Raw genomic sequence first — 55757 nt, 5'->3', positions numbered from 1 at the left:
GATTGTTGCTTCTCAAGCGCGGACTGGCAGGCAATACAAAGCCGTACACCCGGAATAGCCTTGCGGCGAGCTTCAGGAATCGCCCGGTCACACTCATCACAATAGCGCGCACTCTCACCACCACCAAGCTGGCTCCGTGCCCGCTGCACTTCGTCGTCAACACTCGCGTCTATCTGATCCTGAACTGCGCCATCCCGTGACCAACCACCAGCCATAGCGTTCTCCGATCAACAAATGAACAAATTCAGCCTAGGGAACAAAAGGATAAGGTGCCCTCACCTGCCCCATCACAATCCGGGCATCTTCCGGCTTCAAGCCATGCTTTCGCAACTGCGGCATCACCATCGCGCCGACTTTGTTGCAACAACCGCTAACCTGTTAAGTCTTTCTCCTGTGGACTAGGATAGCAAGCAAACCCAGCCAAACAGGATAGGAACCTTGCGGGCTACTCCCTTTCTCATAGACGGCAATGCCGAAACCAGGCCCCTTCTCCGACTGGCATTCAATGAAGGCTTTTCAGAACAGTGGCTGCAGGAACAGCTTTTCAGGAATCCACAAAGCCTCCCCTTTGGCGAGATCAATCCCGGGTATCGAGAAGTCGTACCCCTGTGCATGGAAATGAATACCGCCGCAGGCCCCATCGATATCGTCTACGTAACGTCACAGGGAAAATTGGTCATTGTTGAAACCAAACTCTGGAGAAACCCGGAAGCCAGAAGAAAAGTCATCGGCCAGATTCTGGACTATGCAAAGGAGCTTCAGAACTGGAGCTACTCTGATCTGCAGCGGGAAGTCTCACGCAGGACTGGAGAAAAAGGAAACGTCCCGTATGCGTTAGTCCAAAACCATTATCCAAACACCGACGAAGCCGAATTCGTTGATGGCATCAGTAACTCACTGGCACAGGGCGACTTCATGCTGGTGATAGCGGGCGATGGGATCAGAAGCGACACCCAGGCAATGATCCAGTATCTCGACAACACTGCGAATATGAAGTTTACGCTGGCAGTGATCGAAACCGCGGTTTATCAAACGGAAGAGCAAGACCTGACCTTCATACAACCTCGGACGCTATTCCAAACCAAAGAGATCCAGCGAACGGTATACATTACTGACTTTGGCGACACACCATCACAGGTAGATAATCGAAGCACCAGCCAACCATCGTCTTTAATGACTCAATACCATCAGTTTTGGAAAGCATTTATTGATGATCTCAGGCTCGACGATCCCGACCAGCCAATGGCCAACCCGGTAGCAAGAGGCAACATCTTTTTCCCGATGCCGCCATCCTCAACGACAGCCTGGATAACGCTCTATTTCTATAAGGCGAAGTCTGAAATCGGTTGCTTCTTGCGCCTGGCCAGCTCGGAAGAAGGGCTGTCGCTCTACCAGGAATTGAAAGAGGATGCAGAGGCTATCAATAGCGAACTTCCGTTGACGGTTGAATGGGATGACAAAAAATGCCGGATCATCACCCATCGGCGAATTGAGGGCGATTGGCCGCCGGTATCTGACCCAGGCGTAAAAGCATTTTTTTCCGAAACGCTGAATGCGTTCGTTAATGCCTTCCGGCCACGCATGGAAAGGTTGAGCGCCCTCGACAACTGAGCGCCAAATACTTACTGCTCCTTCAAGCCACGGTAGTGATCACAAGCCGTATTCCGCTCTCGCGCCAGCCTGGGATCACTATTCCCCATGGCTGAAACTGTCGCCGCATTGCAGGCCTGACGGGCCTCATCCAAACCAGAGAGCGCTGGTGCCGCGCCGATATTCGCCACCGTGGGTTTGAAAGATATCGCCGCGTTGCAATACATTGTCTGGAACTTCGCTTGCTGCCAGTTACTGGAACTAGTCTGCTTCAATTCCGAACATAGCGCGTTGAACAACCTCGATGCCTTGGTAGTGCATTCAGAAAATTGACTAATCCTTTGCTTATAGTTAGCACAAACACTCTCGGGACGAACCCGCCACATCTGATGCTGGTAGGAGATGGGAACTCCCTCGTATTCGACGACAACAGGCGTCACCTCGAGATTTCTGGTTTCACTGAAATGATTAGAGACCGTCGACTGCACAGTGTTGAGGTAAGCAGCAAAAACGTAACTTACTGGGTCCAAGACTTCATACTCCGTTAGCGACACCGACAGTGGCTAGACCTTCAGGCAAGATATTCCACGCCAGTATCCGACACTTTCAAAAACTTCTCCTGCACCAGTAGATTAACCGCCTTCTGGATAGCCATTTCATTGCCCTGAATGCGCAGGTGAGAGGCAATGTGATTGCGGAGCGCAGTGACCTTTTTAGGCCGTTTCTCTTTGGGCTTCGCGGAGAGGTTCTTGATCAATTTCTCCGCATCACCCGTGGCACCTGCCACCTTGACTTGCTTGCACGCCCGCCCACTGGCCTTGATATGGGCAATCAACGGCGAGAAACCGGTGTCGTTGCTGATCACATCGAACGCGACCGAACGCTCGGCCTGGCCGTCCAATTTGCCCAGATAGTAAGCGAGGTGAAAGTCCAGGTTGTTTGCCTGGCTGGCCTTTAACTGAACGACCATCATGTTAATCGGCTTGTCGTACTTCGTTTCCGTGAAGTCCAGCTTGGGCTGCTTCGCACCGAGGAATACGATGACGCGCTCATACTCGGAGAGATTGACCTTGCCGAGACTTCCGATGTTCTCGTAATCAATGAAAGCCCACTTCATTACTCAACGCCCTGTGTTTGATGCCAATCAAAATCGTATCCACGAGATTGGGGAAAGGTCCATTGTCATTATTACGATCACAAAGTACCAACAATCCCCCGACACCTGGGAAACGCCTTACACCCAAAAAACTCTTTCCCAGCATTTGCCCCACGCTTCACCGTCCGCTTCACCATTTCACCCTGACATTTGGGGCACCTAGGCGCGCTCGCTTTCTGCTCCACAATGCTCTTCACATGGGCCACATGCTGCCGATGGTTCCGGAAGGTTGCCGCCAAACGCCCGGTTTCGATTTTTGAGACGATGTCCTGAACTTCCGTTTCGCTGAGCACTTCGTCTTTGCGTGATTTGATAAAGCGAATGTAGCCACCACCGTAAGCAACGTTGTCCGGCATCGGAGTTTTGAAAGTTGAATCCCCCACAAACACTACCAACGAAATTACCTGCTCATCGCCGAGCCCCAGCAGGCTCTGCAAAGTCTTCACATGCTTGTAGTTCTGGTGCAGCGGGTTCTGGAATTTCTGGGAGTGGCGATAGATCTTCTGGGTCCAGTAACGTTGTTTCTCGTTCCCGAAAATCCAGCCTTTCATGTTCTTCGTTTCCACCACGAACACGCCGTAGCAGGACACAATGATGTGATCGATCTGGGTGGTACCGTCTTCGGTGGGCAGGGTGACGTTTTTTAAGAGGTGGTAGTGCGTTTTATCGAGAAACAGCTTCGCGGCGAGGTTGACCATGGCTTCGCCGGCTTTGCCTTTGAACCAGGGCGTTCTCAGAATGGGTAACAGGATGAACAGCGGTACGAAATACCAGACTTGATTCGGTAGAGAGTTCAGTAGGGTGTTGAATAGCTGGCCGAAGTCCATCCGTTTTCCTTAACAGCGGCGTCAATCCGTTTCTTATAACTACACACTAACCTAATTTTCAGGAAACTTCCCATACCGTCAAGGTCAAATTTTGTAAACGTGATACTGAAAAACCGCGCGGTTTCCCGGGCGGCTTTTTGCATTCCTGAATAGCCTACGGAATCAAGCTGCGGCCAGGTAAGCCCCCGCCACCGCCAGCACTCCCCCAATCCCCCGGCTAAACCGGCTATCTGCCTTCAGCATCAAACTACCCAGTCCACGACCAACCAGCGTGATGGCCAGGGTGGCGATGGAGAAACCGGCCAGGTAGGCCGCCAACGTAGCGCCTTCCGGCATTTCCGCACCATGGGCGAAGCCATGAAACAGCATGAACGCACCAACCAGGGTGCCACCCACGGCGGTGGGCAGTTTGGCCAGGGTGGCGATGAGGATACCGGCCACCAGTACCGAGAAGGTGATGCCGGTTTCCACGCCTGGCAGGCTCAGGCCGCCCCAGGCCAGGGCGGCGCCGAATACCATGCCGCCGATGACGAAGGCGGGGGTGGCGTTTTTCATGAGTTTGCTCTGGCGCACGCTCCAGAAGCCGATGGCGGCCATAGCCAGCAAGTGATCCAGGCCTAGCATGGGGTGCAGCAGGCCGCTGGTGAAGCCGCCTTCGGTGTGGCCGGGGTGGGCCATGGCGGTGGCGGAGGCTGTCAGCAGCGCGGCGGTGGCGAGAAGTTTTGAAGTCAGTTTCATGGTGTTGCTCCTGGTGGTTCTGTAATCGTATTGGTTCGTTTGCTCAGGCCATTTCAGCCAGTTTTTCAGGACGCCTTTCCGGCAGCATGCCGCGCTCCAGAATGAAGCTGATGATGGTGTCCAGCCCTACCCCGTCGTACAGGTTGGTGAACACGAAGGGGCGTTCGCCACGCATTTTTTTGCTGTCCCGTTCCATTACCTCCAGGGAGGCGTGTACCTGTTCGGCAATGTCGATCTTGTTGATGATCAGCAGGTCGGATTTGGTGATTCCGGGGCCACCTTTACGGGGGATCTTGTCGCCGGCGGACACGTCGATCACGTACAGGGTGAGGTCGCTCAGCTCCGGACTGAAGGTGGCGGATAGGTTGTCGCCGCCGGATTCCACCAGCACCAACTCCAGATCCGGATGGCGGCGCTGGAGGTCGTCAATGGCCGCCAGGTTCATAGAGGCATCCTCGCGAATGGCCGTGTGCGGGCAACCGCCAGTTTCCACGCCCAGGATGCGGTCTGCGGCCAGGGCTTCGTGGCGCAGCAGGAAGTCGGCGTCTTCCCGGGTGTAGATGTCGTTGGTGACCACGGCGATGTCGTAGTGGTCCCGCAGGGCGGTGCATAGCTGGCGTAGCAATGCGGTTTTACCAGACCCGACCGGGCCGCCGACGCCTACTCTCAGACAATGTGTCATGGCTGTATCTCCTTGATGTTTTTATTCAGCTTCTGAAAAGCCGTGAATACTGGGTTTCATGCAGGGCACTGCCGAGCGCGAGGCCCGGCAGGATGGGCCCGAGTTCGTGGTCTTGCCGTGCCAGCGCCTGGTCGGCGGCTATCACCAGTGCCGGGCGCAGTTGTTCGATAATCCGTTGGGCGGCGGTGTGGCCCAGGGGTAAAGCTTTGCAGGCCACCGCCAGCTGGTTTTCCAGCCAGGCCCAGGCAAAGCCCAGCAGGGTTTGCCGCACCGGCACCCGGCGCATCTGGGCGGCCCAGGCAAACAGGGTGATGTAGCCGGGCTCGGCCGGAATCAGGGTTCTCTCCGGCAGCAGGTTGAGGTTGCCCAGCAGGGTTTTAAGGGCACCGCCCAGGCGAGTGTCTTCGTCGCTCAGTTCTGCGGTTTCCCGGGTGGCGTGCAGCCACTGGTTCCATTGCGCGATGGTGGCGCCGTCGTCGTTCGCCCAGGCGGTTTGCAGCCGGGCCAGCAATGGCAACTCGCACCGGCTCAGGCCGTCTTCCAGTACGCCTTCAATCCACCGGGCCAGTTCCGCTTCGTTGTTCACCCAACCCAGCTCAAAGGCACTTTCCAGGCCCTGGGACCAGGCAAAGGCGCCGATGGGCAAAGCCGGGCTGACCAGCTGCATCAGCCCCAGCAAAGCCAGGTCGCCGCCGGGTTCGCCCTCACCCGCCATGGCTGCGGGCTCAGTGGGTGTGTTTGTGGCCGTGAGCATGGGTATGTCCAGCAGCGTGAGTGTGGTCATGGCTTTTACCGTGCAAGTGCTCATGAGAGTCCGCGTGGGAATGGCCATGGCTATGACCGTGCGAATGGCCCTGGCCGGCCTGGTTGTAGGCTCCGGGTTCCGGGTCGAAGGTGGCGGTGTGGTGCACTACGGTGGCGCCCAGGCGTTCGGCCAGCTCTTCCAATACGTGATCGGGCGGAAAGCGCACGAAGGCGCCCTGCTCGTCTTCACCGATCGCCAGGGTGACGTGGCGGTTGCCCAGGTGGTAACACAAGCGGGCCAGCGGCAGGCCGGTTTCTACGCGGGCGGTGACCACACGCTCCTCGGCAGCGCGAATGCGGATGATCTCGCCGGATTTCGCTTCCAGCAGGTCGCCATCTCTCAGCACCGGGCCCCGGTCCAGAAACAGGCCCACGTCCAGGTTGGTTTCGGTGGTGGCCCGCAGGCGGCCGCGAATGCGCAGTTCGTAGGGCAGCACCAGGTTGTCGTGGATTTCGCTGGCGTCTACTTGGGTAATGCGTTTTATCAGTTCCAACATCCGTTCGTTCCTCTCCCAGCCTTGAGCTGTCTTGCTTAAAAATCAGCCTTAGGCTGTATTGATTAAAAAAGGTGGTAGCGCTGGGCCAGGGGCAGTTCGGTCGCTGGCTCGCAGGTGAGCAATTCGCCATCGGCGTGCACTTCGTAGGTTTGCGGGTCTACGGTCAGGTGCGGGCAGGCGTCGTTCAGTTTCATGTCTTGCTTGCGCACGCTCCGCACGCCTTTGCAGGCGGAGAGCGGGCTGTCCAGGCCCAGTTCTTCACCAATATTGGCGTCCAGCGCGGCCTGGCTGACGAAGGTCAGGCGGGTGGCACTGGCCGCTTTGCCGAAGGCGCCGAACATGGGGCGGTAGTGCACCGGCTGTGGTGTGGGGATGGAGGCGTTCGGGTCGCCCATGGGCGCCGCCGCAATCATGCCGCCCTTGAGGATGCAGGCGGGCTTCACGCCGAAGAACGCCGGGCTCCAGAGCACCAGGTCCGCCAGTTTGCCCACTTCCACAGAGCCAACCTCGTGGCCAATGCCGTGGGTGATGGCGGAATTGATGGTGTATTTGGCGATGTAGCGTTTGGCGCGGAAGTTGTCGGCGCCGCGTTCCTGGTCTTCCGGCAACAGGCCGCGCTGCACTTTCATCTTGTGGGCGGTTTGCCAGGTACGGCAGATCACCTCGCCCACCCGGCCCATGGCCTGGGAGTCGGAGGAGATCATGGAGATCACGCCCATGTCGTGCAGGATGTCTTCCGCCGCGATGGTTTCCCGGCGGATGCGGGAATCGGCGAAGGCCACGTCTTCCGGAATGTTCGGGTCCAGGTGGTGGCACACCATCAGCATATCCAGGTGTTCGTCGATGGTGTTCACGGTGTAGGGCCGGGTCGGGTTGGTGGACGACGGCAGTACGTAGTCCTTTGAGCAGGCGGTAATGATGTCCGGGGCGTGGCCGCCGCCGGCGCCTTCGGTGTGGAAGGTGTGAATGCAGCGGCCTTTGAAGGCGGCCAGGGTGTCTTCCACAAAGCCGGATTCGTTCAGGGTGTCGGTGTGGATGGCCACCTGGATGTCGTATTGGTCGGCCACGGTCAGGCAGTTGTCGATGCTGGCCGGGGTGGTGCCCCAGTCTTCGTGCAGTTTGAGGCCGATCACGCCGGCTTTTACCTGCAGCTCCAGCGCTTCCGGCAGGCTGGCGTTGCCTTTGCCCAGAAAGCCGATGTTCATGGGCAGGCTGTCCACGGCCTGCAGCATCTTGCCGATGTGCCAGGGGCCCGGGGTACAGGTGGTGGCGTTGGTGCCGGTGGCCGGGCCGGTACCGCCGCCGAGCATGGTGGTCACGCCGCTCATCAGGGCTTCTTCCACCTGCTGGGGGCAGATGAAGTGGATGTGGGGGTCGATGCCGCCGGCGGTGAGGATTTTGCCTTCGCCGGCGATGATTTCGGTGCCGGGGCCGATGACGATGGTCACGTCTGGCTGGGTGTCCGGGTTGCCGGCTTTGCCGATGGCGGCGATGCGGCCTTTCTGGATGCCGACGTCGGCTTTAACGATGCCCCACCAGTCGAGGATGAGGGCGTTGGTGATGACGGTATCCATCACGGCGTCGTCGCAGCGCTGGCTCTGGCCCATGCCGTCGCGGATGACTTTGCCGCCGCCGAATTTTACTTCGTCGCCGTAGTGGGTGTGGTCTTCTTCCACTTCTATCCACAGTTCGGTGTCGCCCAGGCGGACCCGGTCCCCTACGGTGGGGCCATACATGTCGGCGTACGCTTGTCTGCTGATTTTCATCTTATCCCTCGTTGTAACCTTTGTGCCGGGCCCGGCGGGGGTTGCCCTTCCGGGAAACGCTCCTTACGGCACATCCCTGTGGCGCTTGTTCTCCGGCATCCATGCCTCCGCACATTCCCGGAAGGGCAACCCCCGCCGGACCTCAGACTTAGTTCGTGGAGTCCAAACTCCCCATTACTTCACCCCGGAAGCCATAGATTTCTCGCTTTCCGGCAAACGGAATCAGCGTTACAGAGCGAGTCTGGCCGGGTTCGAACCGAATGGCGGTGCCAGCGGCCACGTCCAGGCGGTAGCCGCGGGCCTTGGCGCGATCGAAGTCCAGGGCGGGGTTGGCTTCGGCGAAGTGGTAGTGGGAGCCGATCTGCACCGGGCGGTCGCCGGTGTTGCCGACGTCCAGCTGGATGCGTTCGCGGCCGGCGCAGAGTTCGATGTCGCCGTCTTTGAGTTGGTATTCACCGGGGGTCATGGCGCGTTCCTCAAACAATCGGGTTGTGGACGGTGACGAGTTTGGTGCCGTCCGGGAAGGTGGCTTCCACCTGCACTTCGTGGATCATGTCGGCGATGCCGTCCATGACGTCGTCCCGAGTGAGGATTTCGGTGCCGGCGCTCATGAGTTCGGCTACGGTGCGGCCTTCGCGGGCACCTTCCATGATTTCGGCGCTGATCAGGGCGATGGCTTCGGGGTAGTTCAGTTTCAGGCCTTTGGCTTTGCGGCGTTCGGCCAGCAGGGCGGCGGTGAACAGCAGCAGCTTGTCTTTGTCTCTGGGGGTGAGTTCCATGGATGACTCCGTTGTCTCTTATGCGTCAGGTAAGCCAGATTCTGGGTGTGTGGGCCGGTACGCCGGCGAGCAGAGGGCGCAGCAGGTGCCAGGCTTGTTCGCACAGAGTCCAGGCTTCGTTGCGTTCGGTGCCCAGGTAGCGCAGGAGCAGCACGCCCCGGCGCCGGGTCACGGCCCAGCGGTTGTGGTCTGGTAACTGTGCTCTCAGCACGTCGATGGCGGCGGCTTCGTCGTCCAGCCCGACCGCCCAGAGCGTGGCCTGCACAGTGGCGCCACCCTGGCCCCAGGGGCCGTTGAACCGGCGGTGTTTCGGGTTGAGCAGCTGGCGCTCCAGCCACAGCGGCTGGCCGTTCAGGCTTAAATGGAAACGCTGTTCCAGTTCGCCGGTGGCAAACGGCAGGTCGCTGGCCGGGCGGCCCAACGCCAGCACTTCCCAGCCCAGGGTTCGGGCGCCAGTTTCCAGTTCAATGGTGGTGGTTTGCAAACCACGGGAGCCGTCGAAGGCGATGGTTTCCTGGGGCAGGTATTCCAGAATCGCGTCTTTGGCTACCAGCAACCGGGTGTGCTGGCCCCAGGCCACGCCGTGGCTGTCGGCTTTGTACAGTTTGGCCGCCGCCGGGGTGGTCAGCAGCGCGTGGCCGCCTTCGGCTACGGCGGCTTCGATGCGCAGTTGGTCGCCGCTCACCAGGCCACCCGGGGGATGCAGCAGGTACACATGGCAGCAGCCGGTTTTGCCCTCCGGGTAGAAGGGGCGCTGCACCCGCAGTGGACCATGGTGGCGCCGGCGCACCAACCGGGTTACCGGCGCAGGTTCGCTCTCGGTACGTGCCTCAAAGCCCAGTTCCAGGGCCGCCGCCCAGCGCCGTTCCGTGTCGAAACGGTGGCCGGAGGCGTGGCGGTCGATGGCTTGGTAGGCGGTCATACGGTCAGGTGCTGTTTGATGAGTTCATCGGTCAGCCCGGCAATATCGCCTTCGGCCACGCGCCGGCCCCGGTCGAGGATGGCGAAGCGGTCGGCGTATTTGCGAGCGAACGGCAGTTTCTGTTCCACCAACAGCACGGTCAGGCCGTCTTCTTCAATCAACCGGCGAATCACTTCGCCAATCTGGGCCACGATGTTGGGCTGGATGCCCTCCCCCGGCTCGTCGAGGATCAGCAGTCTCGGCTCAATCACCAGCGCCCGGCCAATGGCCAGCTGTTGCTGCTGGCCGCCGGAGAGATCGCCGCCCCGGCGGTGTTTCATTTCTTTCAGCACCGGGAAGAGTTCGTAGATGCGCTCGGGGATTTGCTTGCTGCCATCGGCCCGCACCGCCAGGCCGGTGCGCAGGTTTTCCTCCACGGTCAGCAGCGGGAAGATCTGCCGGCCCTGGGGCACGTAGCCGATGCCCAGGCGGGAGCGGTCTTCGATTTTCTTTTTGGTGAGTTCCACATCCCGGGCAAACTCGATGGAACCGCTTTTCACGGTTTCCTCGCCCATGATGCATTTCATCAGCGTGGTCTTGCCCACGCCGTTACGGCCCATCACGCAGGTGCACTGGCCCTGGGGCACGTCCAGCTCCAGGTCCCAGAGGGTGTGGCTTTCGCCGTAGAACTGGTTGAGCTTTTCAATCTTGAGCATCAGGCCTCCTCCCCGAGATACACCTTGATCACGTCCGGGTCGTTGGAGACCTGGTCCATGGTGCCTTCGGCCAGCACGCTGCCCTGGTGCAGTACAGTGACTTTGCGGGCGATGGAGCGCACGAAGCCCATGTCGTGTTCCACCACCACCACGGACTGTTTGCCCGCCAGGCTGGTGAGCAGTTCAGCGGTGCGTTCCATTTCCTGTTCGGTCATGCCGGCCACGGGCTCGTCCACCAGCAGCAGCCGGGGTTTCTGCATCAGCAGCATGCCGATCTCCAGCCACTGTTTCTGGCCGTGGGAGAGAATGCCGGCGGGCTTGTCACGCAGCGCCTGCAAGCCGATCATTTCCAGGATTTCGTCAATCCGGTCCCGGTATTCCGCGGTCATGATGGCGGTCAGGGTGGGCAGGATGCGTTTGTCGGCTGCCATGGCCAGTTCGAGGTTTTCGAATACGGTCAGGGCCTCAAACACGGTGGGCTTCTGGAACTTGCGACCAATGCCCAGGGTGGCAATGTCCGGCTCGTTCATGCGCAGCAGGTTGTGGCGGCTGCCGAACCACACCGAGCCGGTATCGGGCCGGGTTTTACCGGTGATGATGTCCATCATGGTGGTTTTGCCCGCCCCGTTGGGGCCGATGATGCAACGCAGTTCGCCGTCGTCGATGGTGAGGTTGAGGTTGTTGATGGCCTTGAAGCCATCGAAACTCACACTCACGCCTTCCATGTACAGGATCGGCCCGTGGCGCACGTCGACCGGCGACGCCACGGGGGTGAGAAAATCGAACACCTGGTCCCGGTTAGTGAGTTGTTCAAAGATGCTCATGCGGTGGCCTCCTGAGCGCCGGGTTGGTCATCGTCCTTCTGGCGGCGTTTCTGTAGCAGGCCGGCAATGCCCTTGGGCAGGAACACGGTCACCAGCACAAACAGCGCCCCCAGGGCGAACAGCCAGGCGTCTGGCATGACGCCGGTGAACACGGTTTTGGCGTAGTTCACCAGGATGGCGCCGATCACCGCCCCGTAAAGCGTTGCGCGACCACCCAAGGCCACCCACACCACGATTTCAATAGAGAACAGCGGCGAGAATTCGCTGGGGTTGATGATGCCCACCTGTGGCACATACAACGCGCCGGCCACACCCGCCAGCATGGCGGAGACCACGAACACAAACAGCTGCACCCGCTCCACCCGGTAACCCAGGAACCGGGTACGGGCTTCGGCATCGCGGCAGGCCACGCTGACCCGGCCCAGCTTGCTGGTCACAATGGCACGGCACACGACATAGCCCACCGCCAGCGCGATGCCGGTCGCCAGGAAAAGGCCAAGCCGGGTGGCGTCGCTGCGCAGGTTGAAGCCGAGGATGTCTTTGAAATCGGTCAGGCCGTTGTTGCCACCGAAGCCCATCTCGTTGCGGAAGAACGCCAGCATCAACGCAAAGGTGAGTGCCTGGGTGATGATGGAGAGGTACACGCCGGTTACCCGGGAGCGGAAGGCCAGGAAGCCGAACACCAGCGCCAGCAGGCCCGGGGCCAGCAGCACCATGATGAAGGCGAACCAGGCCATATCGAACCCTTGCCAGTACCAGGGCAGCTCCTGCCAATTCAGGAACACCATGAAATCCGGCAATACCGGGTCGCCGTACACGCCGCGGTCTCCGATCTGGCGCATCAGATACATACCCATGGCATAACCACCAAGGGCAAAAAAGGCGCCGTGGCCCAGGCTGAGAATGCCCAGGTAACCCCACACCAGGTCCACCGCCACGGCCAGCAAGGCGTAACAGAGGTATTTGCCCAGCAGGGTAACGGTGTAGGCGCTTACGTGCAGGGCGCTGTCTTCCGGCATAAACAGGTGCAGGAAGGTAACCAGGGCCAGGGCGGCGAACAGAACGCCAAGGAAAAGCTGGGTGGAACGCTCCTGAAAGGGCCGAAGCAGCCAGGTTTGTGATGTCGCCATAACTCAGCCCTCCGCCGCACGGCCTTTCTGCGGGAATAGCCCGCGTGGCCGCTTTTGAATGAACAGGATGATCAGCACCAGCACCATGATTTTGGCGAGGACCGCCCCCGCCCAGGGTTCCAGCAGCTGGTTGATGGTACCCAGGGAAAGCCCGGCAATGAGGGTGCCCCAGAGATTGCCCACGCCCCCGAACACCACCACCATGAAGGAATCGATGATGTAGTTCTGGCCCAGGTTGGGGCCGACGTTGGTGATCTGCGACAGGGCCACACCCGCCAGCCCGGCAACGCCGGAGCCCAGGGCGAAGGTCATGATGTCCACTTTGGTGGCTTTAATGCCCATGGAGCGGGCCATGGCCCGGTTCTGGGTAACAGCACGGACTTCCAGGCCCAGGCGGGTCTTGCGCATGATCAGCATCAGCCCGGCGAATACCACCAGGGCAAAGCCGATCACGTACAGGCGATTCAGGGTGAGCGACAACGCCTCGTTCACCATGATTGAGCCGCTCATCCACTCGGGCGTGACCACGGTGCGGTTGAGGGGGGAAATCACGGTACGCACCAGTTGTTGAAGAATCAGGCTGATGCCGAAGGTGGCCAGCAGGGTTTCCAGCGGGCGGCCCTTCAGGTACTGGATAACGCTGCGTTCGATGGCGATGCCCGCCAGCGCCGCCACGAGGAAACCGGCCGGGATGGACAGGATCAGGGCCAGGCCGGGCTGGCCCGGGAACAGCTGCTGCATGCCCCAGGTGGTGTAGGCACCAAGCATGATCAGCTCGCCATGGGCCATGTTGATCACGCCCATCACACCAAACGTGATGGCCAGGCCAATGGCGGCCAGCACCAGTACCGAGCCGAGGGACAGGCCAAAATACAGGGTCTCGGCAGCGCGGTTGAGTTTCAGTTTCTGTTCAATGCTGGCCAGGGCTTCCTCGGCCGCAGCCGCCAGCGCGGGGTCATCGCTGTTCACAGCATTATTCAGGGCGGCACGCACGGTCGGGTTCAGGCTGCCGGACAAAGTGGCAACCGCCTCAACATCGCCCTGCTCCACCTGGTAAATGGCCAGGGCATTGGTGAGCATGTCACGCACCCGCTCGTTGTCTTCCACCTGCAGGCGGGCCTGCAACTGGGTGGCCAGCGCTTCATTCACGTCGCCCAGCAGATTGCGCGCGGCATCAAGGCGTTGGCCGGGGTCGGCCACGGTCAGGTCGATCACCGAGAGGATGCCCTCGATGTCGGCCCGCAGGGCGTTGTTTACCCGCAGGCTTTGCAGATCCCGGCGCGACATTTCACCCAGGTCTTCGCCGGTCAGCGCGTCGGCGATCTGCCAGTTACGGCCCCGGTTATTAACCACAATTACCAGGACACCGGTGTCTTCAATCATCGCGAGTTTGCCGTCACGAACGGCTTCCAGCCAGCCCCGGGCGCGTTCATCGCCAGTTTCGGAGAGGGCTTTGAGTAAGTCGGTTTTTTCAGCTTGTCCTGCTTCTACGAGCCGTTTCAGCAGCGCTTCGGGCGCATTCGTCTGCGCCTGGGCATTCGCCAGTGTGGCCCCTAGGGCCAGACAGACAGCCAATACCATCCTGGCGAGCAGTCGGTGAATGCTCATGATTCATTCCTGTTGACTTGGGAATTCGGGAGCGGTGCCGGGCAGGCTCAGGCCTGCCCGGCTGTGCCCGGTTGGAGCTTAGTTGGAGGCCACGTCAGCCGAGCCACCACCGCACTTGCCGGTGACCACGTTGAAGTTGCCGCAGCGCAGGGGCGCGCGCCAGTCGCTGATCAGATCCTTGGAGCCCGGCAGGAAGTCAGACCAGGCATCGCCAGCCACGGTGGACGGGGTTTCCCAGACTACGGAGAACTGGCCGTTGTCCTGGATCTCGCCAATCAGCACCGGCTTGGTGATGTGATGGTTCGGCATCATGGTGGCGTAGCCGCCGGTGAGGTTGGGCACGCTCACCCCGATGATGGCGTCTTTCACTTCATCCACGTCGGCGGTGCCGGCTTTCTTGACCGCTTCAACGTACATGTTGAAACCGATGTAGTGGGCCTCCATAGGGTCGTTGGTAACGGCGGCATCGTCGCCCTTGTAGGCAACCCAGGCGTCGATGAAGTCGTAGTTGGCGTCGTTATCCACGCTCATGAAGTAGTTCCAGGCAGCCAGGTGGCCAACCAGCGGAGCGGTGTCGATGCCGGAGAGTTCCTGTTCACCCACGGAGAACGCAACCACGGGAATGTCGGTGGCGGAAATGCCCTGGTTGCCCAGTTCACGGTAGAAGGGCACGTTGGCGTCGCCGTTGATGGTGGAGACCACGGCGGTCTTCTTGCCGGCGCTGCCGAATTTCTTGATGTCAGACACGATGGTCTGCCAGTCAGAGTGGCCGAAAGGCGTGTAGTTGATCATGATGTCGCCGGCGGCCACACCTTTGTCTTTCAGGTAGGTTTCCAGAATCTTGTTGGTGGTGCGCGGGTAAACGTAATCCGTGCCCGCCAGAACCCAGCGCTCAACACCCAGATCGTTCATCAGGTAATCCACCGCAGGAATCGCCTGCTGGTTGGGCGCCGCACCGGTGTAGAACACGTTTGCAGACGATTCCTCGCCCTCGTACTGAACCGGGTAGAACAGCAGGCCGTTCAGTTCCTCTACCACCGGCAGAACGGATTTACGGGACACCGAGGTCCAGTTACCGAAGATAACATCGACCTTTTCTTTCTCCAGCAGCTCACGGGCTTTCTCCGCGAACAGCGGCCAGTTGGAAGCCGGATCAACCACCACCGGCTCTAGCTGGCGGCCAAGTACGCCACCGGCGGCGTTCTGCTTTTCAATCAGCATCAGCATGGTGTCTTTCAGCGTGGTTTCACTGATGGCCATGGTGCCGGACAGGGAATGGAGAATACCCACCTTGATGGGGTCTTCGGCGGCAAACGCGGTATTGATGGAACCGAAAGAGACAGACAGCGCCAATGCAGAGAGTCCCAGTTTCACGTGTTTTTTGATGCTCATGTTGTGCGTCCTTTTCGTTGGGTTATGAGTCGTCAACGCCTGAACCCCATAGCATCAGCTGTTCCAACACCACAGAAAATACCTTAAAAACATCATGTTATATATTGCTCATCGCGCATTTCGTAATCGCGCCACAAGATAGCGCACTAACCTTTGCTTCAATTTAGTGCACTGGGCAACCAAGCGCGCTGTTTGTGTGCACGACGCTCGCAGCACCCAAACCATGAACCCAAATTCACCGAAATACTCACAACAATGTAAGACATCTCGCACACACCAACGAGCCGATGTCCGGTATTTCCCCCACTCATGTTCAGTAAAATGGCGGTTGTCAGGGATGATAAGCCAGCACGGACGTTGGCTCAGGGATGGAAACTCCACGGATTCAGGAGTTGCCCGAAGGACAGGGCTGCAAGGATGAACGCAAGGACGAAGTGCTCAGGATGATGCGCGCCTGACGGATCAGGCAGGGGTCAGCCACGGAATGTCGGGACTACACGGATCGTAGTCCCATTCCGTGCACTCAGGCTCCAACACCTACCTACCGCCCTACCAGCAACCACTCGCTGTCATGCCTGACTGTTCATAACAACATTATCGACACTCAGGAGTTCTCCGATGAAACACAACGCCCTTCTGGCAACCCTCGTTTTGCTGTTCAGCCTGGCCACCGGCTTTGCCTACGCCAACGAAGCTGAAACCATCAATATCAATACAGCCGATGTAGCTACCCTGGCCTCGCTGAACGGTATTGGCGAAGCCAAGGCACAGGCGATCATCACTTACCGCGAAGAAAACGGCCCGTTTTCCGCCACCGAAGAGCTTGCCAAGGTGAAAGGTATTGGTGTCCGTACGGTTGAGAAGAATGCCGAGCGGCTCGCCGTAGAGTAAGACCCTGTCGGGCAGCCCCGGCTGCCCTTCCCTGCCCCTCTGGCGCAGCCATGCTGCCGCTGCTACCCTTGCCGGCCAACCCACACCAATCCGGCAGATTCAGATGATTCAAGGCGCCCTTTTGATTGCCCTGGCCGCGCTGCTCTGGGCCACCACAGGCATTGTTGCCAAGTTTCTGTTTACCGGCACAGAGCTTGAGGCCATCACCCTCGGCTTTCTTCGGCTGGTGGTTGCCCTGCCCTTCTTCTGGCTGCTGATGCGCCGGGAGCAGAAGCAACTGGTTGCAGCCCAACCCGGCCAGCAGGTTGCCGGCAGCTCGCTGCGTTCGCTGGGCCTGAAAGCCTTTCTGCCATTGGCCGCCCTTGGCCTGTTCCAGGCGTTTTACCAGGGCAGCTACCTGCTGGCCGTCGACCTTACCGGCGCTGGCATTGCCACCCTGATTTCCCTGTGCCTGCCGCCCGTCCTGGTGGCCATTCTGGCCGCGCCGCTGCTCGGGGAAAAACCGAACCTGCTGACGGTCATCGCAGCACTCGCCGCCATTGCCGGCACCGGCATGCTGGTGGTCAGCGATATGGATACCGCCGGTTCACTGCGCCTTGCAGGTATTCTGATGGCGTTGCTGGCTGCCGCCGTCTATACCGGCTTCACACTGACCAGCCGCTACAACTCTGCCGGCACACCGGTATTCACAACCGCCTTTATCTGCTTTGCCACGGCAGCGTTACTACTGTTGCCGGTGGTTGCTTTCAGTGGAGGTTTTGAAGGGCTGGACACTCTGGGGCTGAAGCACTGGCTGATGATTGTCTACATCGGCGTGGTGCCTACTTGCATCGGCTATGTAAGCTTTTTTAGCGGCATGAAAACCACACCAGCAACCTTGTCCAGCATTATCGTAACGCTGGAGCCGCTCTTTGTGGCGCTGCTGGCCTGGGTGATTCTGGGGGAAGTGTTGGGGCCGGTCGGTATTGCCGGAGCACTGATTCTGACCATTGCGGTGATAGTAGCCTCCCGCTATGGCAAATCCCCGGATACCAGTGCCGAGCACTGATACCGGGGCTACCGCTGGTTAACCCGCGCAGAGATCAGCTGTCTTTGCGCTGCTTTTCCAGCATGTTCGGCTGCAGGATTTCAATCCAGTAGCCGTCCGGGTCTTTGATAAAGGCCAGGCCTTTCATCTTGCCGTCGTCCGGCTTCTTCACAAACTCCACACCCAGCTGTTCGAAGCGTTCGCTTGCGGCGTAGACGTCGGGCACGGCGATACCGATGTGGCCAAAACCCTGGGGCTCGTCGTTGCCGTTGTGGTAGGCAAAATCCGCGTCGGCTTCGGTGCCCCAGTTGTGGGTGAGTTCCAGCATGGCTTCCCGGCCGAATGTATAGGTTGTGCGGTGAGCATCATCCATCGGCACAGACTGGGCCTGCTTGTCATCCAGATAGGCCAGAAAGTACAGGGTGAACTTCATTTCCGGGAAGTCCAGTTTACGCACCAGCCTCATGCCCATCACCCGTGTGTAGAAGTCCAGGGAGCGCTCGGGGTCTTTAATGCGCATCATGGTCTGGTTAAAGACATAACCTTCGGTTTCCGGCACTGGAGCATCATAAAGACCCGGCGCCTGTTCGAAATGCTTGGGCATTTTGGTTTCCCCTTTTGGTTTAGAGGGTGATTTTAGGGACTCAGATTTAATATATGCGTGCAGCTGGCGCGGATTTCAATGCCATATATCACTCCCGTGCGACCAGTCGGTTTGTGAAACAGCGCACAGATACCCGCGCCCTCCCCGCCTTAAAGTACACCTGCACAACAAATAACCGCCCGCCTTGCAAAAGGCACCAGCGCGGGCTCCGGCAAAGACGGGCTGTCCATTCACGATGTCGAGTTCCGGGCGGACATTGATATGCCGGTTTTCAAGATTGGCGGCACCAGTATCGGTACGGTGCAGTTCACCGATTTTGCCATTACCGACACCACCTTGATGGTTTACGGGCACTGATAGAACCTCGCGTGGCACCGTTCACTGGACAAGGCCCACGCCGGTCAGGGTAAACTGCCTGCCCTGATACGGCGGGCGAGCAATGGCAAGCGAGACTGACGGCGATTACCAGAAACGGACCTCCTGGCGCAGGCTGACGCTGTTCAGCCTGGTCTTCCTGCTGATGACCGGCGCAGGCCTCTATGCCGTATACGACCGCTTTGCCGGCCGCAGTTTCGAGTTTGATAACCGCCTGCTCTCCCCCACCTTATTGATCCCGGCCGCGGCCCTGTTACTGGTGTATTACCTGGCCGATGGCCTGCGCCTGCACTACACCCTTCGGGCGCTCGGCCACCGGCTGCCCTTGCGCAAAGTATTCCGGCTGGTGTTTATCAACCTGTTTTTCTCCAACGTCACGCCCATGGCCACGGGTGGTGGCTTTGCCCAGATCTGGTACCTGACCCGCCACGGCGTGCCGGTTGCCCGCGCCACTGCCGCCACCACGATTCGCACGGTACTGGCGGTGATCTTCATTTTCTCCCTGACTCCGGTCTTTCTGCTCACGCTGGATGTACTCGATGGCGGGGTCTTATCGTCTGGTGTCGGCACGGCCCTGGCCGTGTTCGTAACACTCTATCTGGGATTTTTTGCGGTGCTGCTGCTCCGCACCCGCTGGCTGATTGCCCCTCTGAGCGCCCTGATTGCCGGGCTTCGCAAGGCCCACCTGATCAACGCCAGCCGCCACGACCGGTGGCAGTTCAAACTGCGCCGGGAAATGCTCCGGTTTGCCCAGTGCTTCAGCGATTACCTGCAAGGTAACCCCCGCGACATCCTGCTCTCGGTGGGCTTTACAGCGCTGTTCCTGCTCAGCCTGTTCAGCTTTCCGGCGCTGCTGATCCATGGCCTGGGCTATGAGGTGAATTACCTGGTCACTCTGGGGCTGCTGGTGGTGACAACCTTCATCATGTACTTCTCGCCTACCCCGGGCGCTTCCGGCATTTCCGAAGGGGTGTTCGGCAGTTTCTTCCGGGATATCCTATCGGGTAACCACCTGGTGCTGGTCACCATTGCCTGGCGCTTTCTGACGATCTACCTGGGTATGCTGATCGGCCTGCTGGTGATGCAAAGGGAACTGATCAAAAGCCACCGGAGCGAGTCATGACCCGACGAAACCCGCTGAAACTCCTGTTTTACCTGTGCCTGGTAATTGTCGTGGCCTTGATCGGCTACAAGGTGTACCTGAATTTCTTCAAGCAAGATTTCGAAGCTCTGCACAGCGGGCAGGTGGAGAGAATCCACCAGCGCACACCACCCGGCGAAGGTATCCGCTTTGCGGTAGTCGGCAACATCAACAATTCGGTCGGCATTTTCGAGCGGCGCTTTATTCCGGAACTGAACCAGGCCGGGCTGGATTTCCTGGTTTCCGCCGGCAACGCGGTCAGCGGCGGTGGCGAAGACAAATACCGGGCGCTGTACGGCACCCTGAGCCACCTGGAGATTCCCTACTTACTCACCTTCGGGGCCCACGAATACGAGGACTTCGGCAGCTTCCGGTTCTACGACCACTTCGGGCCACATTTCTACAGCATCCGTACCGGCAACACCCGGCTGATTTTTCTCGACAGCACCGGCAAAACCCCCTGGCGCTGGCAAATACGCTGGCTGAGGGACCTGCTGGCCCACGACACCAGTAACGCCCAGATCCTGTTTGTTGGCCATCCGCTGTTGAAACCGCTAACCCCGATCCTGTTTGACGGAGAAGAAGACTACTTGCAGCCGGAAGCCTTTCGCCAGGCGTTGATGCAGCTGGTGAAGGAGCAGGATATCGACCTGGTGCTTTCCGCCAACCTGTCCCTGTATGACGAACAGGAGATTGACGGCACTCCGTACATCACGACCGGCGGCGCCGGAGGCCTGGTACTCAACACAGAAGAAAGCTTTTACCACTACGTTGACGTGTCCGTCTCGCCGAACGGTGAGGTACAGCACCAGATGAAGCGCCTCGAAGTGGGCCAACACCCTATCTGGAAACGGCTGGAAGGTTTCTGGTTCTTTATCTACTCCCTGTTCTATACCGGCTTTTTGAACTTCATCCTGATTGTGTCCGTGTTTGTGGCCATCACCATCAAGCTGTACCAGGTGATCTTCATCGGCAAAGACTACTATCCGGACTACGACCTGGACCCTACGCCGTGGCTCGAGAAACCGTTACGGGTGGCCATGTTTACCAACAACTACCTGCCGTTCATTGGCGGTGTGCCGATTTCCATCGAACGATTGCGCAACGGGCTGGAGCAGCTGGGCGACAGCACCCTGGTTATCGCGCCAAAATACCGCGACCAGTCCGACCAGGAAGATGCAGTGGTTCGCGTGCCCTCGCTGCTGGCCATGGGCGAGAAGCGGGAGTTCCGGCTGGCCAATATCTTCCTGGCCCGCATTCGCAAACAGGTGCGGGCGTTCCGGCCTGATGTGATTCACCTGCATCATCCGTTCTGGCTCGGCAGCCTGGGGCTGTTTATGGCCCGCCAGCTCGGCGTTCCGGCCATCTACACCTACCACACCCGGCTGGAGCACTATGCCCACTTCGTGCCCCTGCCCGGCATGCTGTTCCGCAACCTGATTTCCCACGCGTTGATCAAGCGTTTTGCTAACCGCTGCGACGGGGTGATTGTGCCCACCTACTCCACCGAGGAATACCTGCGCATGATCGGAGTAACCACGCCCACCTTTGTGCAGCCCACCGGCATCGAGTACCAACGCTTTCAGTCGGTAGAAAAAGCCGACGTTGACGCCCTGCGCAATAAACTGGGGCTGACCAACGAAAAGGTTTTCATCAGCGTGGCGCGGTTGTCTAACGAGAAAAACATCGATTTCATGATTGAAGCCATCGACCGGCTGAGGAAAGAAACCAGCGTACCGTTCCGTTTCCTGATGATCGGCGACGGGCACCAGCGGGACCGCCTTCAGAAAAAAATTGAAAGCCTGGACCTGGCAAGCCATTTCACCCTGGCTGGTGCGGTGCAACCGGAGGAAATTGCGATCTGGTACAACCTGGGCGATGCCTTCCTGTTCGCCTCCAAATCCGAAACCCAGGGCATGGTCATCCTGGAGGCCATGTCTGCCGGCTTGCCGGTGGTGGCTGTTCGCGCCAGCGGCATTGAAGACGTGGTGCGCGACGGCCTGAACGGCTACAAGACACCGGAGAACCAGGCTCGCTGGCTCGAGAAGGCCCGGCAACTGCTGGAAGATGACGCACTGCGTGCAGAACTCTCCGACAAGGCCCGCAGCTTTGCCGCAGACTACTCCATCGAACAGTTTGCCCGGGATGTCCGTGGCATTTACGCCACCAGCCTGGCGGCCAGGCAAAAGCGACACTGACCGGCACACGCCGGTGTTGGGCACAGCCGCCTGATCGGTTTACACTGAAAGCACGTAAGCGGTATCAGCAACGTCACTTTCAAGACTGGAGAAACCCGTGAGCGGTATACCTGTTGGCATCAGCACCTGCCTGCTCGGCAAGGAAGTCCGCCACGATGGCGGCCACAAACATTCCCGTTACTGCACCCAGGTGCTGTCTAAGCATTTCGAGTTCCGTTCTATCTGCCCGGAGCTGGAAGCGGGCCTTGGCGTGCCCCGCCCGGCCATTCACCTGCGCGAGCACGGAGACGGCCTGCACCTGGTTGAAAGCAAAGGCACCAAAGACCACACACAACCCATGCAGGACTTCATCCAGCAGATTTTGCCCTCCCTGGAGAATCTGCGCGGCTATATCCTGATGGCGAAGTCCCCCAGCTGCGGCATGGAACGCATCAAGATCCATAACGCCGAGGGCGCCTTCATGCATCGCGATGGTCGGGGCATGTTCGCGGATGCCCTGATGAAAGCCTACCCGCTGATGCCGGTGGAAGAAGAGGGCCGCCTGCACGACGACATGCTGCGGGAAAACTTTATCGAGCGTGTGTTCGCCTACGACGACTGGATGCAGAACGTGGCCGGCGACCAGCTCACCAAGCAGTCACTGCTGGAGTTCCACCAGCGCCACAAGTTCACCCTGCTGGCACATTCTGAAAAGATCTACCGCCAGTTGGGGCCGATGCTGGCCGATTTGAAATCCGAGCCGCTGGCGCAGATTGCCGAGCGCTATATTCACGGCTTTATGGAAGCCATGACACAGAAAGTGAGCCGGGGCTCCCACGTGAATGCCATGCAGCATTTGCTGGGCTACCTGAAAGACGGTATGTCCGCCGAAGAGAAAACGGTGCTGCTGGAGCAGATTGAAGCCTACCGGCGCGGCGAGATCCCGCTGGTGGTGCCGATGACGCTGCTGCGCCTGGCCCAGCGCAAGGAGCCGGTAGACTACCTGCACACCCAGAAATACCTGACCCCCTACCCGGACGAGCTGGGGCTGCGAAACAACGTATAACCGGTTTCCGCAAACAAAAACGGGGCAGATGGTTAAACCACCTGTCCCGTTTTTTTAACCGACGCTGCTCAGAAACCGTAGAGCAAAGACAGCGACGTTTCGGTGTCGGTCTTGTCTGAACCTTCCGGCGCATCCGATACATTCTTCACCCGGAACGCCACTTTCATGGACAGGCTGTTCACGATGGTGCTCTGCAAGGAGGTCTCAGACTCGGTGATGGTGTTGTTGTAATCCAGGCCGATTTCCGTGCTCAGTTTCTGCCGGAACAGGGAGGTTTCAGACAAACCGTAATCGAACTGGCCTGCCAGCCGCGCGATGGCTTCTTTTTCCACGTCACGACCGGTGTCCACGTCCACCTGCATGAGCTTGTTGTAGCGATAACCGGCGCCGGCAGACAGGTCCAGGAAGGAACGGTCGCCAGACTGCCACACCCGGTTGCCATAACCGGTGGTCAGGGTGGATTCAAAGTCGTAGCCGGAGAAACGGTCATCCTCCCAGGACCCGCGAACAAACCAGTACTGATGGTCGTCGAACTTGCGGTTGGCTTCCAGTGCAGCCTTGTATTCCTCGGCAGTGGTTTGGTCTTCCGCCTCGGTGTACCTGGAACTGAAATCGCCGCTGTTACGCCAGGTGCCGGTTTCGTGAATCAGCCCCAGCCGGCCGTTCACCTTGGTTTCCTCGCTGTTACCGGTGGTCATCAACACACCCAGTTCGGCTTCGCCTTTCCAGTTTCCGCTTTCCTGGGCATGAACCATCGGGGCCAGTGCCATACAGGCGACTACCAGCGGTTTCCTGATCAACATAGTTTCTCCTTGGTTGAGTTTTCTTTAATTCGACGTAGACTTACGTGCGTTTTCCCCCTCCAGACTTCTGCGGGCCTGTTGCTCGCGCTCGGCCTTCTTTCGGGCCTTGCGCTCGGCAATAATGCGGGCCGCTTCGCCACCCACGTGGGCTTCGCCACGTTCCTCGGCCAGACGCATCTGGCGCTCGCGCTCCTTGAACCGGGCTTTCTGTTCCTCGGTCAGGGAGTCGATGCACTGGTGGCAGCTCACACCCTGTTCGTATTCCGGGCGCTGTTTATCGTCTTCGGTAATGGGCCGGCGGCAGGCGTGGCACTGGTCGTAATCACCACGCTCCAGGTTATGGTTGACGGTAACCCGGTCGTCGAATACAAAACACTCGCCCTGCCACAGGCTCTGCTCCTGAGGCACCTCTTCCAGGTACTTCAGAATGCCGCCCTTGAGGTGATACACCTCGTCAAACCCCTGTTCTTTCAGGTAAGCGGTGGACTTTTCGCAACGAATGCCGCCGGTACAGAACATGGCGACTTTCTTGTGTTTTTGCGGGTCCAGATTCTGTTTCACATACTCGGGAAATTCCCGGAAGGTGTCAGTGGCCGGATTGACGGCGTTTTTGAAGGTACCAATCTCCACTTCATACTGGTTACGGGTGTCGACCAGCAGCACTTCCGGGTCTGAAATCAGGTCGTTCCATTCTTTGGGGTCTACGTAGGTACCCACGACGCGTTTCGGGTCGATACCTTGCACGCCCATCGTGACGATTTCTTTCTTGAGTTTGACCTTGGTGCGTTTGAACGGCTGGAATTCCACGAAGGATTCTTTGTAATCCACGCCTTCAAAGCGGTCGTCGCTGGCGATCCAGGCTTTGACGGCGTCGATGCCTTCACGGCTGCCGGCGATGGTGCCGTTGATGCCTTCACAGGCCAGCAGCAGGGTGCCGTGGACGTCTTTTTCCAGCATGAGGTTCAGCAGGGGCTGGCGTAGGTCTTTGTAATCATTCAATACTGCGAACTTGTACAGTGCGCAGACAACGATGTTGTTGCTCATGGTTTTCTCCTGCGGGCCGGATCGTAAATCCGGAGCATGGTTTGTGGTGTTCACGGAAGGGGGCAGAGTTTAACCAACCTGAGTTTGGACGCAAGTAGGTGCTAGCCGTGGAAGGTGCCGTGGATGCCGCCCTGACTGGGGGATGTCTTTCCAAAATACGCTGTGAATACGTCCTTGTACGCTCGGCTCCGCCATCCATGGCTCCGCACGATTTTGGAAAGACATCCCCCACCCAGGGCTAACTCTTCGCCTAGCCGCCGCAACGCATGCTGCGTTACCAGGCGAGAGCTTTAGTCTGCCGTTTTATTCAATTCACGCTCTACGACCGCAGACAACTGCCCCCAACCCGGGCGGGTCAGCTGGATGTTGTCCACCATCACTGTCGGAGTGCTGGAAACACGCATTTGAACGGCAACCTGTAGGCTCTGTTCTACCGCTTCTTTGTGCAGTTCGGTTTCCAGGCAGCGGCGGAAGCGGCGTTCTTCGAGGTCCATGCCGTTGGCGTAGCGGGTGAAGGTGGCTACCGGGTCGTTGGAGCCGCTCCATTCGCCCTGAGCGTCGTAGAGTTTGTCGTGCATGGCCCAGTATTGGCCCTGGTCACCGGCGCAGCGGGCGGCCTGGGCGGCGGGCATGGCGTTCTGGTGTTGGCGCAGGGGGAGGTCGAAGTAGACGAAGCGGACTTTACCGGTTTCGACGTATTCCTGCTTCAAACGCTGGCTGGCTTCGGCGAAGCGGGCGCAGGCGGGGCATTGGTAGTCGGCAAATTCACGCACGACGACTCTTGCGTTTTCGGAGCCAACGGAGGTGCCGTACTGGTCAAGGAAGGCCGGGAAAGGTTCGGCGTTCGCGGCGGCCACCGGCAGTTCGTCGGAGGTCGGGGCCGGTGGGGTTGTGAGGAAGTACAGGGCGGCGGCCACAGCCACAACAACCACCAATGCACCTGCAATCAGCAGGGGCTTTTTGTTGTTTTTCCTGGCTGGCGAGGGGGCGCCGGTTTGTTTGCGTCGTTTGGCTTCACCCATCTGGGGCTCCTTGTTATACGTTCGGAAACTGGCGGGCGAAGGTTTGGAGTTCCGGGAAGAACGTCAGGAAATTCGCCTCGAGTTCCGGCTCATTGTCCCGAATTTCGTCAATTATTCCAGTGAATTGGTTGGGGAAGCGGATTCGGCCGGCAACCCGGTCCAGGGCGAAGCCTATGTTGTCGAGGTCCTGGTAGGCGCCAAACCAGTCGTGCTCCACCATACGGCGGGTGACTTTGACCATGGCAGGCGGCATGACTTGTTCGTGGCACTGCAGCTCTTGATAGACCGTCTGCACAAACTCCCCACTCTCGCAGTCGGCAAACCGGCACCAGTGCCGCAACAGGAAATGGTCGTAGAGAATGTCCAGCGCCACGCCGGCAAAGCGCCGGCGCTGGCTGGAGAACAGTCGCTTGCTGGCCAGCACTTGCGGGTGCTGGTCGGTGAAGCTATCGACTGCCAGGTGGTGGCGAACGCCTTCCAGCACCGGGGGTGGCAAGGCCGACCAGTCCACTCCCCGGGAGAAATCTCCGAGGATGCTGCCCACACGTGCCTCGGGGGAGTCAGGGGCGAGGAAGGTGTGGGCGAGGTGGTTCATACTCAGTCTTCTGCTAGTTCGATTTCTTCGGCAATATAGTCACTCGAAGCCGACCCGGAATATTCGATTTCCAGCAACGGACGCTGACCTGCATTCAGGGCATCTTCCAGAGCGTCACGACTCGTATCATCAAACTCCGCGCCGCTGGTCTCGATCTCAATCCCAAGAATACTGAAAACAGTGCCGGAAACCTCAGTTAGCTCCCCAGTTAGCTCAAACTCGAGCTCCTCGCCGGCTTCAGAATCATCATCGTCCCGCTCAATCCGGAATGCTTCCAGGAACACAACGCCAGACGCACTGGTACGTTCGATACCATCAACCTCCAGCTCGTAGCTGCCGTTCAGGTCTGCCAGTTTCAGGCGCTGATCACTGTCATCGTCACTGATAATGGTCAGGGGGGTAACCTTGACTAGCACGCCACCCACCCGGAAGGTTTCATTAGCCGGGTCCAGAGTATTTACATCGACCACACCTTCGACAGAGGCATTACCTTCACGGGCCTCGATTTCCTCTGCCAATACAGTGCCATCACTCCGGAATGTGCCTTCCACCTGAATCAACAGGCCTGGTACCAAGTCTGATTCCGTGAGGTCGTCATCGAACTCCGTGTCGTTATCTACCTGAACGATCAGGCCATTGATCCGGAAAGTCCGTGAACTTGCGCTGTAGGCCGAATTGACGGGCCCGGCGAACTCGATTTCGTCGCCAGAGCCCCGACGATAGCGGCGAATCTCGCCTTCATTGACTTGTTCCGCAATGAAATCAGTGCCCGAAATCGAGCCTTCGACTTCCACCAGCAGCAGATCGGCGAGGTCGGTCTCACTCAGGTCATCAGTAAACAAGGCGCTGCCATAGGAAACCAGCTGACCGTTGATGCTGAACTGCTGAAGGATGGTGTCGAGTGAGCCCGGATCAATGCGCCCTTCAATTTCCAAGTCGTTTTCGGTGCCATCAACCAGACCCAGAAAACTCGCTCGATAAACCCCATCTGGCTGGCGCCAGCCACTTACCCGCACAAAGTCACCGTTAGTCAGAGTGGTCAGGGTCGTTCGTTTGGTGACTGTCTGTTTATCGACAACCAAGGGTTGGCCGTAGATGGTGAAGGTCACCGCATCCACGGCACCGTCAGTATCCAGAATTTGCTGTACATCGGAGACGGGGCCACGGAAGGTATCGTCGTATTCAACAGTATCCGCGTCGCCGGAGCCATCATCACGCCACTCGCCATCAATCCTCAGGATCATGCCTTCTTCAAGCTGATCCTCGCGCTCGATGCCGTCATTGCTGATGACTTCGCCGTCAGTCTCAAACTTCACCCCATTCACAAACACACTGCCAAACCCGGAAACCGGCCCGACACTGGAGCCGGTGCCGCGAATGCCGCCGTCGGCTATACCGATACCGCCGCCTCCACCGCCGCCACAGGCACTGAAAATGCCGAAAGCCACAGGTGCGATTGCCAGGGAAAGGCGTTTACGGAGTTGGTCAGACGTCATTGTGCTCTCCCGCCAGCCATCCGGGCCGGCCATGGTTATCAGGTATCGTTAAAGCGACGGCGGGGAATGCCGTTGCTGAACAGGTCTTCAGGCTCAGCCAGTACCGATTCCGGTTCAGGCTGCCCCGCAGGAGCATAGGCGCTGCGTCTTAACAGAACATGACCGCTCTCCAGGGCCTCGACAATGCCCTTGCGCAGGAGTTCGTTCAGCACAACGGCAGACACCAGTTCGGGGTTGGCGCAACGCACCAGGTCGGTAAAGGCGTCATCCCCTTCGGCCAGGGCCAGCAGTATTCTGGGCTGGTGCTGCTCATCCAGGAAGTCACCGGTTCCCAACCAGCAGTTGATCACCTGCCGGGCACCGGGTGACAGCAAGGTGGTCACCAGCCCGGTCGGCTGCCATCGGGCAGGCTCCACCGTTGTGATCTTCGGGCTCATGAGCGTTTATCTCCGCTGGTGTCCGGTTGTATCGGTTCTTCGAAATAGAAAATGCCAACGCCGGTACGCACTTTGCTGGCGCCTTCATCCTGGTTTCCAGGCCCTTGGCGGTCATGGGGCCCCAGCCAGTCGTCCAGTTGTTCCAACAACGCCTGGGACTGTTCTGCCGAAATCTCCCGCCATCGTTCAATCACGTCTGCCGGGATGTTGTCGTAGGTCAGGGTCCGCTGGAACAGCGGCGGCTTCCCGGCCGAACGGCTGATCAGGTTGTGATCGATGGTAGCCACAAGATCAGATACGTCTTCACCGAAGATTTGGAGCATATCCTCACTGTCACCGGCCGGTACGTAGGCTCTTTGTTTTAGCTGGAGCCTGCCAGAGTCCGGCTCTACCGCAGCCACGCCCACCCGCATCAGCTCATCCAGCACAGCGCGCGGCGTCATGTCGCCGCTGTACTTGCGCACCAGTTCGGTGAAGCTGCCGGCACCTTCAAAATCCAGCATGGCGGGCTGTTTGTCGTCAGCCTGATAAGCCGGATCGTGTACCCAGCCAGACACCACACGGGATGCCCGGTTGGCGTTAGACCGGGATTCCCGCGCAGGGTTCTGGCCCGCCAGGATTTCCCGCTGGCGTTTGACTTCCTTGCGGGTAAGGCCGGTCATGACCGCTGCCCGGGAATCCGTAGGTTTACGCCGGCCATCACTGAAATCTTCCAGTGCCGCTTCCACATAGGCGCGTTTGACCAGTTCGGAGAATTCGCCGAAGGGCACACCGTTGCGCAACAGCAAACGGGCCAGGGGCCGCAAAATGCGGAACAGTGCTTTGTGGAGGGGGTTGGCATTGGCATCAGTCATGTTTGGGATTGTATTCCCATAGCGATTGTAAAAGCCAGAACGGGCCGCCAGCACTGCGGCCCGTTTCGGGATTACCGGTCAGTCGTCGTCACCGTCATCATCGTCCTCGTCTTCACGCTCGATGGTGAAGGCTTCCAGGTATCCGTCCCGGCGGCGACCCTCCACTTCTACATAGTCACCGACCATGAAGGCGTTGATATCGTCTACCCGGCTACGGCGGCCATCGTCATCGTCGTCATCATCAATCAGGGTGCTGGCCGTGAGTTGAACCCGAACGCCGCTGACAATCAGCACTTCACTGGCCAGGTCGATCTGCTCGATCCGGCCTTCCACCTCGTCATCGCCTTCCCGGCCTTCAATTTCCTCGGCCAGCAAGACACCGTTGCGGAAGTCGCCCTCTACCTTCACAAATACACCGTCCTGCAGGCTGCCGGCGCTGATGTCATCGAAATCAGTGTCGCTGTCGATCTGCACCAGCACACCGTTGATGCGGAAGGTTCGGGTACTGCTGTCGTAGTCGTAGAGATCACCGGAGATTTCGACGTCATCGTCGTCATCAAACAGGTCGTCTTCATCGCCAATTTCTTTGGCCATCAGGATCTCACCCTGCAGATAGCCTTCCACTTCTACCGCCATGCCGTCGCTCAGGTCATCCAGGTCAAAGTCGTCATCGCCACTGGCCAACTCGTAATTGACGGAGAAACCGTTAATGGTGAAGGTTCGGGCTATGGCATCCAGGTTTTGTACCACGCCTTCCAGCTCAACCTCATTGTCATCGTCGAAATCCAGTCCGCTAACCCTGGCGCCCACGTAACTGGCCCGGAAGCTGCCATCGTCCAGCCGCCAGCCGCTCACCCGCACCCGGTAGCTCTCCGGGCTGGCCGCCAGTTGCTCCGGGGTCGCGCCACGGAAGACCGTTTCATTGGTCAGGCCAATCACCTGGCCCAGCATTTCAAGCTGGCCGGTATTGGCCGAGGCGTCCCAGCTTGCCGCTGTCAGCGGGCCACGCAGGGTGTCGTCATAGGAAATGTCATCGGCCCGGCCTTCACCCCGGTCGTCCCAGCTGCCCTTCACTTTCAGGATCATGCCCTTGTCCAGCTGGTCTTCCCGCTCGAGCCCGTCATCGCTGTCCACCCGGCCATCGGTGGTAAAGCGAGTGCCGTTCACATATACACTGCCAAAGCCGGTAACCGCACCCACACTGGTGCCCTGGCTGCTGGCGCTGGTGTCAGCGGAACCGGAAGAGCCGGAGCCACCACCGCCACAGGCCGCCAGGCCACCCACCAAAGCTCCGGCCACCGCCAACTTGATCGCTTTCGAAAGTCCGTTACGTTTCATGTTCCATCTCCAGGCTGATTTCACTCAATCCGGCGCATTCTCACTAGGCGCCCATTCATTTGGGATATTATTCCCAATTATTTAAATGGGAAAATAATCCCAAACTTTTAGATTGTCCAGTTTTTGTTCATGAACTTTTTTTGAACCTGACCGGACAACGAACGTATACAGCAGAAGAAACACAAACCTGGAGACCGGTTATGCTGGGGTTCTTGAAGAGCGATCCGAAGAAGAAACTGCAAAAGGCCTATGAGGAAAAGCTGGCCAAGGCATTGCACGCGCAACGCAACGGCGATCTACGCAGCCACGGCACTTTGATGGAGGAAGCTGAAAAAATCTACGCTGAAATCCAGCAGCTGGACAAAGCCGGGGGCTGACAGCAATCCTCAGCCCCGGCCCGTTGGCTATTCGCCCATCAACTGGCGGATCCGTTGATTAAGGCGGTTCACCTCCCGGCGCATGTCCTGCACTTCGTCCAGTAGCTCCAGGGTCATTGCAAGCCCCGGCAGGTTGAGTTTCAGATCCCGCTGCAGGCGCAGGGCTTTCTGAAGACGCTGGAGTGCGGCCACATCAAACTGCCACTGGCGCACTTCCGGCAGTTCCTGCAGCGGGGTGATCACTCCGTAATTCACCAGTTTGATCACAAACTCCGCGTGGCAGGCACCACGCTCGCAGATTTCGCGCAGGGTGAAGGTGCTGCCGTTGGTGTCGGTCACTTCTACGGTCACTATCTGGTCTTTATTTGTCATGTTCACCCCCACTCACACGTGCAGCTTGCTGCGCGGATTGAAGTCTTTTTCCAGCTCCGCCAGCGTCTCGTAGAGCTTTTCCGCCTCCGGCGTGTGTTGCTCAGGCATGGCCACCTGCAGCACCACAATCTGGTCGCCCGGATGCTTGCCGGGGAAGCCCTTGCCTTTCAGTCGGAGCTTGCGGCCGCTGGAGGAACCTTTGGGCACTTTCACATTCACCTTGCCACCCACGGTTGGCACGGTCACCGTGGCACCCAGCGCCGCTTCCCAGGGCGTAACCGGCACTGTTACCAGCACGTCGTGGCCCTCGATGGTGAAATGCGGATGGGGCGCCATTTCCACTTCAATGAACAGGTCACCTGGCTCGGCACCACCCACGCCGGGTGCGCCCTGACCTTTCAGGCGAATGTGCTGGCCTTCACGCATACCAGCGGGAATCTTGACCTTCAGGGTTTTCTGCCGCGGCATCATGCGGCCATGGTCGTCGACTTCGTGCACTGTGAACGACACCTGTTTTTCACAGCCGTTAAAGGCCTCTTCCAGGAACAGGGCCAGGCGGGCGTGAACATCTTCCCCGCGCATTCTCGCGCCCTGGCGGAAACCACCACCGAAGTCTGCGCCTGAAAACCCGCCATGCCGGCCTCCGCCAAACATCTCCTCGAAAAACTCACTGAACTGCCGGGCATCGGCTTCGGTATATCCTCCGCCACCAAAGCCGGACGCACTCTGCCAGCCGGGTGGCGGCTGGAAGGAGCCATCGGCCCGGGCGCCGTATTTGTGCAGCTGGTCGTACTCGGCCCGCTTTTCCGGGTCTTTGAGCACTTCGTAGGCCTCGCCCACGTCCTTGAACTTGTCGCTGGCGTTCTCTTCCTTGCTCACATCCGGATGATATTTGCGCGCCAGCTTGCGGTAGGCCTTCTTGATGTCCTCGGGCGTAGCCGACTCGCTCACCCCCAGAACGGCGTAATAGTCTTTGAAGTCCATGTAACCCCTCGCATCTGACCAAAACATGATCTCTGACTTCTTATATTTGTCGCTGCCGTGGAAATTACAAGCTGCTTCCTTGCAGTCTTGCTGCAGATCAAACACTGAGACCGGGTTCACACCCTTTCTCCCGTGGCCGAATCTGACAACCTTTCGCCCCTGTTTGCGGTCGAGAAACGCCGGAGCTTGGGCAATAGTTGAAGGGCAGTATCCGTAGACGAATGGTCTACCCCTTACACATGGAGCTCTAACAATGATAAATAAAGCACACCGCTGGTCGCTCTCGGCGCTTGCCAGCAACGTCCTGAAACCCGCACTGGCACTCAGTGCCGCGCTGTTGTTTTCCGGTTGCAGCGAACTCGGCTACCTGCTGAGCAACGACAAAGTGACCGATGCCGACAACGACCAGGTAGTCTTTGTGGGCGATTCCATCTTTGCCCTGTCTGGCGAAATCCAGAACCAGCTGGAAGCCAGGGCCGGTGAAACCTTCCGCCGCTACACAGTTTCCGGTGCGGAGCTGTCAGGCGAGCTGATTGCCCCGTCTATTCCCCAGCAGTTCCGGGATGCGGTTGCTGATAACCCGGACATCGAAACCGTGGTGGGCGACGCCGGCGGCAATGACATCCTGATTCCGGCCATCGCCCTGAACTCCAATAACTGCAAAACACCCTGGTGGCGCTTCGGCCGGCTGAGCAAACAGTGTCGGGATTTCATCGATGATATCTACGTAGATGCTGTCGACTTTCTGAACGAGATGGCCGAAGCCGACGTCCAGAATGGCATTCTGACCGGCTACTACTACACCAAGAACGGCCTTTTCCGTCTGGATGATATGAAAGAAGCCGTGGACTACGGCAACGCCACCCTGGCCCGGGCCTGTGAGAACTCCGTGCTGAACTGCACCTTTGTGGACCCGCGCTGGGTGATCAACGACCGGGACATCATCTTTGATGGCATTCACCCGGCCGACAGCGGCTCGAAAAAGATCGCTGATCTGATCTGGCCGAAACTGCAACCGCTTCTCTGAAGCCCCAGCGTCCCGGCCGAGCATCGGCCGGGACCACATTCTGCAATACCACTGGCAGGACAGCTGCAATGAAACCACTCAATTCCGTATTGGCGCTCGGTGCCCTGGCCTTAGTGATTGCGGGCGGTTTTCATTACTGGCCCGAGTTATCAAAGCCGGCTATGCAAGCGCCCAATGGTTCCATCCCCTCGCGTGCGGCCGCGACGTCCGCCGCCGAGCTAACCCAAAGCGGCGACCAACGCGTTGTTGAACTGGCCGTTAAGTACCTGGAACTGTACGGCGACACCATCACCGAGCCGGCCACCCAGGCACGTCTGTATAACGAACGCCGAAACCTGTTGGCGCGTTATCCGGATTCCGGTAACGAACTTTTTCAGTCCGCCATCACCACCGCTTTTCCTGAACTGGCCGACAGCATTTTCGCGTTAATGGCCAAGCTGGACCGCTACAACCGATGGCTCGACAATCACGAGCTTCGTTTGCAGGGGCTGCCGGACATGGAACGCTACGCCGAACTCTGGCAGCAACGCGAAGCGATTTTCGGCCCGCTGGCAAGCCAGATCTGGGCCGAGGAACAAAACCCGGTGGAAGCGAAATCGGACCAGTTCCAGCAAACTCTGGCGCGGCTGGACCAGGCCAACCAGATGCCACTGACCGAGCTGGCTCACCAGCTACAGACCACCGCAGACGAACTATATGGTGCCGACCTGGCCAGACAACTGGCAGGTTCCGGTGCGACCGGCCATGCCCTGTTTGCCATGGACAGAGTGCAACAACAACTGGCCAACCTGCCGGCTGATCAGCGCCAGCAAACCATCAACGATCTGCGCCGCCAGATAGGCTACTCCGAAGAAGCCGTTCGCCAGTTAGCCAAGGACGACCAGCGCCGGGAGGAAAAATGGCAGAAAGGCAAAACCTACATGGCCGAAAGACGCACCTTGCAGAACCGCCTGAACGGCGACCAACTGGAGGCCGCGTTAACGGATCTTCGCCAGGAACATTTCGGGTTTTCTGCTCCGACCATCGAACGGGAAGAGGAAGAGGGCTTTTTCAGGTTTGAGCGCGAACGCCGCTACGGCTTGAATTAGCAAGCTAACGTCCATCCTCATAATCGCTTATAGCCGTTAGCACACCCAACCCTGACAATGGCGGGCTTTCTCTTCCCTGATTGGATCAAGGAGATCAGATTGAGCGCCGCCAACCACAATTCCGAGTCCGGCCTTCCAACCTGGCTAATCGTCTTTGCCCTGGCGATGGGCGGCTTTGGTATCGGTACCGGTGAATTCGCCATCATGGGGTTGATGCCCAATGTCGCCCAGGATCTCGGCGTTTCTGAGCCACAGGTAGGCCACCTTATCTCCACCTATGCGCTGGGCGTGGTAGTCGGCGCACCCATTCTGGCCATTCTCGGTGCGCAACTGTTCCGGCGGCAGCTGCTCATTCTTCTGATGTCCTTCTACGCGCTGGGCAACCTGGCCAGTGCCCTGGCCAGCAATTACGAATCCCTGCTGGTTTTCCGGTTTATCGCCGGACTGCCCCATGGCGCCTACTTCGGTGTTGCCGCACTTGTGGCAGCCTCACTGGTGCCGGTACACAAGCGGGCCAAGGCGGTGAGCCAGATCATGATGGGGCTGACACTTGCACTACTGATCGGCAACCCCCTGGCCACGGTGATGGGGCAATCCATGGACTGGCGCTATGCCTTTGGTTTTGTTGGCCTGGTGTCGTTACTAACCGTGGTGCTGGTTACGCTGTTCCTGCCCAAAAACCCGCAGGAACAAAGGCACAGCCCGTTAAGCGAAGTCCGCGCCTTTAATAAACCACAAATCTGGTTTGCGCTGGCCATTGGCGCTATCGGCTTCGCAGGCATGTTCGCGGTGTTCAGTTACCTTGCCCCGACACTGCTGGAAGTCACACGAGTGGATGCGGTCTGGATTCCCGTGGCCCTGGTGGTGTTCGGGTTGGGCGGTTTTGTGGGCAACCTGCTTGGTGGCTGGTTGTTTGACCGGCTGCAATTCCGGGCCGTTGGCGTGATCCTGGTATTCAGCGCCATGATTCTGAGCGTCTTTCCTTCTGCCACAGGCTCATTGCCCGTCTTGCTCGTGGTCTGTTTCCTGACCGCCTTGATGGTGGCCCTGGGCCCGGCTCTGCAAACCCACCTGATGGATGTGGCAACCGGCGCCCAGACTCTGGCCGCCGCCTCCCATCACGCCGCGTTCAATCTCGCCAACGCCCTCGGCCCATGGCTGGGCGGGCTGGCCATTACCGCCGGCTTCGGCTGGCAGTCCACTGGCTACGTAGGGGCTGCCACCGCCGTGGCCGGGCTGATGATTTTCCTGGTTGCCTGGCGCCGGCCTGAGCCGGTGCCAGAGGCCAGCTAGCCGCTCATTTCTCACGCTACAGTCATTATCATTCACTCCGCTTAGCCAGTAGAATAGCGAGCTTTGAACGTTACCTGCGCGGAAACCGGAGTGAAACCCCAGCCAATGCCCTCGCAACCTCTGGCAAATACCGGCCTCAGAGCCAGGCTATTGCGCCAACTGGATGATTCAGCGACAACGCTGAACGGCACCCAGTTGCCCTGCTTCGCAGAGCGCCTGAGCCGGCTGTTTGGCCTGGGCGACACCATGACTCTGGATGCGGCCATTGGTTATCGGGCGAAACAGCCAGGCACGCCTCAGGGCGCCACGGTAGAGCGGTTAACCGAGGAGCTGGCGACAATACGCAGGGCACTGGTTCAGCGTATTCGCGGGTTTGGCGCCGATCTGGAGTTTGACGGTGAACCCGAGCTTGAAGCCGCTCTCAATGCCTGGCTGGCGCTGCAACGCAAAGTGGCGGCCAACAGCCGTCAGTTGCGGGACAAGGTTCGAAAATCGATGAAAGATCAGGGCCCGAAGCTGGCCCACCTGGCCGAATTGGACGCCGTGTTTGATCAAACAATGGCCGGGTATACCGCACAGTGTTTTTCCCATATTCCCAAGGTTCTTGAACAACGATTCGAGCACCGATCGACCACCCCGGAGCAAAGCCCCACCCCGGCCACAACGGCCGACTGGTTCCACCGCTACTGCGAGGAAGCGCAGTCTTTGTTACTCGCTGAACTGGATGTTCGGCTGGAACCGGTTCTGGGTTTGCTGGAGGCTTGCCACAAAGAGGTTAACAACACCCCATGAGTAAACTGTTCTTTACCCTGGCGTTTGCCATCGGCCTGGCCGTGGTAGCCTGGATTGGTGCCGGATTTGTCGGTTCCGACCTGCTGGCGCTGGCGTTTACCGGCCTGATTGGCGCCGTTTACTGTCTCGGCTTTGGCGAACTGGTGAATTTCCGCCGACAAACCCGCGAACTGAACGCACAGGTTCATCAGTTACCTGAAAGCCAGGAGCAGGTTAACCACTGGCTTGGCAAACTGCGCGCCCCGATGCAGTTCCCGGTGCAACGGCGAATCGAGGGCCATGCCGCCGCATTACCCGGCCCGCAACTGACACCCTACCTGACCGGCCTGCTGGTGATGCTGGGCCTGCTGGGCACCTTTGCGGGCATGATTGTGACCCTGGGCGGCGCCGCCTCGGCCCTGGACAACAGCACCGAACTCAGCGCCATTCGCAGCGCACTGGCTGCACCGATTGCCGGGTTGAGCCTGGCCTTTGGCACTTCCATTGCCGGTGTGGCGGCCTCTGCCATGCTGGGGCTGGCTTCCACCCTGAGCCGCCGGGACCGGTTGCAGGCTTCCCGCGCACTGGATAGTGCTCTGCGCGACAAGCTGCATCATCTATCCGCAGATCATCAACGCCACCAGGCGTTCCAGGCACTGGAAAGCCAGGCCAAAGCCCTGCCCGAAATGGCCTCGGCCATGGAACGCATGACGGCGCGCATGGAGCAACTTGGCCAGCAACTGGAACAGTCCCTGACTCACAACCAGCAGGAATTCCACAGCACGGTCGGCCACCACTACCAGACCCTGGCCAACTCCGTGGCCGACTCCCTGAAAACGGCATTGGATAACACTGCAAAGCAAGCGTCAGAGCGGATTGAGCCCATTGTTGTCCAGGCCCTGGAGCAGCTTCAGAAGGATGCTCACGGCCTGCAACAAAGCTGGGCAGATAATGCCCGTGAACAACTCACCGAATTGATCTCCGGGTTTCAGACAGTTACCACAGAGGCGGGCGAACGCTGGCAGCAGAATCTGACTGCACAGCAGGCCCAGAACCAGGAGACGCTAGCGGCCCTCTCAAAGCAGAACGAACAAAGTCAAAGCCAGTTGCAGGAACAGCTCCACACCTGGCTTGGCACCATCAACGACCAGCACCAAACCTGGCTCAAGGAACAGCAGCAACAACTGGTACAGAGCTGTGAACGCCTGAACAACGCCGGAGCTGAGGTGTCGCAACACTGGCACCGACAGCAGGCTCAAAGTGACGACATGCTGGCAGCATTAAATGAGGCGCTGACTCAATACCAAAGCCATTTCCAGACCAGCAGCACCGGGTTGATTGAGCAGCAACAGGCCGGGCTGGCGGAACTGGTCAGCACCGTTGCCGCTCAGCTCGATCAGCTTCGGGAACAGGAAAGCGAGCGAGCCCGGGCTGCAAACGAGCGAATGGAACAACTGGAAGCCACAGCAGCCCGCCACCTGAGCGAGCTGGGCACCGCGCTGGAAGCCCCCATGACCCGCCTGATTGAAACCGCATCGGAAACCCCGAAGGCCGCCGCCGAGGTGATCCGCCAGCTGCAGTCGGAAATCGCCCGCAACAGCGAACGGGAAAACGAGTTGCTGGAAGAACGCCAGCGGCTGGTGCAGGAGCTGGACACTCTGCTGGAGAACCAGCGCAGCACCGCCGACAGCCAGCGGGATGCCGTAAATAGCCTGATCAGCGGCGCCGGTGAAACCCTGACCGGCATCAGCGAACGCTTCAACACCCTGATCCAGGAACAGAGCCAGCAACTGGGCAAACTGGGCGACGACATTACCGGCAGTAGCCAGGAAGTCGGCGCCCTGAGCGATGCCTTCGCGCAGGCCATTGAGCTGTTCAGCCAGTCCAACCAGCAGGTCATCGCCAGCCTGTCGGATATCCAGAAAGCACTGGATAACGCCGGCACCCGCCACGATGAGCAACTGGCCTACTACGTGGCCCAGGCACGGGAAGTGATTGACCTGAGCGTCAGCGCCCAGAAAGACGTCATCGATGCCGCCGCAGCACTGCGCCGGGCCGAACCCAGCGAGGCGGGCTGATGGAACAGCTGGAAGGCGGCGAACAGCAATCGGCACCGGTCTGGGCCATCTTCTCGGACCTGATGGCCGCGCTGGTGGGAATCCTGGCGCTGATTCTGGTGTGGGTAATCGGCATTCAGCTGGAGCTGAGTCAGTCCCTGGCCCAGGAAATCGAAAAGCGGGAAGCGGAAGAGCAGCGCAGGATCGCCCTGGAGCAAGCCCTGGAAGACCCGCTCACCAGGGGGCTGGTGACTTTCCGGGATGGCCGCATCGGCATCAGCGGCAACGTGTTGTTCGAGCTGAACTCGGACCAACTTCAGGCCGAAGGCGAGGAGGTTCTGGAATCATTGATTTCACCTCTGCAAACCTATCTGGCCCAGCACGATGAGCTGCTGATGGTGAGCGGCTTTACCGATGACCTGCCAATGCACCCGGGCAATCGTTACCAGGATAACTGGGGCCTTTCAGCCCAGCGGGCACTTACCGTTACCCGCTCGCTGACAGAACTGGGGCTGCCCAACGACCGGGTGTTCGCCGCCGCCTTCGGCCCGCACCATCCGGCGGTACCCAATGTGGATGCAGAATCCCGGGCCCAGAACCGGCGGGTGGAGATCAGTACCGTGCCCCGGGCGCCTTCGGCGGTCACAGAAGCCGAAAGGGAGTCGGGCGACCGATGACTACGAAAACATCCCTGCTCGACCCGCTCAGGCAATCCGGTGTCGATCGGCTGGACCCGGTGCGCTTTCGCTATCTGGAATCCTTCGAACGGCGATTGCGCGCAAAGGGCCTTCAACACGGTGAACACTGGCTGAAGCTTCAGCAGGCCGTTTCTGATTACCAGGCAAGGCAGGGTATGGCGGATGTGGCAGAGCAGGTCACAACACTAGCTGGCGATCAGAGCCCGTCGCAACTTACCCGCCTGCTGGATGCACTGAACCAATCGACGGAAGTGCCGGCACAGGCCCCTCGCTCGGCACTTGAGCAGCGGATCTTCGGAGGCGAAGAGGAGCTTCCCGATGCAGGCCCCAGCAACAACTCACCCAGGCCGCTGAAAGCCCTGGCCCGGGTCAAAACCGGCCAGGACACGCAGCAACTCCAACAGCGCATCCGCCAGGCTATCGAAAGCACACCCGCAGAGGCCGGCCCCATGAACGCACACCGCCTGGTCAGCCGGGCGCTGGCCGAGATGCAGAAACTCTCGCCCGAGTACACACTCCGCTTTGCCCGCTATATCGACACCTTGCTGGCACTGGAAAAATCCTCCCGGAAAAACTGACATCCCACACAACCGGATACATTCTGGCCCGATTCGCCCCCGGGATGGCCTCTTTCGCTGTCTGAAACCCGGAACCGGGTTGCTACGCTGGATTTTTTTGCCAGGAAATCCAGCATGCAGAATGTCCTTCGAATCCGGAACGGGGCCGTTGGCCTCAATGTTGTTACCCGGGGCCGGGAAGAGAATGAGCCGGTCATCCTGGTTCATGGCTACCCGGACAATCACCGGGTCTGGAACCCCGTGGCCGAACGGCTCGCCAGGTCCTTCTATGTCATCACCTACGATGTGCGCGGGGCCGGCGAATCGGACATTCCGGGAGATACCTCGGATTACCGCATGGCGGCACTCGCCTCGGACCTGGCCTGCGTGACAGACCAGGTGATCCCGGACAGGCCATTCCATCTTGTTGGACACGATTGGGGCTCTATCCAGAGCTGGGAATCTGTCACCCAGGGCCGCCTGCAGGCTCGCATCAAAACCTTCACCAGTATCTCCGGCCCCTCGCTGGATCACGCGGCATACTGGGCGCGCAGCAAGCTGACCAGCCGATCACTCGCCGACAAGGTGAAAGCATTTCGCCAGCTGGCAAGCTCCTGGTACATCGGTATGTTCCACCTGCCCCTCCTGGCGCCGGCAGCCTGGCGCTTCGGGCTGGATTCCGTGTGGCCGGATTATCTTCGCAAACAGGGGGTTCCGCTGGAGGTGCCCAACCCTTTCCAGAAACAAGACGGACAATTCGGGGTCAACCTGTACCGGGCAAACTTCCGCAGCAAACTGCTGTTTCCGGAACCACGGTATGCCTGCTGTCCGGTGCAACTCCTGGTTCCGCTCCAGGATGCCTATGTGGGCGAGCAGTTGTTTGACGATCTGGGCAAGTGGGTGCCGGACCTGACCCGCCATAACATTGATGCCGGGCACTGGGTGATTCTCAGCCACCCGGAAAAAGTGGCTCAGCTGATTGCGGACTTTGCCCGGCGGGGGCTGAAACAAAAAAGCCCCGACCACCAGGGTCAGGGCTTTCAGGTAAACGAGGCGGAAAGCCTTATTTAACCTTCGGGTCCAGCTCGCCAGCGGCGTAACGCTCGAACATCTGCTCGAGGTTCACCGGCTTGATCTTGCTGGCCTGGCCGGCACAACCGAAGGCTTCGTAGCGAGCTACGCAGATGTCGGTCATGGCAACCATGGTGGCCTTGAGGAATTTGCGCGGGTCGAATTCGGCCGGGTTCTGGGCCATGAAGCGACGAACGGCGCCGGTAGAGGCAAGACGCAGGTCGGTGTCGATGTTGACTTTGCGCACGCCGTGTTTGATGCCTTCGACGATTTCTTCCACCGGTACACCGTAAGTTTCCGGGATCTCGCCACCGAATTCGTTGATCACCTTCAGCCATTCCTGGGGTACGGAGCTCGAGCCGTGCATCACCAGGTGGGTGTCTGGAATGCGTTTGTGGATGGCTTTGATTTGCTCGATGGCCAGGATGTCACCTGTCGGCGGACGGGTGAACTTGTAGGCGCCGTGGCTGGTGCCGATGGCGATGGCCAGTGCGTCTACGTGGGTTTTCTTGACGAAGTCTGCCGCTTCTTCCGGGTCGGTCAGCATCTGGTCATGGTCCAGGGTGCCTTCGGCGCCGATGCCATCTTCTTCACCGGCCTGGCCGGTTTCCAGACTGCCCAGGCAGCCCAGTTCGCCTTCTACGGATACGCCACAGGCGTGGGCCATTTCTACAGTGCGACGGGTAACGTCTACGTTGTATTCGTAGCTGGTCGGGGTTTTGCCATCTTCACCCAGTGAGCCGTCCATCATCACGGAGCTGAAGCCGAGCTGGATGGAGCGCTGGCACACGGCGGGGCTGGTGCCGTGATCCTGGTGCATAACCACCGGGATGTGCGGCCATTCTTCGATGGCGGCCAGGATGAGGTGGCGCAGGAAGGGGGCACCGGCGTATTTGCGGGCACCGGCGGAGGCCTGAACAATCACCGGGGAGTCGGTTTTGTCGGCGGCTTCCATGATGGCGCGCATTTGTTCGAGGTTGTTTACGTTAAAGGCTGGCACACCGTAACCATGCTCGGCGGCGTGGTCCAGAAGTTGCCGCAGCGAAATCAGGGCCATGGGTTGTCTCCTTCGTTGACTTTTGATGTTTGGATTCTTGGTTCTCCCGCCGACTCCGGCATGAAACGCTGCCTTGGAGTCTGCGGCGGAGGGTGGGGTAGGTCTTTCGCGGAACCGCTACGAGCACATCCATGTGCGCTTCTCTCAGGCCATCCTTGGCCTTCGAAATTCCGCGAAAGACCTACCCCACCCTCCTTGCGATTCTGGCCCTGTGCGGGCTTCTCTCAGAATCGCTTTGTTGATTACGCTCCGCGCTCTTCCAGTACGGCTACTGCCGGCAAGGTTTTGCCTTCCACGAATTCGAGGAACGCGCCGCCGCCGGTGGAGATGTAGGAGATCTTGTCAGCTATGCCGTATTTGTCAACGGCAGCCACGGTGTCGCCGCCGCCGGCGAGGGAGAAGGCGTCGCTTTCGGCGATGGCTTCGGCCAAGGCTTTGGTGCCGTTGCCGAACTGGTCGAATTCGAATACGCCAACCGGGCCGTTCCACAGGATGGTTTTGGCGTTCTTGAGCAGGCTCGCGAACTGGCCGGCGGTTTCCGGGCCTACGTCGAGGATCATGTCGTCGGCGCTGACGTCGGAGATGTTTTTCACGGTGGCGGTGGCGGTTTCGGCGAATTCGCTGGCAACCACTACGTCGACCGGCAGCGGGATTTCAACGCGGCTGGCGATGTCTTTGGCGGTGTCGACCAGGTCGTGTTCGCACAGGGACTTGCCTACCGGGTGGCCGGCTGCGGCCAAGAAGGTGTTGGCGATGCCACCGCCGACGATGATCTGGTCACACACTTTTTCCAGGGCGTTGAGGACGTCCAGTTTGGTGGAGACTTTGGAGCCGCCAACGATGGCCACCACTGGCTTGGCCGGGTTGTCGAGGGCCTTGCCGAGGGCGTCGAGTTCGGCTGCCAGCAGAGGGCCGGCGCAGGCTTCGGGAGCGAACTTCGCCACTCCGTGGGTGGAGGCCTGGGCGCGGTGGGCGGTGCCGAAGGCGTCCATCACGTAGACATCGCACAGGGCGGCGTATTGCTTGGCGAGGTCTTCGTTGTCTTTCTTTTCGCCCTTATTGAAGCGAACGTTTTCGAACAGTACGACTTCGCCGTCGGCCACTTCAACGCCGCCGAGGTAGTCTTTGATCAGGCGCACTTCCTGGCCCAGCAGGGTGCTCAGGTGCTCGGCTACGGGCTTCATAGAGGAGGCTTCGTCGTACACGCCTTCTTCCGGACGGCCCAGGTGGGACATCAGCATGACTTTGGCGCCGGCGTCTTTGGCGGCCTTGATGGTCGGCAGCGAGGCGCGGATGCGGGCGTCGCTGGATACTTTGCCGTCTTTGACCGGTACGTTCAGGTCTTCACGAATCAGAACCCGCTTGCCGGCGAGGTTCAGGTCAGTCATTTTTTTGATGGCCATAATCAGGTTCCGTAGTTATGGGTTCACAGGTGCAAATTGTTAAGCCTTGGGTGGGGTCTGACCCCAAACGGGGTCAGACCCCTCTGTATCCGTCGGGGCTGGGTGAAAGGTCAGGCCCCTTTTTAACCTTCAGGTTTCGGTTAGCCACGCCTGGCTGACATCCAGCATGCGATTAGCGAAACCCCATTCGTTATCGAACCAGCACAGCACTTTCACCATGGTGCCGCCGGTCACCCGGGTCTGGCCGCCGTCTACCACGCCGGAGTGGGCGTCGTGGTTGAAGTCGGAGCTGGCCAGGAGTTCGTCGGTGTAGCCGAGAATGCCTTTTAGCGATCCGTTAGCGGCGTTTTTCAGCAGCAGGTTTACTGCCGCAACATCGGTCGCTTCACGTACGTTCACCACCATGTCTATAGCAGACACATTCAGCGTTGGCACGCGCATGGCCACCGAGCTGAAGCGGCCTTCCATGTGGGGCAGCAAGCGTTCGATGCCGCGGGCCAGGCCGGTGTCTACCGGTACGATGTTATGGAGCGCGCTGCGGGTGCGGCGCAGGTCCTGGTGGTGGTAGGCGTCGATCACTGGCTGGTCGTTCATGGCGGCATGGATGGTGGTGGTGCTGCCCTGTTCTACGCCGAAGGCGTCGTCCAGCACCTTGATCACCGGTACCAGGCAGTTGGTGGTGCAGGAACCTGCAGCCACAATCACATCCTGCGGGTTAAGGTCACCATCGTTGATGCCATAGACCACGGTGCGGTCAACACTCGGCTCTCCCGGCTGGGAGAACAGCAGGCGCTGGGCACCGGCTGCGATGTGTTTTTCCGCAGTTGTCCGGTCCGAGTAGGCGCCGGAACATTCCAGCACCAGATCCACGTCCAGCAAACGCCAGGGCAGTTCCGCCGGGTCCGGGTGACGCAGTACTCGAATGCGGTCGCCGTTCACAACCAGGTTATCGCCATCCACGGCCACCTCACCGTGAAACCGCCCGTGGGTGGAGTCGTATTTGGTGAGATGGGCAATGGTGTCGATATCCGACAACTCGTTGATCGCGACCACCTGAAGATGGTCGCGATAGCCGTTTTCATACAGCGCCCGCAACACGCACTGGCCGATGCGGCCGTACCCGTTGATGGCGATGCGAAACGGCGTCGAGTTGGTCATCAGGCGTCCAGCAGTTCGTCAGCCACTTCCAGGATATTGTCGACGGTGAAGCCGAATTCCTTGAACAGCTCGCCAGCGGGGGCAGATTCACCGAAGGTGGTCATGCCCACAACGCGGCCGTCCAGGCCAACATACTTGTACCAGTAGTCGGCGATGCCGGCTTCGATGGCGATACGGTTGGTGACTTCCAGCGGCAGTACCTGTTGCTTGTACTCGGCGCTCTGGGCGTCGAACACGTCGGTGGACGGCATGGAAACCACACGCACGGCCTTGCCCTGCTCTCGCAACTTGGCGGCAGTGTCCTGGGCCAGGCCCACTTCAGAGCCGGTGGCGATCAGGATCAGTTCCGGGGTGCCTTCGCTGTCAGACAGCACGTAGCCACCCCTGGCGACGTTGGCCAGTTGTTCTGCATCACGCTGCTGGTGCGGCAGGTTCTGACGGGAGAACACCATGGCAGTGGGGCCGTCATTGCGCTCCAGGGCAGCTTTCCAGGCCACCGCAGACTCTACGGCATCAGCCGGGCGCCACATGCTCATGTTCGGCGTGGTACGCAGGCTGGCCATCTGCTCGATGGGCTGGTGGGTGGGGCCGTCTTCGCCCAGACCGATGGAGTCATGGGTGAACACATAGATGGAACGCTGCTTCATCAGCGCGGCCATGCGCACCGCGTTACGGCAGTATTCCATGAAGATCAGGAAGGTTGCGCCGTAAGGAACAAAGCCGCCGTGCAGGGCGATGCCGTTCATGATCGCAGCCATACCGAACTCACGAACGCCGTAATAAATGTAGTTACCGGAAGCGTCTTCCTTGCTCACACCTTTACAGCCAGACCAGATGGTCAGGTTGGAACCGGCCAGGTCGGCAGAGCCACCCATCAGTTCCGGCAGCAGCGGGCCATAGGCGTTCAGGGTGTTCTGGGATGCCTTACGGGAAGCGATGGTATCGCCCTTGTCCTGACATTCCTGAATATAGGCCTGGGCTTTTTCGGAGAAGTCTGCCGGCAGGTCGCCCGCCATGCGGCGCTTGAACTCGGCCGCCAGTTCCGGCTCGGCCTTTTCGTAGGCGGCGAACTTGTCTTCCCAGGCCTTCTGGGCCGCTGCGCCTTTCTCTTTGGCATCCCAGGCGGCATAGATTTCAGAGGGCACTTCAAACGGGCCATGCTGCCAGCCCAGAGCCTCGCGAGTCAGGGCGATTTCATCGTCACCCAGCGGGGCACCGTGGCAATCTTCCTTGCCCTGTTTGTTGGGGGAACCAAAGCCGATGATGGTCTTGCAGCAGATCAGTGTCGGCTGCTCGGTGTTGGCCCGGGCCTGTTCAACAGCCGCGCGGATGGCGTCGGCATCGTGGCCGTCAACGTCCGGAATTACCTGCCAGCCGTAGGACTCAAAACGCTGCGGAGTATTGTCGGTAAACCAGCCTTCCACTTCGCCGTCGATGGAAATGCCGTTGTCGTCATAGAAGAACACCAGCTTGCCAAGGCCCAGGGTACCGGCCAGGGAAGCCACTTCGTGGGAGATGCCTTCCATCAGGCAGCCGTCGCCCAGGAACGCATAGGTGTAGTGGTCCACAATGTCGTGGCCCGGGCGGTTGAACTGCGCCGCCAGGGATTTCTCGGCCAGCGCGAAACCAACGGCGTTGGCAATGCCCTGCCCCAGCGGGCCGGTCGTGGTTTCAATACCCGGTGTGTAACCGTATTCCGGGTGCCCCGGAGTCTTGGAGTGCAGCTGCCGGAAGTTCTTGATGTCGTCAATGCTAACGTCGTACCCGCTCAGATGCAGCAGGGAGTACTGCAGCATGGAGCCATGGCCGTTAGACAGTACAAAACGGTCACGGTTGGCCCATTGCGGGTTGGCCGGGTTGTGGCTCAGGTAATCGTTCCACAGTACCTCGGCGATATCCGCCATACCCATGGGCGCACCCGGGTGGCCGGACTTGGCTTTCTGAACCGCATCCATGCTCAGCGCGCGAATGGCGTTGGCGAGATCTTTACGGGACGGCATTGACAATTCTCCAGTGTTTTTCAGGAAAAGACTTCAAGCTGCAAAAACTGCTCAAAAAGAAGGCGCGTATTTTCGCCGATTACTGTGTGCCGGGGCAAATCCATATGTAGTGGTTTTCCGATGGCGCCGGTACAAAATCACCAAAGCGACTGATTTCACAAACGCTATAAATCTATATCAAAAAATTTTGATATGGCTATTGATCGATCAATCGAACCCCCCTACACTTGCCAACCATGACCTCACTCAATGCACATGCGAACGAATTGTCCTCGGTGGACACCCTGGTACCGATCTTCAAGGCGAGCGGCGACCCCCTGCGCCTGGAGATCCTGCGGGTGCTGCGCCGTGACACCTTCGGTGTGCTGGAGCTGAGCCAGATGTTTGATATGCGCCAGTCCGGCATGAGCCACCACCTGAAGGTGATGCACAAAGCCGGGTTGCTGGAGCCCCAGCGGGAAGGCAATGCCATTTTCTACCGCCGCCCCCTGAACCTGGACGGCGACAAGCTGGCAGACCAGGCCATCCGGCAGATTTTCGAGACCGTAGACCGGGTGCCCTTGCCTCCGCAGCTGGAAGACAAAATCGAGGCCATCCGCGAGCAGCGGGCGGAACAGTCCCAGGCCTTCTTCTCCCGGCATTCGGAGCAGTTCCGGGAACAGCAGGAACTGATCGCCGCCTTTGACCTGTATGCGGAGCCCACCGCCGAGCTGATCCGCAAGCGGGCAGCACGGCAGGACTGGCGCAGCGTGCTGGAAATCGGCCCCGGTGAAGGCGGCTTCCTGCCGGTGCTGTCACAACTGTTTGATCATGTGGTGGGGCTGGATAACAGCAAGGACATGCTGGCCAAGGCCACCCGCACCTGTATTGAGGAACGGCTGAACAACGTCGACCTTATTGAAGGTGTCACCGACACGGTACTGGCCCGGGGCGATGCCTTTGACCTGATTGTCGCCAACATGGTGCTGCACCACGTACCCAGCCCGGCGGACATCTTTCTGGACGCCGCAGCTCTGATGAACAGCGGTGGCTGTTTTATCGTCAGCGACCTGTGCAGCCACGACCAGGACTGGGCCAAGGAGAACTGCGGCGACCTGTGGCTGGGCTTCGAGCCGGAAGAACTCACCGCCTGGGCGGCCGATGCCGGCCTGACTGCGGGCGAGCAACTGTTTATCGGCCTGCGCAACGGCTTCCAGGTGCAGGTACGGGAATTCTGGAAAACGTCTGGAACGGCCTGAAGCCCGCGCAGACACTGGAACATCAAAAAACTTTGATATTGACGTACGTAGAATTACGTACACCGATTTTGAAAACGCTCACAGAGGAGCACCACTATGTCTGACTACAACATTTTCACCTCCGAGTCGGTCTCTGAAGGCCATCCGGACAAACTGGCCGACCAGATCTCCGACGCGGTACTGGACGCCATCCTGACCGACGACCCGCACGCTCGCGTAGCTTGCGAAACCATGGTGAAAACCGGTGTGGCCATCGTTGGCGGTGAAATCACCACCAGTGCCTGGGTAGACCTGGAAGACCTGGTGCGTGGCGTGATCAAAGACATCGGCTACACCTCCTCCGAAGTGGGCTACGACGGCGACACCTGTGGCGTAATCAACATCATCGGCAAGCAGTCGGTGGACATCGCCCAGGGCGTTGACCGCCAGAAGCCGGAAGACCAGGGCGCCGGCGACCAGGGCCTGATGTTCGGCTATGCCAGCAACGAAACCGACGTGCTGATGCCGGCGCCGATCACCTTCTCGCACCGTCTGGTGCAGCGCCAGGCCGAAGCCCGCAAGAGCGGCCTGCTGCCGTGGCTGCGCCCGGACGCCAAGAGCCAGGTAACCTGCCGCTACGAAAACGGCAAGGTCGTGGGCATCGACGCAGTGGTTCTGTCTACACAGCACGACCCGGACGTGACCCAGGAAGACCTGAAAGAAGCGGTGATGGAGCTGATCGTCAAGCACACCCTGCCGGCCGAACTGCTGCACAAGGACACCGAGTTTCACATCAATCCTACCGGCAAGTTCGTAATCGGCGGCCCGGTGGGCGACTGTGGCCTGACCGGCCGGAAGATCATCGTAGACACCTACGGCGGCATGGCCCGTCACGGTGGCGGCGCCTTCTCCGGTAAAGATCCGTCCAAGGTTGACCGCTCAGCTGCCTACGCCGGCCGCTACGTAGCCAAGAACATCGTGGCCGCAGGCCTGGCGGAGAAGTGCGAGATTCAGGTGTCCTACGCCATCGGTGTAGCCCAGCCGACTTCCATTTCCCTGAACACCTTCGGCACCGGCAAGATCAGCGACGACAAGATCATCGAGCTGGTACGCGCGCACTTCGACCTGCGCCCGTACGCGATCACCAACATGCTGGACCTGCTGCACCCGATGTACCGCGCCACAGCAGCCTACGGCCACTTCGGCCGTGATCCGTACGAGATGACCGTTGGCGGCAAGACCTTCACCGCGTTCCCGTGGGAAAAGACCGACCGCGCTGCGGCTCTGAAGGATGCTGCAGGTATCTAACGAATGACTCTGGATTCTTGTCGCGGCCCAGCCCTCTCATTTTTGGAGTGGGCGGCGGCAAGGAACGTCTTTCCGGGACACGCTCAAGCCATCCGTGGGCGCTTAGCTTTGGCCATCCATGGCCAAAGATAGTCCCGGAAAGACGTTCCTCACCACCGCTTTCATAATTGTGGTTAGGGCTTATCCGAAATTCTTTCAAGCACCCGACTGAAAGAAGACCAAGTTTGAATTTACGGCGTACCGGAGACGGCAAACGCCAAAAGTTATGAAAAGGAGATGGGGAACGTCTTTCGCGGAATTTCGAAGGCCATGGATGGCCTGAGAGAAGCGCACAGGGATGTGCTTGTAGCGGTTCCGCGAAAGACGTTCCCCATCTCCGACTCCACCAATACAAGCGGTACCCGACAATTTTCCGGGACCACAGGCAAAGGCTGACAGGAGAACACCATGAGCACTCCGAACAATTTCGACGATTACAAAGTCCGCGACATCGAACTCGCCGGCTGGGGCCGCAAGGAAATCAAGATCGCCGAAGGCGAAATGCCCGCCCTGATGAAACTGCGTGAGAAGTACAAAGCCGAGCAGCCGCTGAAAGGCGCCAACATCATGGGCTGCATCCACATGACCATCCAGACCGCCGTGTTGATTGAAACACTGGTCGAGCTGGGCGCTGATGTGCGCTGGTCATCGTGCAACATCTTCTCCACCCAGGATCAGGCCGCCGCTGCCATCGCAGCTCAGGGCACTCCCGTGTTCGCGTGGAAGGGTGAAACCGACGAAGAATACGAATGGTGCCTGCACAAAACCGTCGGCGCAGACGTAGACGGCTGGGAACCGAACATGATCCTGGACGACGGCGGCGACCTGACCGAGCTGCTGCATAAGGAATACCCGCAGGTGATTGCCAAGTGCCACGGTGTGACTGAAGAAACCACCACCGGCGTGCACCGCCTGCAGGAAATGCTGCGTGACGGCACCCTGAAGATTCCGGCCATCAACGTCAACGACTCGGTGACCAAGTCCAAGAACGACAACAAGTACGGTTGTCGTCACAGCCTGAATGATGCCATCAAGCGTGCCACCGACCACCTGCTGTCTGGCAAAAAGGCCCTGGTGATCGGCTACGGCGACGTGGGCAAGGGTTCCGCTCTGTCCCTGCGCCAGGAAGGCATGATTGTGAAGGTCACTGAAGCCGACCCGATCTGCGCCATGCAGGCCTGCATGGACGGTTTTGAAGTGGTATCCCCGTACATCGATGGCATCAACACCGGTACCGAGCAAGGCATCAACACCGACCTGCTGGGCACCACTGACCTGCTGGTAACCACCACCGGTAACGTCAACGTGTGTGACGCGAACATGCTGAAAGCCCTGAAGAACGGCGCCGTGGTGTGCAACATCGGCCACTTCGATAATGAAATCGATACCGCCTACATGCGCAAGAACTGGGAGTGGGACGAGGTCAAGCCGCAGGTACACGTGATTTACCGCGACAAGGCCAGCAACGACCACCTGATCCTGCTGTCCGAAGGCCGTCTGGTAAACCTGGGCAACGCCACCGGTCACCCGTCGCGGATCATGGACGGCTCGTTCGCCAACCAGGTGCTGGCGCAGATGTACCTGTTCGAGCGCAAGTTTGCGGACCTGCCTGAAGAGTCCAAGGCCAAGGGCGTTTACGTCCAGGTTCTGCCCAAGCAGCTGGACGAAGAAGTGGCCCGCGCCATGGTGGAAGGCTTTGGTGGCGTGATCACCAAAATGACTCCGGACCAGGCGAAATACATCGGCGTACCGGTCGAAGGCCCGTACAAGCCGGAAAGCTACAGGTACTAAGCGGAAACGATCATGGAATCCCAGAAGCAATTCAAACGCCGCTTCAGCTTCGAGTTTTTCCCGCCCAAGACCGATCAGGGCAAGGAGAAGCTGCAGGCGGTACGCAACCAGCTGGCCGAGGTAAACCCGGACTTTTTCTCGGTCACCTTCGGAGCCGGCGGTTCCACTCGCGATCGCACGATCGAAACGGTGCTGAACCTGCACAAGCAGGGTATTTCCACAGCACCGCACCTGTCCTGCGTGGGTGGTACCCGCGCAGAGATCGGCGAGCTGCTGGACGTGTATAAAGAGAACGGCATCAACCGGATCGTCGCCCTGCGCGGCGACCTGCCCTCGGGCATGGGCGCCTCCGGTGAGCTGCGTTACGCCAACGAGTTGGTGGAATTCATCCGGGAGCACAGCGGGGATCACTTCAACCTGGAAGTGGCCGCCTACCCGGAATTTCACCCCCAGGCCCACAATGCCGAGGAAGACCTGAAGAACTTCGCACGAAAAGTACAGGCCGGTGCCAACAGCGCCATCACCCAGTACTTCTTCAATGCCGACAGCTACTTCTATTTCATCGACCGTCTGGAGAAGATGGGCATCACCATTCCGGTGGTGCCGGGCATCATGCCCATCGTCAACTTCTCCAGCCTGGTGCGTTTCTCTGACATGTGCGGCGCGGAAATCCCTCGCTGGATCCGCAAGCAGCTCGAAGCCTACGGCGACGACACCGACAGCATCCGCAAGTTTGGTGAAGAAGTGGTCACCGAAATGTGCGAAAAGCTTCTGAAAGCCGGGGCTCCGGGGTTGCACTTCTACACCCTGAACCAGGCCGAACCCAGCATTTCCATCTGGAAGAATCTGGGCATCAGCGACCGCGAAAAGATTGCTTTCTAAGGCATTCTGCAAAGCAGTACAAAGAGGGGCTTCGGCCCCTCTTTCGTTTTCTAACCGCCTGATTTCCTGCAAATCCTGTCTCCATAGTCTAGACTGTATCTGATGCATCCCTATCAACGCTCCCTGTGATGCACGGTCACAAAGAGTGCTTTCACAGACTGCCTTACCGGGCAGACGGGGCATAAAAAAACAGAAAGGAGAAAGCATGAGCACGAAATGGCTGAAAACTCTGGGCGCTGGCCTGGCACTGTCTGTCGCCGCCACGTCGGTAAGCGCAGAGACCCTGCGCGTAGTCACCGACCCCAGCTTCGTCCCGTTTGAAATGATGGATCAGGAAACCGGCGAAATGATCGGTTTCGACATGGAGATCATCGCCGAAGTCGCCGAGCGTGCGGGCTTTGATTACGACCTGAACACCATGGATTTCAACGGTATTATCCCGGCCCTGCAAACCGGCAACGTCGACATTGCCATTGCCGGCATCACCATTACCGATGAGCGTAAGCAAATCGTCGATTTCTCCGACCCTTACTACGATTCCGGCTTGCGCATCCTGGTTCGCGAAGACGATGGCACCCAGGAAATGTCTGACCTGGAAGGCAAGAAAGTCGGCACCAAGATTGGTAGCACCAGCTACGACTTCCTCACCAAGAACCTGGACGATAACGACGGCGTAACCCCCTACCCCGGCAGCTCCGACATGTATATGGCGCTGATGTCCGGCGCGGTAGATGCGGTGTTCTACGACGCCCCGAACGTAGGCTACTTCGCCAGCACCCGCGGCGCAGGCAAGGTGAAAACCGTAGGCCCGCTGTATGAAGGCCAGCAGTACGGTATCGCCCTGAAAAAAGGTAGCGAATGGGTTGGCCCGGTGAACGAGGCCCTGGCAGAAATCAAGGAAGACGGCACCTACAAAACCATTTACGAAAAATGGTTCGGCCCGATGCCTGAAGACAAGTAAACCTCCACTTGACCCGCCCGGGGCACACAATGCCCCGGGCGCCTCCTCCCAACCCAACGGAGAAACACACCGTGGAATTCCAGTTTCAGTTTGACTGGCAAGCGGCCATTGATTCCATTCCCTACCTGGCCAAGGGCATTCCCTACACCCTGATGATTTCCTTCGGTGGCCTGGCCATCGGTTTTGTACTCGGCATCGTTTTTGGCCTGCTCAGCATCAACAAAAAATGGTTCCTGCGCTGGCCGGCAACCGCCTATATCGAAATTTTTCGCGGCACCCCCATCCTGGTGCAGGTGCTGTTTATCTTCTACGGCCTGCCGGACCTGGTCGGCGGCCCCATCGACCCGCTGACAGCCGGTATTGCCGCGATCGCCCTGAACTCCGGCGCCTATATATCCGAAGTGGTGCGCGGTGGCGTGCAGTCTATCGACAAAGGCCAGAGCGAAGCCGGCCTGTCACTGGGGCTGTCCCGTACCCAGACCTTCTGGTCGATTATCTGGCCCCAGGCCTTCCGGCGCATGATCCCGCCGCTCGGAAACCAGGCTATCGTAAGCATCAAGGACACCTCGCTGTTCTCGGTGATCGGCGTGGGCGAACTGGTCCGCCAGGGCCAGGTGTATATCGCCAACACCTTTACCGCCTTCGAGGTTTACTTCGTAGTGGCCCTTATGTACCTGGCCATAACCTTGTCCCTGTCCCTGATTCTGCGGCTGCTTGAACGCCGCGGCGTTGCGTCTGTCTGAAGGAGCCCGGGTAATGACTCAGATCGTAAAGATGAAGGGCATGAACAAGTACTTCGGCAAACTGCATGTCCTGAAAGATATAGACCTGACCGTAGAACAGGGCGAAGTCGTGGTGATCATCGGGGCCAGTGGCTCCGGCAAATCTACCCTGATCCGCTGCGTTAACGGCCTGGAAGAATTTGAATCCGGCACACTGGAAGTGGATGGCCAGAAACTGGCGCCGAAAGGCGGCAACCAGCAGGCCCTTGCGGAAATCCGCAAGGAAGTTGGCATGGTGTTCCAGCAATTCAACCTGTTCCCGCACCTGACGGTAAGAAAGAACATCATGCTGGCGCCCATGAAGGTAAAAAACACCTCTCAGGTCGTCGCCAACGCTACCGCCGAGCGGCTGCTGGAACGTGTAGGTATTGGCAGCCAGGCCGACAAATACCCCAACCAGCTATCCGGCGGCCAGCAGCAGCGGGTCGCCATTGCCCGGGCCCTGGCCATGGAACCCCGGCTGATGCTGTTCGATGAACCCACCTCGGCACTGGATCCGGAAATGATCGGTGAAGTACTGGACGTGATGCGGGAGCTGGCCAAAGAGGGTATGACCATGATGGTCGTCACCCACGAAATGGGCTTCGCCCGGGAAGTGGCAGACCGGGTGATCTACATCCATGAAGGCCAGATTGTTGAAGAAGGCCGGCCTGAAGATGTGTTCGACAACCCTCAGAACGAGCGCACCCAGGCGTTCCTGTCCCGGGTGCTGGCGCACTGAACCGGCGGGTCAAAGCAGCTGGCGGATGACTTCATACTCCCGTTCAATCTTGGCGTGGGAGTCATCCGCCAGAAATCTCGCCACTTTCTTGCCCAACAACGGCATATCGCAACGAACCGACAGATTCACATAATTGATGCAGCGGTTACCGTTACCCTGAAGCCGCATTTCGCCCTTGATCTTCGCCGGCACACCGTCGATTTTCACCCGAAACTCGCAGTGCCACTCATCGTCGTCTTTACGGAACCAGTGTTCCTCCTGCCGCACGCGATTCCACTCCCGGTGAAAGCCTGAGAGCACTCCCGGCACGGGCGCAGAAGCCATCATTTCACGCTCGATCACCAACTTGCCGGACACATCGTCTTTGCGCAGCTCGGCCAGCTGTACATTGCGGGACCCGATTTTCTCGTTCTTTTCGATAATGTGGCTTTCGCTGAAAAAACGCTCGAGCACATGATCCACACCAGCCTCATAGGGGTGTTTCAGATTCAGCTCCATATTCGACTCCTGTTATTTTTATTCCATTGTTGCCGCAGGCTGGTGCACCAACATTGGCCGGTCTGGCGCCGGGCTATGGCAAGCCGGTCATCCGACTGGTTCACAGTAAGGAGCTGTTAAGGCTGCTGACAGCCAAGTATCATGTCGCATCCGGATATTTATTCACCGCCTCCGCAGCCTGACAGGAGACAACCATGCGCAATGCCGACCTGGTCGCACGGGACCTTAAATCCGTGTGGCACCCCTGTACCCAGATGAAAGACCACGAAACCCTGCCGCTGATTCCCATCAAGCGGGGCGAAGGCGTATGGCTGGAAGATTTCGAGAGCAATCGCTACATCGATGCGGTCAGCTCCTGGTGGGTAAACCTGTTCGGCCACGCCAACCCGCGCATCAACTCCGCTATCCAGGAACAGATCGGCCAGCTGGAGCATGTCATCCTGGCGGGCTTCAGCCACGAACCGGTAGTGAACTTGTCCGAGCGGTTGATTGAGGTTACGCCGGAGGGGCTGAACAAATGCTTCTACGCAGACAACGGCTCGTCTGCCATCGAAGCGGCCCTGAAGATGAGCTATCACTACTGGAAAAACCAGGGCCATCCGGGCAAGAAGAACTTCGTTAACCTCAGCAACAGCTACCACGGAGAAACCCTGGGCGCGCTGGCGCTGGGTGATGTTGCCCTTTACAAAGACACCTACCAGCCGCTGCTGATGGAAGTACTGACGGCGCCCTCGCCGGATGCCTACAACAAAGAGCTGGGCGAAACCGATGAAGACTACGCCCTGCGCCAGTTCGAGGCCATGGACAAGCTGCTGGCCGAGCGGCACCACGAAATCTGTGCCGTGGTGGTGGAACCCCTGATACAGTGTGCCGGCGGCATGCGCATGCATCATCCGGTTTACCACACCAAACTGCGCGAAGCCTGCGACCGCTATGGCGTACACCTGATTGCCGACGAAATCGCCGTGGGCTTTGGCCGCACCGGCACCCTGTTCGCCTGCGAACAGTCCGGCATCACCCCGGATTTCATGTGCCTGTCCAAGGGCCTGACCGCCGGTTACCTGCCGTTGTCCGTGGTGCTCACCACCGACACTGTCTACAACGCCTTCTACGACGACTACGAAACCCTGCGTGCGTTCCTGCACAGCCACAGCTACACCGGCAACCCCATCGGCTGCGCCGTCGCCCTGGCCACCCTGGACATCTTCCGGGACGAAAACGTCATCGAAAACAACCGCCAGCTGTCCCGCTGCATGGCCGAATCCGTCGCCCACCTGGCCGACCACCCCAACGTGGGTGACATCCGCCAGCACGGCATGACCCTGGCCATCGAAATGGTCAAAGACAAAGCCAGCAAAACCCCGT

56 protein-coding genes (2 of these 56 cut by a window edge) are annotated in these 55757 nt (G+C 59.2%); 23 read left to right on the top strand and 33 right to left on the bottom strand.

Features of this window, described 5'->3' with window-relative positions; genetic code table 11:
* Positions 1 to 215, bottom strand: the 5' portion of a protein-coding gene (locus H3Z84_RS04965) for a DksA/TraR family C4-type zinc finger protein (protein ID WP_199456695.1). 52 nt of this gene lie to the left of the window's left edge; the window shows 215 of its 267 coding nt (coding positions 1-215); it begins with the start codon at positions 213 to 215; the stop codon falls past the left edge of the window.
* 223 nt (positions 216 to 438) lie between these two features.
* Between H3Z84_RS04965 and H3Z84_RS04960 the strand changes: the two genes are divergently transcribed.
* Complete coding sequence (locus H3Z84_RS04960) at positions 439 to 1611, top strand: DUF4268 domain-containing protein (protein ID WP_199456694.1); 1173 nt, start codon at positions 439 to 441, stop codon at positions 1609 to 1611.
* An 11-nt stretch (positions 1612 to 1622) separates the two neighbouring features.
* Here H3Z84_RS04960 and H3Z84_RS04955 read toward each other — a convergent pair whose 3' ends face one another.
* The 16 genes from H3Z84_RS04955 to urtA all read right to left on the bottom strand — a co-directional run bounded on the left by H3Z84_RS04955 (position 1623) and on the right by urtA (position 15410).
* Positions 1623 to 2120: a hypothetical protein gene (locus H3Z84_RS04955; RefSeq protein WP_206768823.1), complete on the bottom strand. Its 498-nt coding sequence runs from the start codon at positions 2118 to 2120 to the stop codon at positions 1623 to 1625.
* Positions 2121 to 2161: 41 nt separating this feature from the next.
* Positions 2162 to 2707 (bottom strand): PIN domain-containing protein, encoded by a 546-nt coding sequence (locus H3Z84_RS04950; protein ID WP_199456692.1) that lies wholly within the window; start codon positions 2705 to 2707, stop codon positions 2162 to 2164.
* Positions 2708 to 2784: 77 nt separating this feature from the next.
* Positions 2785 to 3573, bottom strand: coding sequence for a nuclease-related domain-containing protein (locus tag H3Z84_RS04945; protein WP_199456691.1), 789 nt, complete (start codon positions 3571 to 3573; stop codon positions 2785 to 2787).
* A 162-nt stretch (positions 3574 to 3735) separates the two neighbouring features.
* Positions 3736 to 4311: a HupE/UreJ family protein gene (locus H3Z84_RS04940; RefSeq protein WP_011786431.1), complete on the bottom strand. Its 576-nt coding sequence runs from the start codon at positions 4309 to 4311 to the stop codon at positions 3736 to 3738.
* Positions 4312 to 4354: 43 nt separating this feature from the next.
* Complete coding sequence (gene ureG / locus H3Z84_RS04935) at positions 4355 to 4993, bottom strand: urease accessory protein UreG (protein WP_036219814.1); 639 nt, start codon at positions 4991 to 4993, stop codon at positions 4355 to 4357.
* Between the two features lie 25 nt (positions 4994 to 5018).
* A complete protein-coding gene (locus H3Z84_RS04930; RefSeq protein ID WP_416225925.1) occupies positions 5019 to 5747 on the bottom strand; it encodes an urease accessory protein UreF in 729 nt (242 codons plus the stop codon).
* Positions 5719 to 6294: an urease accessory protein UreE gene (ureE, locus tag H3Z84_RS04925; RefSeq protein ID WP_058341613.1), complete on the bottom strand. Its 576-nt coding sequence runs from the start codon at positions 6292 to 6294 to the stop codon at positions 5719 to 5721. Before ureE ends, H3Z84_RS04930 begins: the two co-directional genes overlap by 29 nt.
* A 62-nt stretch (positions 6295 to 6356) precedes the next feature.
* Positions 6357 to 8060 carry an urease subunit alpha gene (ureC, locus tag H3Z84_RS04920; RefSeq protein ID WP_199456690.1) on the bottom strand — a complete coding sequence of 568 codons (1704 nt, stop codon included), beginning with the start codon at positions 8058 to 8060 and terminating at the stop codon, positions 6357 to 6359.
* 148 nt (positions 8061 to 8208) lie between these two features.
* Positions 8209 to 8526 (bottom strand): urease subunit beta, encoded by a 318-nt coding sequence (locus H3Z84_RS04915; RefSeq protein WP_199456689.1) that lies wholly within the window; start codon positions 8524 to 8526, stop codon positions 8209 to 8211.
* A gap of 10 nt (positions 8527 to 8536) precedes the next feature.
* The gene (gene ureA / locus H3Z84_RS04910) at positions 8537 to 8839 is read right to left on the bottom strand and encodes an urease subunit gamma (RefSeq protein ID WP_133004693.1); all 303 of its coding nucleotides are present in this window, start codon (positions 8837 to 8839) and stop codon (positions 8537 to 8539) included.
* Between the two features lie 25 nt (positions 8840 to 8864).
* Complete coding sequence (locus H3Z84_RS04905; RefSeq protein WP_199456688.1) at positions 8865 to 9761, bottom strand: urease accessory protein UreD; 897 nt, start codon at positions 9759 to 9761, stop codon at positions 8865 to 8867.
* Positions 9758 to 10456 (bottom strand): urea ABC transporter ATP-binding subunit UrtE, encoded by a 699-nt coding sequence (gene urtE / locus H3Z84_RS04900; protein ID WP_011786439.1) that lies wholly within the window; start codon positions 10454 to 10456, stop codon positions 9758 to 9760. The genes H3Z84_RS04905 and urtE overlap by 4 nt, the downstream gene beginning before the upstream one ends.
* Complete coding sequence (gene urtD, locus H3Z84_RS04895) at positions 10456 to 11280, bottom strand: urea ABC transporter ATP-binding protein UrtD (protein WP_022989771.1); 825 nt, start codon at positions 11278 to 11280, stop codon at positions 10456 to 10458. The genes urtE and urtD overlap by 1 nt, the downstream gene beginning before the upstream one ends.
* Positions 11277 to 12410, bottom strand: a complete 1134-nt coding sequence (gene urtC, locus H3Z84_RS04890) for an urea ABC transporter permease subunit UrtC (protein ID WP_199456687.1) — start codon at positions 12408 to 12410, stop codon at positions 11277 to 11279. Before urtC ends, urtD begins: the two co-directional genes overlap by 4 nt.
* Positions 12411 to 12413: 3 nt before the next feature.
* Positions 12414 to 14018 carry an urea ABC transporter permease subunit UrtB gene (urtB, locus tag H3Z84_RS04885; protein WP_199456686.1) on the bottom strand — a complete coding sequence of 535 codons (1605 nt, stop codon included), beginning with the start codon at positions 14016 to 14018 and terminating at the stop codon, positions 12414 to 12416.
* 78 nt (positions 14019 to 14096) lie between these two features.
* Positions 14097 to 15410 carry an urea ABC transporter substrate-binding protein gene (gene urtA, locus H3Z84_RS04880; RefSeq protein WP_199456685.1) on the bottom strand — a complete coding sequence of 438 codons (1314 nt, stop codon included), beginning with the start codon at positions 15408 to 15410 and terminating at the stop codon, positions 14097 to 14099.
* Positions 15411 to 16028: 618 nt separating this feature from the next.
* On the opposite strand from urtA, the gene H3Z84_RS04875 reads away from it, so the two are divergent.
* On the top strand, positions 16029 to 16301 hold the full coding sequence (locus H3Z84_RS04875) for a ComEA family DNA-binding protein (RefSeq protein WP_199456684.1): 273 nt from the start codon (positions 16029 to 16031) through the stop codon (positions 16299 to 16301).
* 103 nt (positions 16302 to 16404) lie between these two features.
* Positions 16405 to 17349 (top strand): DMT family transporter, encoded by a 945-nt coding sequence (locus tag H3Z84_RS04870; RefSeq protein ID WP_199456683.1) that lies wholly within the window; start codon positions 16405 to 16407, stop codon positions 17347 to 17349.
* Positions 17350 to 17383: 34 nt separating this feature from the next.
* On the opposite strand, the gene gloA is transcribed toward H3Z84_RS04870, so the two are convergent.
* Complete coding sequence (gene gloA, locus H3Z84_RS04865; RefSeq protein WP_199456682.1) at positions 17384 to 17932, bottom strand: lactoylglutathione lyase; 549 nt, start codon at positions 17930 to 17932, stop codon at positions 17384 to 17386.
* A gap of 439 nt (positions 17933 to 18371) precedes the next feature.
* Here gloA and H3Z84_RS04860 point away from each other — a divergent pair, with 439 nt between their 5' ends.
* The 3 genes from H3Z84_RS04860 to H3Z84_RS04850 all read left to right on the top strand — a co-directional run bounded on the left by H3Z84_RS04860 (position 18372) and on the right by H3Z84_RS04850 (position 22691).
* Positions 18372 to 19430 (top strand): lysylphosphatidylglycerol synthase transmembrane domain-containing protein, encoded by a 1059-nt coding sequence (locus H3Z84_RS04860; protein ID WP_094623762.1) that lies wholly within the window; start codon positions 18372 to 18374, stop codon positions 19428 to 19430.
* Positions 19427 to 21646 carry a glycosyltransferase gene (locus H3Z84_RS04855; RefSeq protein WP_199456681.1) on the top strand — a complete coding sequence of 740 codons (2220 nt, stop codon included), beginning with the start codon at positions 19427 to 19429 and terminating at the stop codon, positions 21644 to 21646. Before H3Z84_RS04860 ends, H3Z84_RS04855 begins: the two co-directional genes overlap by 4 nt.
* A gap of 97 nt (positions 21647 to 21743) precedes the next feature.
* Positions 21744 to 22691 (top strand): YbgA family protein, encoded by a 948-nt coding sequence (locus tag H3Z84_RS04850; protein WP_199456680.1) that lies wholly within the window; start codon positions 21744 to 21746, stop codon positions 22689 to 22691.
* Between the two features lie 68 nt (positions 22692 to 22759).
* On the opposite strand, the gene H3Z84_RS04845 is transcribed toward H3Z84_RS04850, so the two are convergent.
* The 8 genes from H3Z84_RS04845 to H3Z84_RS04810 all read right to left on the bottom strand — a co-directional run bounded on the left by H3Z84_RS04845 (position 22760) and on the right by H3Z84_RS04810 (position 30280).
* Positions 22760 to 23494, bottom strand: a complete 735-nt coding sequence (locus tag H3Z84_RS04845) for a DUF481 domain-containing protein (protein ID WP_199456679.1) — start codon at positions 23492 to 23494, stop codon at positions 22760 to 22762.
* A gap of 24 nt (positions 23495 to 23518) precedes the next feature.
* Complete coding sequence (locus tag H3Z84_RS04840) at positions 23519 to 24538, bottom strand: rhodanese-related sulfurtransferase (RefSeq protein WP_199456678.1); 1020 nt, start codon at positions 24536 to 24538, stop codon at positions 23519 to 23521.
* Positions 24539 to 24828: 290 nt separating this feature from the next.
* A complete protein-coding gene (locus tag H3Z84_RS04835) occupies positions 24829 to 25560 on the bottom strand; it encodes a DsbA family protein (RefSeq protein ID WP_199456677.1) in 732 nt (243 codons plus the stop codon).
* A gap of 13 nt (positions 25561 to 25573) precedes the next feature.
* Positions 25574 to 26155 carry an ACP phosphodiesterase gene (locus H3Z84_RS04830; protein ID WP_199456676.1) on the bottom strand — a complete coding sequence of 194 codons (582 nt, stop codon included), beginning with the start codon at positions 26153 to 26155 and terminating at the stop codon, positions 25574 to 25576.
* Between the two features lie 2 nt (positions 26156 to 26157).
* The gene (locus H3Z84_RS04825) at positions 26158 to 27651 is read right to left on the bottom strand and encodes a DUF5666 domain-containing protein (RefSeq protein ID WP_228285708.1); all 1494 of its coding nucleotides are present in this window, start codon (positions 27649 to 27651) and stop codon (positions 26158 to 26160) included.
* 38 nt (positions 27652 to 27689) lie between these two features.
* Positions 27690 to 28088 (bottom strand): hypothetical protein, encoded by a 399-nt coding sequence (locus tag H3Z84_RS04820; protein WP_022989754.1) that lies wholly within the window; start codon positions 28086 to 28088, stop codon positions 27690 to 27692.
* The gene (locus H3Z84_RS04815) at positions 28085 to 28942 is read right to left on the bottom strand and encodes a DUF6502 family protein (RefSeq protein WP_199456671.1); all 858 of its coding nucleotides are present in this window, start codon (positions 28940 to 28942) and stop codon (positions 28085 to 28087) included. Before H3Z84_RS04815 ends, H3Z84_RS04820 begins: the two co-directional genes overlap by 4 nt.
* Before the next feature lie 78 nt (positions 28943 to 29020).
* Positions 29021 to 30280, bottom strand: a complete 1260-nt coding sequence (locus H3Z84_RS04810; RefSeq protein ID WP_228285707.1) for a DUF5666 domain-containing protein — start codon at positions 30278 to 30280, stop codon at positions 29021 to 29023.
* 200 nt (positions 30281 to 30480) lie between these two features.
* Between H3Z84_RS04810 and H3Z84_RS04805 the strand changes: the two genes are divergently transcribed.
* Positions 30481 to 30657, top strand: coding sequence for a DUF6435 family protein (locus H3Z84_RS04805; RefSeq protein ID WP_199456722.1), 177 nt, complete (start codon positions 30481 to 30483; stop codon positions 30655 to 30657).
* 27 nt (positions 30658 to 30684) lie between these two features.
* Here the strand turns inward: H3Z84_RS04805 and H3Z84_RS04800 are convergent, their stop codons facing one another.
* A complete protein-coding gene (locus H3Z84_RS04800) occupies positions 30685 to 31029 on the bottom strand; it encodes a chaperone modulator CbpM (protein WP_199456670.1) in 345 nt (114 codons plus the stop codon).
* Between the two features lie 12 nt (positions 31030 to 31041).
* Positions 31042 to 32013 carry a DnaJ C-terminal domain-containing protein gene (locus tag H3Z84_RS04795; protein ID WP_199456668.1) on the bottom strand — a complete coding sequence of 324 codons (972 nt, stop codon included), beginning with the start codon at positions 32011 to 32013 and terminating at the stop codon, positions 31042 to 31044.
* Between the two features lie 253 nt (positions 32014 to 32266).
* Between H3Z84_RS04795 and H3Z84_RS04790 the strand changes: the two genes are divergently transcribed.
* From H3Z84_RS04790 to H3Z84_RS04755, 8 genes are all read left to right on the top strand, one after another.
* Positions 32267 to 33040: an SGNH/GDSL hydrolase family protein gene (locus H3Z84_RS04790; RefSeq protein WP_228285706.1), complete on the top strand. Its 774-nt coding sequence runs from the start codon at positions 32267 to 32269 to the stop codon at positions 33038 to 33040.
* A 68-nt stretch (positions 33041 to 33108) separates the two neighbouring features.
* Positions 33109 to 34128: a hypothetical protein gene (locus H3Z84_RS04785; RefSeq protein WP_199456664.1), complete on the top strand. Its 1020-nt coding sequence runs from the start codon at positions 33109 to 33111 to the stop codon at positions 34126 to 34128.
* 165 nt (positions 34129 to 34293) lie between these two features.
* Positions 34294 to 35421, top strand: a complete 1128-nt coding sequence (locus H3Z84_RS04780) for an MFS transporter (protein ID WP_228285719.1) — start codon at positions 34294 to 34296, stop codon at positions 35419 to 35421.
* A 105-nt stretch (positions 35422 to 35526) separates the two neighbouring features.
* Positions 35527 to 36213: a DUF3348 family protein gene (locus tag H3Z84_RS04775; RefSeq protein WP_094623749.1), complete on the top strand. Its 687-nt coding sequence runs from the start codon at positions 35527 to 35529 to the stop codon at positions 36211 to 36213.
* Positions 36210 to 38270 carry a DUF802 domain-containing protein gene (locus H3Z84_RS04770; protein WP_199456661.1) on the top strand — a complete coding sequence of 687 codons (2061 nt, stop codon included), beginning with the start codon at positions 36210 to 36212 and terminating at the stop codon, positions 38268 to 38270. Before H3Z84_RS04775 ends, H3Z84_RS04770 begins: the two co-directional genes overlap by 4 nt.
* Positions 38270 to 38926 (top strand): OmpA family protein, encoded by a 657-nt coding sequence (locus H3Z84_RS04765; protein ID WP_199456659.1) that lies wholly within the window; start codon positions 38270 to 38272, stop codon positions 38924 to 38926. The genes H3Z84_RS04770 and H3Z84_RS04765 overlap by 1 nt, the downstream gene beginning before the upstream one ends.
* A complete protein-coding gene (locus H3Z84_RS04760) occupies positions 38923 to 39525 on the top strand; it encodes a DUF2894 domain-containing protein (protein WP_199456657.1) in 603 nt (200 codons plus the stop codon). The genes H3Z84_RS04765 and H3Z84_RS04760 overlap by 4 nt, the downstream gene beginning before the upstream one ends.
* Positions 39526 to 39639: 114 nt before the next feature.
* The gene (locus H3Z84_RS04755; RefSeq protein ID WP_199456655.1) at positions 39640 to 40575 is read left to right on the top strand and encodes an alpha/beta fold hydrolase; all 936 of its coding nucleotides are present in this window, start codon (positions 39640 to 39642) and stop codon (positions 40573 to 40575) included.
* Here H3Z84_RS04755 and fba read toward each other — a convergent pair.
* The 4 genes from fba to tkt all read right to left on the bottom strand — a co-directional run bounded on the left by fba (position 40568) and on the right by tkt (position 46193).
* Positions 40568 to 41632, bottom strand: a complete 1065-nt coding sequence (gene fba / locus H3Z84_RS04750) for a class II fructose-bisphosphate aldolase (protein WP_058341641.1) — start codon at positions 41630 to 41632, stop codon at positions 40568 to 40570. The two genes, H3Z84_RS04755 and fba, sit on opposite strands and share 8 nt — an antisense overlap.
* 242 nt (positions 41633 to 41874) lie before the next feature.
* On the bottom strand, positions 41875 to 43035 hold the full coding sequence (locus H3Z84_RS04745; RefSeq protein WP_199456653.1) for a phosphoglycerate kinase: 1161 nt from the start codon (positions 43033 to 43035) through the stop codon (positions 41875 to 41877).
* 129 nt (positions 43036 to 43164) lie between these two features.
* Positions 43165 to 44193 carry a type I glyceraldehyde-3-phosphate dehydrogenase gene (locus tag H3Z84_RS04740; RefSeq protein ID WP_199456652.1) on the bottom strand — a complete coding sequence of 343 codons (1029 nt, stop codon included), beginning with the start codon at positions 44191 to 44193 and terminating at the stop codon, positions 43165 to 43167.
* Complete coding sequence (gene tkt / locus H3Z84_RS04735; RefSeq protein WP_199456651.1) at positions 44193 to 46193, bottom strand: transketolase; 2001 nt, start codon at positions 46191 to 46193, stop codon at positions 44193 to 44195. The genes H3Z84_RS04740 and tkt overlap by 1 nt, the downstream gene beginning before the upstream one ends.
* Before the next feature lie 236 nt (positions 46194 to 46429).
* Here tkt and H3Z84_RS04730 point away from each other — a divergent pair, with 236 nt between their 5' ends.
* The 7 genes from H3Z84_RS04730 to H3Z84_RS04700 all read left to right on the top strand — a co-directional run bounded on the left by H3Z84_RS04730 (position 46430) and on the right by H3Z84_RS04700 (position 53894).
* Positions 46430 to 47431 carry a metalloregulator ArsR/SmtB family transcription factor gene (locus H3Z84_RS04730; RefSeq protein ID WP_199456650.1) on the top strand — a complete coding sequence of 334 codons (1002 nt, stop codon included), beginning with the start codon at positions 46430 to 46432 and terminating at the stop codon, positions 47429 to 47431.
* 96 nt (positions 47432 to 47527) lie between these two features.
* Positions 47528 to 48718 (top strand): methionine adenosyltransferase, encoded by a 1191-nt coding sequence (gene metK, locus H3Z84_RS04725; protein WP_199456649.1) that lies wholly within the window; start codon positions 47528 to 47530, stop codon positions 48716 to 48718.
* 447 nt (positions 48719 to 49165) lie between these two features.
* The gene (gene ahcY, locus H3Z84_RS04720) at positions 49166 to 50548 is read left to right on the top strand and encodes an adenosylhomocysteinase (protein WP_199456648.1); all 1383 of its coding nucleotides are present in this window, start codon (positions 49166 to 49168) and stop codon (positions 50546 to 50548) included.
* Between the two features lie 12 nt (positions 50549 to 50560).
* Positions 50561 to 51430: a methylenetetrahydrofolate reductase [NAD(P)H] gene (gene metF, locus H3Z84_RS04715; protein ID WP_199456647.1), complete on the top strand. Its 870-nt coding sequence runs from the start codon at positions 50561 to 50563 to the stop codon at positions 51428 to 51430.
* Between the two features lie 205 nt (positions 51431 to 51635).
* Positions 51636 to 52391, top strand: coding sequence for a transporter substrate-binding domain-containing protein (locus H3Z84_RS04710; RefSeq protein WP_199456646.1), 756 nt, complete (start codon positions 51636 to 51638; stop codon positions 52389 to 52391).
* Positions 52392 to 52420: 29 nt separating this feature from the next.
* A complete protein-coding gene (locus tag H3Z84_RS04705; RefSeq protein WP_199456645.1) occupies positions 52421 to 53134 on the top strand; it encodes an amino acid ABC transporter permease in 714 nt (237 codons plus the stop codon).
* 13 nt (positions 53135 to 53147) lie between these two features.
* Positions 53148 to 53894 (top strand): amino acid ABC transporter ATP-binding protein, encoded by a 747-nt coding sequence (locus H3Z84_RS04700; protein WP_094623739.1) that lies wholly within the window; start codon positions 53148 to 53150, stop codon positions 53892 to 53894.
* A 9-nt stretch (positions 53895 to 53903) separates the two neighbouring features.
* On the opposite strand, the gene H3Z84_RS04695 is transcribed toward H3Z84_RS04700, so the two are convergent.
* Positions 53904 to 54392, bottom strand: coding sequence for a DUF2505 domain-containing protein (locus H3Z84_RS04695; protein ID WP_199456643.1), 489 nt, complete (start codon positions 54390 to 54392; stop codon positions 53904 to 53906).
* Between the two features lie 194 nt (positions 54393 to 54586).
* Between H3Z84_RS04695 and H3Z84_RS04690 the strand changes: the two genes are divergently transcribed.
* Positions 54587 to 55757 carry the 5' portion of an adenosylmethionine--8-amino-7-oxononanoate transaminase gene (locus H3Z84_RS04690; RefSeq protein WP_094623737.1) on the top strand. It continues 179 nt past the right edge of the window, so 1171 of the gene's 1350 nt are visible here — the first part of the coding sequence; its start codon is at positions 54587 to 54589; its stop codon lies beyond the right edge, outside the window.

It is taken from the genome of Marinobacter sp. bablab_jr003 (assembly GCF_016464245.1).
Lineage (GTDB): Bacteria > Pseudomonadota > Gammaproteobacteria > Pseudomonadales > Oleiphilaceae > Marinobacter > Marinobacter vinifirmus.
Note: the sequence above shows the minus strand (reverse complement) of the source record. Positions and strands in the feature narration are given on the sequence as shown.

Coding starts and splice junctions, on each gene's coding strand:
- H3Z84_RS04930 (WP_416225925.1), bottom strand. CDS start 5,747: ATGCTCACGGCCACAAACACACCCACTGAGCCCGCAGCCATGGCGGGT.
- urtB (WP_199456686.1), bottom strand. CDS start 14,018: ATGAGCATTCACCGACTGCTCGCCAGGATGGTATTGGCTGTCTGTCTG.
- H3Z84_RS04875 (WP_199456684.1), top strand. CDS start 16,029: ATGAAACACAACGCCCTTCTGGCAACCCTCGTTTTGCTGTTCAGCCTG.
- H3Z84_RS04805 (WP_199456722.1), top strand. CDS start 30,481: ATGCTGGGGTTCTTGAAGAGCGATCCGAAGAAGAAACTGCAAAAGGCC.
- H3Z84_RS04765 (WP_199456659.1), top strand. CDS start 38,270: ATGGAACAGCTGGAAGGCGGCGAACAGCAATCGGCACCGGTCTGGGCC.
- H3Z84_RS04700 (WP_094623739.1), top strand. CDS start 53,148: ATGACTCAGATCGTAAAGATGAAGGGCATGAACAAGTACTTCGGCAAA.
- H3Z84_RS04830 (WP_199456676.1), bottom strand. CDS start 26,155: ATGAACCACCTCGCCCACACCTTCCTCGCCCCTGACTCCCCCGAGGCA.
- ureC (WP_199456690.1), bottom strand. CDS start 8,060: ATGAAAATCAGCAGACAAGCGTACGCCGACATGTATGGCCCCACCGTA.
- ureE (WP_058341613.1), bottom strand. CDS start 6,294: ATGTTGGAACTGATAAAACGCATTACCCAAGTAGACGCCAGCGAAATC.
- gloA (WP_199456682.1), bottom strand. CDS start 17,932: ATGCCCAAGCATTTCGAACAGGCGCCGGGTCTTTATGATGCTCCAGTG.
- H3Z84_RS04940 (WP_011786431.1), bottom strand. CDS start 4,311: ATGAAACTGACTTCAAAACTTCTCGCCACCGCCGCGCTGCTGACAGCC.
- metK (WP_199456649.1), top strand. CDS start 47,528: ATGTCTGACTACAACATTTTCACCTCCGAGTCGGTCTCTGAAGGCCAT.
- H3Z84_RS04755 (WP_199456655.1), top strand. CDS start 39,640: ATGCAGAATGTCCTTCGAATCCGGAACGGGGCCGTTGGCCTCAATGTT.
- metF (WP_199456647.1), top strand. CDS start 50,561: ATGGAATCCCAGAAGCAATTCAAACGCCGCTTCAGCTTCGAGTTTTTC.
- H3Z84_RS04915 (WP_199456689.1), bottom strand. CDS start 8,526: ATGACCCCCGGTGAATACCAACTCAAAGACGGCGACATCGAACTCTGC.
- H3Z84_RS04825 (WP_228285708.1), bottom strand. CDS start 27,651: ATGACGTCTGACCAACTCCGTAAACGCCTTTCCCTGGCAATCGCACCT.
- H3Z84_RS04905 (WP_199456688.1), bottom strand. CDS start 9,761: ATGACCGCCTACCAAGCCATCGACCGCCACGCCTCCGGCCACCGTTTC.
- H3Z84_RS04745 (WP_199456653.1), bottom strand. CDS start 43,035: ATGGCCATCAAAAAAATGACTGACCTGAACCTCGCCGGCAAGCGGGTT.
- H3Z84_RS04810 (WP_228285707.1), bottom strand. CDS start 30,280: ATGAAACGTAACGGACTTTCGAAAGCGATCAAGTTGGCGGTGGCCGGA.
- H3Z84_RS04870 (WP_199456683.1), top strand. CDS start 16,405: ATGATTCAAGGCGCCCTTTTGATTGCCCTGGCCGCGCTGCTCTGGGCC.
- H3Z84_RS04800 (WP_199456670.1), bottom strand. CDS start 31,029: ATGACAAATAAAGACCAGATAGTGACCGTAGAAGTGACCGACACCAAC.
- ureA (WP_133004693.1), bottom strand. CDS start 8,839: ATGGAACTCACCCCCAGAGACAAAGACAAGCTGCTGCTGTTCACCGCC.
- H3Z84_RS04815 (WP_199456671.1), bottom strand. CDS start 28,942: ATGACTGATGCCAATGCCAACCCCCTCCACAAAGCACTGTTCCGCATT.
- H3Z84_RS04840 (WP_199456678.1), bottom strand. CDS start 24,538: ATGAGCAACAACATCGTTGTCTGCGCACTGTACAAGTTCGCAGTATTG.
- H3Z84_RS04760 (WP_199456657.1), top strand. CDS start 38,923: ATGACTACGAAAACATCCCTGCTCGACCCGCTCAGGCAATCCGGTGTC.
- H3Z84_RS04705 (WP_199456645.1), top strand. CDS start 52,421: ATGCCCCGGGCGCCTCCTCCCAACCCAACGGAGAAACACACCGTGGAA.
- tkt (WP_199456651.1), bottom strand. CDS start 46,193: ATGCCGTCCCGTAAAGATCTCGCCAACGCCATTCGCGCGCTGAGCATG.
- fba (WP_058341641.1), bottom strand. CDS start 41,632: ATGGCCCTGATTTCGCTGCGGCAACTTCTGGACCACGCCGCCGAGCAT.
- ahcY (WP_199456648.1), top strand. CDS start 49,166: ATGAGCACTCCGAACAATTTCGACGATTACAAAGTCCGCGACATCGAA.
- H3Z84_RS04860 (WP_094623762.1), top strand. CDS start 18,372: ATGGCAAGCGAGACTGACGGCGATTACCAGAAACGGACCTCCTGGCGC.
- H3Z84_RS04855 (WP_199456681.1), top strand. CDS start 19,427: ATGACCCGACGAAACCCGCTGAAACTCCTGTTTTACCTGTGCCTGGTA.
- H3Z84_RS04790 (WP_228285706.1), top strand. CDS start 32,267: ATGATAAATAAAGCACACCGCTGGTCGCTCTCGGCGCTTGCCAGCAAC.
- H3Z84_RS04740 (WP_199456652.1), bottom strand. CDS start 44,193: ATGACCAACTCGACGCCGTTTCGCATCGCCATCAACGGGTACGGCCGC.
- H3Z84_RS04835 (WP_199456677.1), bottom strand. CDS start 25,560: ATGGGTGAAGCCAAACGACGCAAACAAACCGGCGCCCCCTCGCCAGCC.
- H3Z84_RS04795 (WP_199456668.1), bottom strand. CDS start 32,013: ATGGACTTCAAAGACTATTACGCCGTTCTGGGGGTGAGCGAGTCGGCT.
- H3Z84_RS04945 (WP_199456691.1), bottom strand. CDS start 3,573: ATGGACTTCGGCCAGCTATTCAACACCCTACTGAACTCTCTACCGAAT.
- H3Z84_RS04950 (WP_199456692.1), bottom strand. CDS start 2,707: ATGAAGTGGGCTTTCATTGATTACGAGAACATCGGAAGTCTCGGCAAG.
- ureG (WP_036219814.1), bottom strand. CDS start 4,993: ATGACACATTGTCTGAGAGTAGGCGTCGGCGGCCCGGTCGGGTCTGGT.
- H3Z84_RS04730 (WP_199456650.1), top strand. CDS start 46,430: ATGACCTCACTCAATGCACATGCGAACGAATTGTCCTCGGTGGACACC.
- H3Z84_RS04820 (WP_022989754.1), bottom strand. CDS start 28,088: ATGAGCCCGAAGATCACAACGGTGGAGCCTGCCCGATGGCAGCCGACC.
- H3Z84_RS04770 (WP_199456661.1), top strand. CDS start 36,210: ATGAGTAAACTGTTCTTTACCCTGGCGTTTGCCATCGGCCTGGCCGTG.
- urtD (WP_022989771.1), bottom strand. CDS start 11,280: ATGAGCATCTTTGAACAACTCACTAACCGGGACCAGGTGTTCGATTTT.
- H3Z84_RS04695 (WP_199456643.1), bottom strand. CDS start 54,392: ATGGAGCTGAATCTGAAACACCCCTATGAGGCTGGTGTGGATCATGTG.
- H3Z84_RS04780 (WP_228285719.1), top strand. CDS start 34,294: ATGGGCGGCTTTGGTATCGGTACCGGTGAATTCGCCATCATGGGGTTG.
- urtC (WP_199456687.1), bottom strand. CDS start 12,410: ATGGCGACATCACAAACCTGGCTGCTTCGGCCCTTTCAGGAGCGTTCC.
- H3Z84_RS04845 (WP_199456679.1), bottom strand. CDS start 23,494: ATGTTGATCAGGAAACCGCTGGTAGTCGCCTGTATGGCACTGGCCCCG.
- H3Z84_RS04710 (WP_199456646.1), top strand. CDS start 51,636: ATGAGCACGAAATGGCTGAAAACTCTGGGCGCTGGCCTGGCACTGTCT.
- H3Z84_RS04775 (WP_094623749.1), top strand. CDS start 35,527: ATGCCCTCGCAACCTCTGGCAAATACCGGCCTCAGAGCCAGGCTATTG.
- urtE (WP_011786439.1), bottom strand. CDS start 10,456: ATGCTCAAGATTGAAAAGCTCAACCAGTTCTACGGCGAAAGCCACACC.
- urtA (WP_199456685.1), bottom strand. CDS start 15,410: ATGAGCATCAAAAAACACGTGAAACTGGGACTCTCTGCATTGGCGCTG.
- H3Z84_RS04785 (WP_199456664.1), top strand. CDS start 33,109: ATGAAACCACTCAATTCCGTATTGGCGCTCGGTGCCCTGGCCTTAGTG.